Origin of the sequence: Mucilaginibacter limnophilus, from assembly GCF_004005815.1 — a bacterium.
In the GTDB taxonomy this organism is placed as follows: Bacteria; Bacteroidota; Bacteroidia; order Sphingobacteriales; family Sphingobacteriaceae; genus Mucilaginibacter; species Mucilaginibacter limnophilus.
This window is the reverse complement of record NZ_SACK01000004.1, coordinates 171521-229191: the sequence shown is the minus strand read 5'-3', so window position 1 is coordinate 229191 and position 57671 is coordinate 171521. Positions and strand designations below refer to the sequence as shown.

General features: G+C 43.6%; 34 protein-coding genes (2 of these 34 running past the window's edge). 24 read left to right on the top strand and 10 right to left on the bottom strand.

The window, feature by feature from the left end; translation table 11 throughout:
- Window positions 1-386, bottom strand: partial view of an AsmA family protein gene (locus EOD41_RS11915; RefSeq protein WP_127705117.1) — the 5' end (the start) only. The gene continues 2068 nt to the left of window position 1, outside the view; only the first 386 of its 2454 coding nucleotides appear in the window; its start codon is at window positions 384-386; its stop codon lies beyond the left edge, outside the window.
- A gap of 733 nt (window positions 387-1119) precedes the next feature.
- On the opposite strand from EOD41_RS11915, the gene EOD41_RS11910 reads away from it, so the two are divergent.
- The 14 genes from EOD41_RS11910 to EOD41_RS11850 all read left to right on the top strand — a co-directional run bounded on the left by EOD41_RS11910 (window position 1120) and on the right by EOD41_RS11850 (window position 28903).
- Window positions 1120-1347 carry a sugar phosphate isomerase family gene (locus tag EOD41_RS11910; RefSeq protein WP_127705115.1) on the top strand — a complete coding sequence of 76 codons (228 nt, stop codon included), beginning with the start codon at window positions 1120-1122 and terminating at the stop codon, window positions 1345-1347.
- Complete coding sequence (locus EOD41_RS21255) at window positions 1332-1457, top strand: hypothetical protein (RefSeq protein WP_164849927.1); 126 nt, start codon at window positions 1332-1334, stop codon at window positions 1455-1457. The genes EOD41_RS11910 and EOD41_RS21255 overlap by 16 nt, the downstream gene beginning before the upstream one ends.
- Window positions 1458-1848: 391 nt before the next feature.
- Window positions 1849-8934, top strand: a complete 7086-nt coding sequence (locus tag EOD41_RS11900) for an IPT/TIG domain-containing protein (protein WP_127705113.1) — start codon at window positions 1849-1851, stop codon at window positions 8932-8934.
- A complete protein-coding gene (locus tag EOD41_RS11895) occupies window positions 8931-9617 on the top strand; it encodes a hypothetical protein (protein WP_127705111.1) in 687 nt (228 codons plus the stop codon). The genes EOD41_RS11900 and EOD41_RS11895 overlap by 4 nt, the downstream gene beginning before the upstream one ends.
- 170 nt (window positions 9618-9787) lie before the next feature.
- Window positions 9788-9925, top strand: coding sequence for a MoaF-related domain-containing protein (locus EOD41_RS21250; RefSeq protein ID WP_394342467.1), 138 nt, complete (start codon window positions 9788-9790; stop codon window positions 9923-9925).
- A gap of 435 nt (window positions 9926-10360) precedes the next feature.
- Window positions 10361-13456 carry a SusC/RagA family TonB-linked outer membrane protein gene (locus EOD41_RS11890; RefSeq protein ID WP_127705109.1) on the top strand — a complete coding sequence of 1032 codons (3096 nt, stop codon included), beginning with the start codon at window positions 10361-10363 and terminating at the stop codon, window positions 13454-13456.
- 45 nt (window positions 13457-13501) lie between these two features.
- Window positions 13502-14971, top strand: a complete 1470-nt coding sequence (locus tag EOD41_RS11885) for a RagB/SusD family nutrient uptake outer membrane protein (protein WP_164849926.1) — start codon at window positions 13502-13504, stop codon at window positions 14969-14971.
- Between the two features lie 11 nt (window positions 14972-14982).
- Window positions 14983-16038 carry a LamG domain-containing protein gene (locus EOD41_RS11880; protein WP_127705105.1) on the top strand — a complete coding sequence of 352 codons (1056 nt, stop codon included), beginning with the start codon at window positions 14983-14985 and terminating at the stop codon, window positions 16036-16038.
- A 19-nt stretch (window positions 16039-16057) separates the two neighbouring features.
- Complete coding sequence (locus EOD41_RS11875) at window positions 16058-17212, top strand: glycoside hydrolase family 130 protein (protein WP_127705103.1); 1155 nt, start codon at window positions 16058-16060, stop codon at window positions 17210-17212.
- Between the two features lie 388 nt (window positions 17213-17600).
- Window positions 17601-19895 (top strand): DUF7133 domain-containing protein, encoded by a 2295-nt coding sequence (locus tag EOD41_RS11870; protein WP_127705101.1) that lies wholly within the window; start codon window positions 17601-17603, stop codon window positions 19893-19895.
- 339 nt (window positions 19896-20234) lie between these two features.
- Window positions 20235-22193: an alpha-1,4-glucan--maltose-1-phosphate maltosyltransferase gene (locus EOD41_RS11865; RefSeq protein WP_240663366.1), complete on the top strand. Its 1959-nt coding sequence runs from the start codon at window positions 20235-20237 to the stop codon at window positions 22191-22193.
- Between the two features lie 2 nt (window positions 22194-22195).
- Window positions 22196-25531 (top strand): maltose alpha-D-glucosyltransferase, encoded by a 3336-nt coding sequence (gene treS, locus EOD41_RS11860; protein ID WP_127705099.1) that lies wholly within the window; start codon window positions 22196-22198, stop codon window positions 25529-25531.
- A gap of 7 nt (window positions 25532-25538) precedes the next feature.
- Window positions 25539-27500, top strand: a complete 1962-nt coding sequence (gene glgB, locus EOD41_RS11855; protein ID WP_127705096.1) for a 1,4-alpha-glucan branching protein GlgB — start codon at window positions 25539-25541, stop codon at window positions 27498-27500.
- Window positions 27501-27688: 188 nt separating this feature from the next.
- Window positions 27689-28903 carry a GAF domain-containing sensor histidine kinase gene (locus EOD41_RS11850; RefSeq protein WP_127705094.1) on the top strand — a complete coding sequence of 405 codons (1215 nt, stop codon included), beginning with the start codon at window positions 27689-27691 and terminating at the stop codon, window positions 28901-28903.
- A gap of 33 nt (window positions 28904-28936) precedes the next feature.
- Here the strand turns inward: EOD41_RS11850 and EOD41_RS11845 are convergent, their stop codons facing one another.
- Window positions 28937-29539: a TetR family transcriptional regulator gene (locus EOD41_RS11845; RefSeq protein ID WP_127705092.1), complete on the bottom strand. Its 603-nt coding sequence runs from the start codon at window positions 29537-29539 to the stop codon at window positions 28937-28939.
- Window positions 29540-29680: 141 nt separating this feature from the next.
- Between EOD41_RS11845 and EOD41_RS11840 the strand changes: the two genes are divergently transcribed.
- The 10 genes from EOD41_RS11840 to EOD41_RS11795 all read left to right on the top strand — a co-directional run bounded on the left by EOD41_RS11840 (window position 29681) and on the right by EOD41_RS11795 (window position 48256).
- Entirely contained in the window at window positions 29681-32917 is a 3237-nt protein-coding gene (locus EOD41_RS11840) for a SusC/RagA family TonB-linked outer membrane protein (protein ID WP_127705090.1), read from the top strand.
- A 14-nt stretch (window positions 32918-32931) separates the two neighbouring features.
- The gene (locus EOD41_RS11835; protein ID WP_127705088.1) at window positions 32932-34746 is read left to right on the top strand and encodes a RagB/SusD family nutrient uptake outer membrane protein; all 1815 of its coding nucleotides are present in this window, start codon (window positions 32932-32934) and stop codon (window positions 34744-34746) included.
- A gap of 29 nt (window positions 34747-34775) precedes the next feature.
- Window positions 34776-36020: an alkaline phosphatase family protein gene (locus EOD41_RS11830; protein ID WP_127705086.1), complete on the top strand. Its 1245-nt coding sequence runs from the start codon at window positions 34776-34778 to the stop codon at window positions 36018-36020.
- On the top strand, window positions 36021-36287 hold the full coding sequence (locus tag EOD41_RS11825) for a CBU_0592 family membrane protein (protein WP_127705084.1): 267 nt from the start codon (window positions 36021-36023) through the stop codon (window positions 36285-36287).
- Window positions 36288-36303: 16 nt separating this feature from the next.
- Window positions 36304-37197, top strand: coding sequence for a metallophosphoesterase (locus EOD41_RS11820; RefSeq protein ID WP_127705082.1), 894 nt, complete (start codon window positions 36304-36306; stop codon window positions 37195-37197).
- Window positions 37198-37718: 521 nt separating this feature from the next.
- Entirely contained in the window at window positions 37719-40853 is a 3135-nt protein-coding gene (locus tag EOD41_RS11815; protein WP_127705080.1) for a SusC/RagA family TonB-linked outer membrane protein, read from the top strand.
- A 19-nt stretch (window positions 40854-40872) separates the two neighbouring features.
- Window positions 40873-42681, top strand: coding sequence for a RagB/SusD family nutrient uptake outer membrane protein (locus tag EOD41_RS11810; protein WP_127705077.1), 1809 nt, complete (start codon window positions 40873-40875; stop codon window positions 42679-42681).
- A gap of 62 nt (window positions 42682-42743) precedes the next feature.
- A complete protein-coding gene (locus EOD41_RS11805) occupies window positions 42744-44351 on the top strand; it encodes an endo-1,3-alpha-glucanase family glycosylhydrolase (RefSeq protein WP_127705074.1) in 1608 nt (535 codons plus the stop codon).
- 21 nt (window positions 44352-44372) lie between these two features.
- Window positions 44373-46508, top strand: coding sequence for a glycoside hydrolase family 97 protein (locus tag EOD41_RS11800; protein ID WP_127705072.1), 2136 nt, complete (start codon window positions 44373-44375; stop codon window positions 46506-46508).
- Between the two features lie 146 nt (window positions 46509-46654).
- On the top strand, window positions 46655-48256 hold the full coding sequence (locus tag EOD41_RS11795) for a DUF6377 domain-containing protein (RefSeq protein WP_240663364.1): 1602 nt from the start codon (window positions 46655-46657) through the stop codon (window positions 48254-48256).
- 2 nt (window positions 48257-48258) lie between these two features.
- On the opposite strand, the gene EOD41_RS11790 is transcribed toward EOD41_RS11795, so the two are convergent.
- The 8 genes from EOD41_RS11790 to EOD41_RS11755 all read right to left on the bottom strand — a co-directional run.
- Entirely contained in the window at window positions 48259-50001 is a 1743-nt protein-coding gene (locus EOD41_RS11790) for an ATP-binding protein (RefSeq protein ID WP_127705070.1), read from the bottom strand.
- A complete protein-coding gene (locus EOD41_RS11785; RefSeq protein ID WP_127705067.1) occupies window positions 49998-51131 on the bottom strand; it encodes a sensor protein KdpD in 1134 nt (377 codons plus the stop codon). Before EOD41_RS11785 ends, EOD41_RS11790 begins: the two co-directional genes overlap by 4 nt.
- A 12-nt stretch (window positions 51132-51143) precedes the next feature.
- Window positions 51144-52199, bottom strand: a complete 1056-nt coding sequence (locus EOD41_RS11780; RefSeq protein ID WP_127705065.1) for a porin — start codon at window positions 52197-52199, stop codon at window positions 51144-51146.
- Between the two features lie 87 nt (window positions 52200-52286).
- Window positions 52287-52847, bottom strand: a complete 561-nt coding sequence (kdpC, locus tag EOD41_RS11775) for a potassium-transporting ATPase subunit KdpC (protein WP_127705063.1) — start codon at window positions 52845-52847, stop codon at window positions 52287-52289.
- A 14-nt stretch (window positions 52848-52861) separates the two neighbouring features.
- Window positions 52862-54895 carry a potassium-transporting ATPase subunit KdpB gene (gene kdpB, locus EOD41_RS11770; protein WP_127705060.1) on the bottom strand — a complete coding sequence of 678 codons (2034 nt, stop codon included), beginning with the start codon at window positions 54893-54895 and terminating at the stop codon, window positions 52862-52864.
- Between the two features lie 13 nt (window positions 54896-54908).
- On the bottom strand, window positions 54909-56627 hold the full coding sequence (kdpA, locus tag EOD41_RS11765) for a potassium-transporting ATPase subunit KdpA (RefSeq protein WP_127705058.1): 1719 nt from the start codon (window positions 56625-56627) through the stop codon (window positions 54909-54911).
- 9 nt (window positions 56628-56636) lie between these two features.
- Window positions 56637-56714 carry a K(+)-transporting ATPase subunit F gene (kdpF, locus tag EOD41_RS21245; RefSeq protein WP_127705248.1) on the bottom strand — a complete coding sequence of 26 codons (78 nt, stop codon included), beginning with the start codon at window positions 56712-56714 and terminating at the stop codon, window positions 56637-56639.
- A gap of 441 nt (window positions 56715-57155) precedes the next feature.
- Window positions 57156-57671, bottom strand: partial view of an MBOAT family protein gene (locus EOD41_RS11755; protein WP_127705056.1) — the 3' portion only. The gene runs 438 nt beyond the window's last position; only the last 516 of its 954 coding nucleotides appear in the window; its start codon lies off the right edge, out of view; it ends in the stop codon at window positions 57156-57158.

The window sequence follows — 57671 nt, the reverse complement described above, 5'->3', positions numbered from 1 at the left end:
GTACTGTCGGTATATAAATACACCGAAGCATTATTGATAGACACCCGGTTAATGTCCACATGCCCCGTAAGCATACCCAGGGCATTCACCGAAACATCAACATCGCCGGCTTGTAAAAGCGTGTGGTGATGCATATTCCATTTATCATCCTTCAGTGCCACTTTTTTTAGTGACAGGGCAATGTCCGGAAAATCAGCAAGCAGGGTAGGTTCCATATCGCCTATAACGAGTGTTCCGTTCAGGCTTTTGTTAAGCGTTTCGGTAACCAGTGCCAGTACTTTCTTTTTGTTATAACTCACATAACCGGCCAGGGCTATAAACACAATTAGTATCAGCGCTATAATACCTGCAAGTATTTTAAGTGTATGTTTTATCCATCTTGGCATATCACAGTATCTTGAGGCAAAGGCTGTGCCATCTATTGGCCAAGATCCGGCGGCAAAAATTCTTGGTTAAATAGCAGTATTTCACTTTAACCTTAAGTGCATCCGTGGGCACGGTGTGTAAGTAAAGTTTGAGTTTATATTGTACTGTTGGGGTTAACCTATGATTCGTAATGAAAGGAGCTTGCGTTTAATTTAGCAAAGCCAATGACGATGTAATTACGGGAAGCAGCGGCACAAATATAAAAGGTTAAAGAACTCTAAAATTGAGCAATTCGGGCAATTTGAATTGCCAGCAGAAAAACAAGACGCCGTAAAGGGAGGCCAACCTACGCATAACACTGTAGGTGGGAATCAAAAGGCAAGTAAAAATCAGATGCTGTCAGCAATATGGTGGCGGCACCCGTTGCGCCGAGAACTCGATAATTGCCGGGAGGTGATTGTTTGGACAGTGACATATCTTTATGCCCCGGCGTTTATGCCAGGGCATTTTTTTACAAAACAGACCATTACGAAGCGGAATATTCCGCATATAGTATGTATCGATATAGGGGAGAGGATGTTGCACTGCTATGTAAATTGTAAGTAATTGTTATGTATTTCGTAAGTATTACTTATGTAAATTATAAGTAGTTAGTATTAGGATTGATGAGCCGAATGTGGTCTGGCAAACCTAATTGTTTACATTCACGCTGTAAGTGATTTTAAACTGGAAGCTGCTAAGGCAGCTTTTACATTGATCGAACCGTGGCAGATTATTGGGCTGGGCGCGGGCAGCACGGTCGCGTATTTGGTGAACCTGATTGAGGGGGATGAGGGACTGGCAAAATCGGTTACGCGGGTGCCCTCATCTTTTAAAACGGGCGACTATATCCGGCAGCGGGGTTTGATGCAAACGACAGCTGTTTTGCTCAGCCGGATCGACTGTATTTTGATGGCTGCGATCAGTTGGATTATGAGCTGAACGCGCTGAAAAGCGGCGGCGAGGTCCATACTGCTGAAGAAATTCTGGCTTCGATGGCCGGGCGGTTTATGCTCATGGGGGATGAACGTATGAGTATATTAGCATATTAAAAACTGGTTGCACTTTCTATTAGTGGCAAAGTTCTGTTAGTCAATGTGTTGAATTTGTTGTTTGTTTTTGTTACTCATTTGTTACTGGAATCGAATAACTATTGATTTCCAGTATAAATTTACTTCTGTATCGGCAAATAGCAGCGCAAAATAATCACCTCACTATAGTTGTGTCGTTTATTCGATGTTTTTAGTGGTGCGTGCTTTTAAGTAATTTTTACCCTTTTAAATTACCGAAAAGCGGTTATGTAACCTATGCGAGATGAAGCCGTTCTGATTATCTCAAATACTTTTATGCCACAGGTTAACTTACAACCTGTTTTTAGCATTTAATTAAGTTTCTTTATATTTATACGCCCATAAATAAGGTGCGAAGCCTGAACCTATAATAATGACTAAACTTTTATTCTGTACTGCGCTGATTTTTGTTTTTCTTAAAGTGAACATATTTGCGCAAAAGCCCAATATAAGCTACCCAAATTCACTAACCTTTTACGTAAGCAAGCCTGTTTCCCCTGTTAAAGTAACTAATACAGGCGGCATTATACCAGCCAAGTTATACCCCCAAATCAGCAATGTTTTACCAACGGAAGCGTATTTGGATAACTTCATCCGGCTACCATCAGGTGATATGTATGGCATTGGCTTGTATGCAGTACTGCGCATAAAGACAGATGGATCTACAAGCATTGTAGCCGGAGGTTCCGAAAGCGGTTACGCCGATGGTGCCGGTGCTAAGGCAAGATTCAGTACGTTGAACGGCATTGCAAACGATGCGGCTGGCAACCTGTATGTAACAGAAACCAATTACAGAGATTTTGCGAATTCAAGAGTGCGGAAAATAACACCGGAAGGTGTTGTCACCACTATTGCCAGCGGCCTGCGTGCACCTACTGGTATTGCAGCAGACAAAGATGGGATGCTTTATGTAGCGGAAAGCGGACGGATTATACGTATTACAAGGGATGGAACAATATCGTTACTGGCCGGTAGGTATGGTGAGGGTTCAATCAACGGCACAGGAGCCGAGGCATCATTCTATGCAGCAGAATCATTGGCTGTTGACAAAGATGGTAACGTCTATGTTGCAGATTCGGGAAATAACCTCATTAGAAAAATTACCCCGTTTGGTGTTGTAACGACCCTGGCCGGATCTAAAAAAGCGGCTAGTATTGATGGTAAAGGAACCGGTGCTTCATTCTATACCCCAAGAGTTGTAAAAGTTGATTCTAAAGGGCGGTTGATTGTGATTGAATCAGAAGATGTATTGCGGATCGTGTATCCTGATGGTGACGTTCATACCATAGCAAAACCTTATTACAATGACCAGGGAACACCAATTGATGCAGACTTTATAAAAGCAGTTTTTGATCAAAATGACCAAATCATTACATATGCCTACACGGCGTATTATGGCCGTGGCTTTTATAAAATGCTCACAACCGGATACGCTGTTACCCCGGCTTTGCCCGCCGGATTGAAACTTGCCGCGGACGGTACCATTAGCGGTACGCCAGCAGAAACCGCAATTGGCCGAAGCTATAAGATTACCGCATCAAATGAATATGGCATGAGTTCAGCGGTGATCAATCTGGAGGTAACTACTTCTGATGATGCGCCGGTAATTCAGTCATTTTCTCCCGTATCTTCTTACCCCGGAGATATCATTACCATAACTGGAAAATACTTTACCGGTACAACCGAAGTGACCATCGGAGGGAAATCGGCGGAATTTTATCTGCAAACAGCTACAAAGTTAACTGCATATGTGCCTCAAGGCGCCGCCAGCGGTGAAGTTACGGTTACTAACGCATATGGTAAAGCCAAGACCGGTGGTTTTACCATCATTCCACCCCCTAGCGTTACATCCTTTTACCCTTTGTCCGGATGGTCCGGTTCTAAAATAACTATTAACGGGACTGGCTTTGCCAACGCGCAGTATGTTTCGTTTGCTGGTACTTATGCTGATTTTAAAATAATTTCTTCTACCCAAATTGAAGCTACCGTCAGCGGTGGCGGGACGGGGAGTGTATATGTTTTTGCTCCAAGTGGCGTAGGCGAACTATCCGGCTTTACCTATATCAGTAAGCCGGAAATCACAAATGTATCACCTGCAAATGCAGGTGCGGGTGTTACAGTGACGATTAATGGCAGTAATTTTAGTGATGCTACATCAGTCAAATTCGGCGGTAAAGAAGCCGCTTCATTTAAAATAATCTCAACAACTCAACTTACAGCAGTGGTAGCACCCAACTCAGGTGATGGTGTAACCGTAACAACAAAGGCTGGAACGGGGGCATACAGTTATTTTACGTTTGTTAAACCACCGGTCATCAGTCAGGTTTCGCCAATGAAAGGCTCTGTTAATTCGCCATTATATATTTATGGTGAGCGTCTTAACGGAGCAAAAGTAAGTATTGGTGGCGCTCCCGCTATAATTACTTATGGTAATGAGTATCAGATTTATGCAAATGTAGGTCCCGGTTCCGTATCCGGAGATTTGATCGTAACTACATCGGGTGGAACGGCAATATATCCGGGATTCATTGTAGTGCCGTCTCCTCAAATCAGTTCTTTTTCACCAAGTACCGGCGCTGCAGGTGATAAGATAACAATATCCGGAGTTAACTTAACTGATGTTGACAGGGTTTTATTTGGAGGCGTAGACGCTACATTTAAAGTAATATCAGCAACTACTATAGAAGCTACCCTTGGGTATGGCAGCAGCGGTTATGTCAGCGTGCAATCTGAAGGTGGTACAGCAAGCTTACCTGGGTTTACTCATTCGGGGCCGGCTATCACATCGTTTTCTCCAACCAATGCGGGCATCGGGCAAACAGTTATTATAAAGGGATTAAACTTTGCAGGTGCTACCGGAGTAGATTTTGGGGGTGTTCCGGCAACCTCATTTACCGTGATTTCACCTACAGAAATTCAAGCAATAGTAGGTAACGGACGCATGGGCTATGTTAGTGTAACCACCCCTTCGGGTAAATCATTCGCACCGGGATTTGTACACGAAGGTCCTTATATTAATTACTACGATCGTAATTATGCAGGGCCGCTGTTAAATACGCCCATCACCATAAGCGGATACAATTTTACAGGTACTACATCCGTCACTTTTGGCGGTAAACCGGCGACTTCATTTACAGTGATTTCCGCAACCACCATTATGGCCACTCCGACAGAGGGAAGTTCAGGTGATATTGTGGTCACAACTCCACTGGGCAGTGATAAGCAACCCGGATTTATATGGGTGTCAGAACCAACTGTCAGCGCTATTTCGCCGAATGCGCAAAGTGCAGGAAAGGAAGTCATCATAACCGGAACCAATTTTATTGGTGTAACAGGTGTCACGTTTGGCAAAACGCCCGCATCCTATTTTTACGCAACTTCACCAACCACAATAAGGGCATTTGTAGGACAGGGAGCCAGCGGCGACGTAGTTGTTTCTACGGTAGGCGGTACGGCCGGTATTGCCGGGTTTACTTATACCAGTCCTAATATAACGTCTATAGAGCCGGCCATAGCGGCGACAGGACAAACAATAACTATTAATGGCGAAAATCTTGAAGGGATAAAATCTGTATCGTTCGGCGGCACTGAGGCTTCTTCATTTAAAATAATTTCAGCAAAGAAGATAGAAGCCGTTATAGGTAATGGTTCAAGTGGAAACGTAATAGTCAATGGTTCTGACGGGTATGCGGTTCAATCTGGCTTTACATTTTTAAACCAGCCGTATATTTACGGTATCACTCCTGAAAATGGAGGAGAAGGAACCATAATTCGGATCAGCGGAACCAATTTGCTTACAACATCAGAAGTGACATTGGGAATGACACCGGCTACAATTTTAACAGTTGAAAATAATCTTGTTACTGTAAAAGCAGGCACAGGTTCTACCGGGAAACTTACGCTGAAAACCATTGCGGGTGTTGCCGAAATTAACGGCTTCACATGGTATCCGGCCCCGGCAATCCTGTCCGCCACCCCTATGGCAGCCAATGCCGAAACAACGGTTACTATCACAGGGAAAAATCTTACAGATATTACCGAGGTAAAGTTTGGCAAACACAATGTAAACTTTACTATTGTTTCTGCTACAACTATTACGGCGCAGCCGATATATGCTGCTTCAGGAGACATTGAAGTTATTGGGCCGGGTGGTACGGCCAATCTGCCTGGCTTTATGTTTATACCGGAGCCCGTTATAAAATCTTTTACCAAAACCGGCGACGGGCAGGATGCAACCGTCACCATATTAGGCACAAATTTCACTCAAGTAGCTGGTGTGAGTTTTGGAGGCGTAAACGTGAAATCATTTCAGGTTACAGCCGATACCATAATTACGGCAAAGCCCGGCAATGGCGCAACCGGCCTGATATCGGTTAAGGCAGCCGGAGGAACTGCAACATTTCGCGGGTATCTGTATAACGAGCCGCCGGCTGTCCTGTCTTTCAGCCCAGCTTCGGGTCCTTCCGGTAGTACAGTAATTATCAATGGTGATCATTTTAACCCCGATCCCGACAAAAACATTGTCTATTTCGGCCCTTTGAAAGCGATGGTTAAAAATGCAACCAAGACACGCCTGGAAGTTATTGTACAGGGCGGTGGTACAAATCAGTTCACAGTTACCAATACAGCGACGCGTTTAACGGCGATATCAAACTTGCCTTTTATGGTGACCAACACCAGCGGAAAGGTGAGCTTTTCAAATAAAACCGAAGTTGCGTTTAACTCGTATCCTATTAGTTATGTGTTTAATGATTTTGATGATGATGGAAATATAGATATGCTGATTGTGGATGGTGATTCCGTGCGCATCCTGAAATACGGCAATGATAAAGCCTTGTCAAAATCTTCATTCTTAGAAAAAATCGAATTGGAAAACGGCAGGCAAATACTTTCGGCAGTAGTTGGAGATATAGACGGCGATGGGAAAAAAGATATATTGCTGGGTGCAACACCAAGTGTCGTTCTTTTACAAAATACATCAGTAGGAAAAACCTTATCTTTTAAACAAAAGACACTCGAGTATCTGGATGGACAAGACGGATTAAGACAATTACGGGATATGGACATGGATGGCCGCCCCGACCTTGTAGCAGGTGTTGGTGCGCCGTTGTTTTATCCGAATACCAGCACAGGAACCGATATATCATTCGGGCCATATGTTTATCTGCCAATATCAGGAGGGGGTAATTCCATTGCAATAACCGATTTTAATGGTGATAATAAACCGGATGCGATCAGAAATAGTTCATACGGCGCCTCAGAATTGTTTAAAAATGAATCTGTACCAGGAAGCCTTGCGGCTTTTGACTTTGTGCACACTTCTCTCAGCCATTCCGGTTATAACCTGGAGCCGGACTATTTGATAGCTGCCGATCTTGACGGAGATGGCAAACCGGACCTGTTGGAAGGAAACACTTGGGATAGCTACTCCCTGATCTCACGTAACATCTCAGAAAGCGGGGCTTTGGATCAATCCTCGTTCGGCGGTACGCAAAAATTAAATAACGGAGCGTTGATACCTCCTTTATTTGCTACTGACATGGATGGTGACGGTAAGATTGATCTGTTATCGTCAAATTATAAGGGGGTTAATTTTTACCGGAATCAGTCTACTTCAGGCAATATTGCGATGGCATCACCTTTATCTATTGTAGGTAAAATATCTAACGATGATCCGTACAAAACCTCTGCAAGCGATATTGATGGCGACGGGCGAACAGACCTGATTTTTTCAGATGTGAAAAATAAAAAATTAGTTATTGCGCATAATGGCCCGGCTATTTCACCTCAAATTATATCGGCAAACCCTTTAACTGCCGGCAAAGGGGCTGAAATCACTATTGTTGGTAAACACTTTGACGGTACCTCTCTGGTTACATTTGGCAGCAAGCCAGCCGCATCATTCAAGGTAATATCCGCCGACACGATCATCGCGGTAGTGGGCGAAGGCTCCAGCGGACTAATTGCGATTGCAACACCAAATGGCAATGCGTCATTGCCAAGTTTTACATTTGTTAAGGCGCCGCTTATTGCCGCAGCCATGCCTGCGGCGGATGCCAGCGGTTCTATTACCATAACCGGCGAGCATTTTACAGGCGTTACCGATGTGGTCATCGGAAACGTCAAAGCATTATCCTTTGATGTTAAGTCAGACAAGGAAATCGTTGCTGCCTTCACCGGTGTAAAGGGAGACTTGTCTGTTAAAAGCCTCGGGGGAACAGGTATATTAGCTGATGTAACAATCATTATAAACCTTAAATTGACCTTTGCCGAATTACCGGCAGTTACTTATGGTGATAGTGACCTTGAACTATCAGCAACCAGCAACAACCCTGATTTTCCGATCACTTATAAGGTTGACAATCCCGGAATAGTTACGGTAGTAAACAATAAGTTGCATATTGTGAGTGCCGGTACGGCCACTATAACAGCGTCACAGGCCGGTGATGCGCTTTATCACACGGCATCCGAGGTGAAACAGATGTTGGTTGTTAACAAGAAAAAACTGGAGGTAACAGCCGTCAGCCAAACGCGGACATTCGGTAAACCAAATCCCGATTTAACTTTGACGTATGCAGGCTTTATTGCCGGAGAGGATGAGTTTGGTTTGCAAAAGCGGCCGGTAGCAACCGTTATAGCTGATCAACAATCGCCGGCAGGCTTATATGAAATACGTGTAAGTAACGGTGACGACAAAAATTATTTCTTTAGCTACACCAGTGGTATTTTACGTGTTACCCCGGCTGCTGATAATTTTAAGGTAGCTGTTGCCAGTGTCACTTGTAAAGATGAAAATAATGGGTCAATAACAATAACAGCTAACCATCAGGCTGAATACGTAGCGCTTTTGACCGGCAACCATATCAACGAGAACCACGAATTCAACAGCACTGCCGTTATCAGCAATTTATCGCCGGGCACATATCGGGTTTGTATTCGTGATAAGTCGCTGAGTGATTACAGCCAATGCTTCGAGGTGGTGGTTACTGAGCCCGGAGATCTGTCAGTTTATAGCATGGTTGATGCAAAATCGGCCCGATTGAATTTGGCATTAAGTGGGGGCCACACATATTATATCGACCTTAATGGAACGCGGTATACCACAACAAGCAGCGATATAGCCCTGCCCTTAAAAAACTTTACTGTAAATAAGTTATCTGTCAGCACAGAGAAACAATGCCAGGGCAGTATTGAACGTTCTATCGATTTGTCAGGCAATACAATTCCATATCCCAATCCGGTTCAGGATGTATTGCATATAGATCTTGGCAGTTATGAAGTTGAAAAAGCTGTTGTTAACATATACAGTATCAGCAGCGGTGCACAGCAGTTGTCAACTGTATTTGAAAACCGGTTTGGAGTGATAGACGTCGACATGTCAAACTTGGGTACCGGAACGTATGTGGTTCATTTAATAATTGGTGATAAAAAATTCATTTATAAAGTAATTAAGCAATGAAAAAGGGTTTGTACACTATACTAACTGTCCTCATTATAGTTGGTTGCGGTAAAGGAAAAAAAAATGAAGCCTCGGTGGCGCCCGGCAAAGCTGAATTGAAATCACCCGCTAATAACGAAGTGTGTGAACAGGGAGACGTTATTTCAAATACCGAAAGTAAAATTACGTTGATATGGGCCGCTGCATCCAATACAGACAGCTATGAAGTAAACGTAAAAAACTTAAAGGACGGTACAACAACTTCTGCTAAAACAACAGATACTAAAGTACAATTGACGCTATCCAGAAATACACCCTTTTCATGGTCGGTAACATCAAGGGCTTCCGGCAATGCGGCCACAGCGACAAGCAATATCTGGAAGTTTTATAACTCCGGTCCGTCAGTCGTAAACTATGCACCTTTTCCCGCGGAAATTGTTTCTCCTGAAATGAACGAGAAAGTAAACGCTGCAAATGCAAAAGTTACCCTGGTATGGACCGGAAAAGACGTTGACAATGACATTAGTCACTATGACTTATATTGGAGCGAATCAACGTCACCGGCCTTATTTAAAAGCAATATAACGCAAAATCAGTTTGATGTTGACGTAACTACTGCCAAAACTTACTATTGGCAAATTATTACGCATGATAAAAGCGGCAATACCTCTGTTTCGGGTGTTTTTTCATTTGTTGTTAAATAATTAAAATAACAAGAATTAAGCGGATTGAGGTTGATGGCAACGTCCGGAATGTTTATGCATTGTTAATATAACAAGTTAGGTCAAGCACGAGGGCAGTGTTATTAAAAGCTCTGTTCGTTATTATCAATTTGCCATCATATCCTTTAAGTTGAGCAGGTGGATTACAACACGTGGCCTCGCCTGGACACAGTGCGACCGTCACCAATATTGAAGATCATGCGAACGGTATATTGTTTAGCAATGCTACACTGCCAGATGGGAGCTTCTATAAGATGAAGGGAATCATCACTCCTTTAAAAGCTAAGTAATTTTTCGAATATACTGACTGACGCGTATCAACAGTTGCCGGAAAGTGATGCCCCAAGTGCCTACCCGTACAAGATCTAACCGTTGTGTATTAAAACTGTATCAAACCCGTTCATCGGTATATAGGGCGACAGTAGGCTATTATTTACATAGGTGAGCTATGCCGACTGTGACCAGCGGCAAGCATATCACTACCCGACTAATACTGCTATCAGAATTAATAAATTGTTGCTAAACCAGTTTAGTTTACGTAGGTTTGATATACAATTATAAACTGCCGTATTTCTTCCCCCATTTTTTCGGCATGGTCTTGTTTTAATATATTTATTGTCAGTTTTTTACGTAAAAAATATCTGCCTATGAAAGATTTGTTCGTGTAAAACTTATATCTCCGGCGGCACAAAAACCGCCATTTAAACCAATTATACCATCTAATTATGAAGAAATTTACAAAATTATTTTGTTGGAGGGCTGTATTATTCAGCCAAGTCCTGCTTTTTTGTACATGCCTGTGTGGCTATGCACAAAACGTATTGATTACCGGTACTATAAGTGACGCAATAACAGGTGAAACTCTTGTTGGGGCAACGGTGCAGGTTAAAGGTACTACCACGGGCGTTGCCACTGATATTAATGGAAAATTCAGGTTATCGGTTACGCAGGGTGCTGTACTGGAAATCAAAAGCATTGGTTATACATCGCAATCAGTCACCGTTTTATCTGAACAGGCGCTGGTGATAAAGCTGCAACCTGAAAACAGTGTGCTTACCGAAGTATTGGTGGTAGGGTATGCCACCCAAAAAAAGGCTGATCTTACCGGTGCGGTATCAAGTATTAAAAGCAGCGATATTGCCAATCTGCCTGTCGGCGGGGCCGATCAGATATTGCAAGGCAAGGCTGCAGGCGTAACCGTCACCCAGTCAACAGGTGCGCCCGGAGATGGAATCAATGTTCGTATTCGGGGTATTGGTACCATTAATGATAACAATCCTTTATATGTTATTGATGGTATCCCAACAAAGGATGGTATAAATCAGATATCTCCTAATGATATTGAAACGATAAGTGTACTTAAAGACGCTTCATCGGCCGCAATTTATGGTGCAAGGGCTTCAAACGGGGTAGTAATTATTACCACCAAAAAAGGTAAAAGCGGTAAACCCAAGGTAAACATTAACGCTTATACAGGCGTACAAACCTCCCAGCATTTAATTAAGATGGCTAACACAAGCCAGTATGTTACTGCTTATAATATTGCAGCTGCTGCAGATGGACGAACTCCTATTCCGCAGGATGTTATTGATGGGCTGCCCGATGTTGACTGGCAGAATGAGGTATTAAGACCGGCACCGATAAGTAATGCCCAGGCTTCAATAAGCGGCGGTAGCGAGAATACAACATATATTATATCAGCAAATTATTTCACGCAAAACGGGTTGATCAAAAATTCCTCGTTTAACCGGCTCAATTTGCGCACAAGCATAAACAGTGAATTGTCAAGATATGTTAGCGTAGGTACCAACATCAACCTCGGATATGCCAAGAACCGCCAGGTTGGAACATCAGGTGATGGTTTTGGTGCTGGTAATCCTGGGGCAAGTGTTCTCCGGTATGCGTTGTTCCGTACACCGGCTACACCCATTCGCAATGCCAACGGACAATTTGTTGATATTCCTGAGCATCCGGAGTATTTTGGCGATGGCCTCAATCCGGTGGGCTTTGCCGATAATTATAACCGGAATTTTTATGATTATTCGGTATTGGGAAATGTCTTTCTCGAAGTTCGGCCTGTAAAGAACCTAAAACTAAGGAGTGACTTCGGTACCAACTTTTTGATTACTGATTATAAGCAGTTTTTTGCAACCTGGGGTATCGACCGCTTTTTGAATACTCCCAATAGTTTAGCCCAGTCAAACACCAATCAGTTTGATTATAACTGGACAAATACTGCCATATATGACCTGACGCTTGAGAAACACGTATTCAATTTTTTAGCCGGTACTGAGATTATAAAAAGTGAAATCCGTATGTTAGGCGCTTCCCGTACCTTGTTTTCTGATCAGGGCGAAGTATTTCAGTATCTTGATAACGGTTTAGGTATCCAGCAAAACGGGGGTAACCAAACGCACTGGGCGCTGCTGTCGTTTTTTGGGCGGGTTAATTATACCTATAATAGTAAGTACCTGGCTACATTTAATTTCAGGCGCGATGGTTCATCAAGGCTTGGCCCATCCAACCGCTATGGCAATTTTTACGGTGGTTCGGTAGGCTGGCGTATTGATCAGGAAGAATTTATGAAAGATGCAGGTCCTGTAAGCGCCTTGAAACTAAGGGCAGGCATAGGGCAGTTGGGTAACCAAGAGATAGGCAATTTTAGTTATGCCACGCTGGTAAATACATCGGGCTATTATCCCTTCGGCGGAACCGGCAATGCGGGTTATTCCATAAATACATTAGGTAACCCAAATGTACGCTGGGAAACCAGTACACAAACTGATGTTGGTATTGATCTTGGTTTATTTGATAATGCCTTAAATATAACCGCCGATTACTACGTTAAAAACACATCGGGTATGCTTTTACAGCCGGCGCAACCATCCAGTACCGGAGGTGCCGCGAGCGCTTTTGTCAATGCCGGTAAAATGCGCAATCATGGTTTTGAGTTCGAGCTTAACTACCGAAGCCCTGCTAAACAAAAATTCAGGTATGAACTAATAGGTAATCTTACCACTAACAAGAACGAGGTAACTTCTCTTGCCGGTGGTTCACCCCTTGTTGGCGGCCGTATTGATAATAATTATTACGCTACCCGTACCGCTGTAGGGCACCCGGTAGGATCATTTTATCTATTACAGCAGGAGGGGATATTTCAAAATGAACAGGAAGTATTTACCCATGCTTATCAGGGGCCGGGTATTCAGCCGGGTGACGTAAAATTTAAAGATATCAGTGGTCCGGACGGTACGCCGGATGGGGTAATAGATGAATTTGACCGTACTTATGCCGGCAGCCCGATACCTAAACTTACTTATGGTTTAACGGCTAACCTTTCGTATGGTGGGTTCAATCTAAGCCTGTTCTTCCAGGGTGTTCACGGTAATAGTTTGTATAACCAGGTTAATACAGACATTGAGGGCTTTTACCGGGCTTTTAATATTACCGAGAGGGTAGCCACGCAAAGTTGGAGCGGCGAAGGCTCTACTAATGAGTTTCCCCGCTTGTCATGGAATGGCGCAACAAACAATAAACGGCCTTCAACCCGGTTCCTGGAAAGTGGCTCGTACCTGCGTTTAAAAAATGTACAACTCGGTTATTCTTTTAACGACCGTTTGATGAAAAGCATCCGGTTATCCTCTGTAAGAGTATTTGTAAGCGCGCAGAATGTATTCACGATTACCAAATACACCGGCATTGATCCTGAGATATATACCAACAGCAATTCGCTGGGAGATGGTGTAAGGGCGGTGGGTATAGATTGGGGAACTTATCCATCAGCACGCACAATTACTGTTGGTATTAACGCGAATTTTTAATCAATAATCAGTATGATCATGTTTAAGAAATATATATACATAATATTGGCAACATTATTATCTGTTGCGGGATGTAATAAAGTACTCGATCAACCTATTTTGGGAACTTATGAGGCGAGTAAGTATTTTAATTCACTTGCGAATGCCAAAGCCGCTGTTAACGCGGCGTATGTGCCTTTAAACTTTGGGGACGCTTTTGCTAACCAATTATGGGTTTTAACAGACGTGGCATCAGACGATGCCGTAAAAGGCGGCTTACCCGGCGACCAAGCGCATATCGACGATATCAATAATTTTAATATCCTGACCAGTAATGCTGCCGTTGAAGGGGTATGGGGCCGTTACTACGATGGCATATCAAAAGCGAACTTTGTGATACAAGGGCTTACTGCCGATAATCAAGTGGTACCTGATGCTGACAAGGCAACCATTGTAGGGCAGGCCAAATTTTTGAGGGCTTACTATTACTTTATATTAACCAATTGTTACGGCGATATTCCGTTACGGCTGGAAGTTGCTACGGCAGATAATTTAGGGTCGCCGGCCGTTGCACAAACGCAGATATATGCTCAGATTGAAAAGGATTGCAATGAAGCCGCAGATGCCTTGCCAGCGAACTGGACAGGAGCCGACCAGGGCCGGGCTACCAAAGGCGCGGCGCTTGCCTTGCTTGCCAAAACTTATCTATTTGAGAAAAAATATGATGAGGCAGCCATAACTGCCGAACAGGTTGAAGCGCTGGGCTATCAGCTAACACAACTGTATACCGATAATTTTAACGCTAAAACCGAGAATAATACAGAAGTTATTTTTGCTGTACAGCATGTTGCAGGATTGAGCCCTAAACAGGGAAGCGGTTTAAACCAGGCTTTTGCACCCCGCGGAGCACTTAATGGTTATGGTTTTTTTCAGCCGACACAAAGCCTGGTTGATAATTTTGAACAGTCGCCTGATGGCGTTGCAGACCCCCGACTGGACTATACTGTTGCACGTGAAAGCCATCCTTATTTTGATTCGGCATTTGATCCAAGTTGGACAGCCACCGGGTATCTCACCAAAAAGCAGATACAGCCATTGTCAGAAATTCCGGTTTCTACCAAAGGTGATGCCGACCTGAATACTGAAGTGTTACGTTTTGCTGATGTATTGCTTATAAAGGCCGAAGCACTTAATGAAGCGGGTAAAAGCGCCCAGGCATTGGTTCCGCTGAATGAAGTGCGTAAGCGTGCACGGGAAAGTTACATATATGATACAAGCCTTGGTGATGGTACAATACCAGCCGGCTTGCTACCTGATATTACAACAACAGATCAGGCCGATCTCAGAGCGATTATCCGCAGGGAACGCCGTTCAGAACTGGCGCTGGAATTCGGGCGTTTTTTTGACATCATCAGATACGGAAGTGCATATGCGACTAACGCGCTGAGGGATATCCCAAATTTTAACTACGAACAGAACAAGTTTTTTCCGATACCTGAAAGTGAGCGGCAAACCAACAAATTGTTAGGAAGATAAATTGACAAACAATGAAAACGTTAAAAAACACTTTGAGTAAGACTGTTTATGTAATCGCCTTACTAACCATATTGTCGGCCTGTAAAAAGGAAGATAAAAAAGATAGTATACCAGGCAGTGTAACCGATATTACTGAAGCCATCGCATCAGCTAATGAACTTTACACTGAAGCAGTAGAAGGAAAAATGGCAGGTAATTACGCGGTTGGGTCAAAAGCCGAATTTAAAAAAGCTATTGATTTGGCAACATTAGTAAAAGATAACGGTACCTATAACCAGCGCGAAGTAAATAATGCCACAGCTAATCTTAACCGTGCTATAACAGCATTTCAATCACGCATCATTCAGGATGTTTCGGCAGATAATCTTATTGCACAGTGGCGGTTTACAGGCAATGCGGATGATGTTTCGGGCAATGGGCATAATGGTACTTTCATGACGGGGATTATCGGTCCCGGCACAGCGCCTGTAGATGGTAAAACCTTGCCAAAGCTTATAGCCGACCGTTTCAACGAACAAAACAGCGCGCTGGAATTTGATAACGGCGCTTATGTTGAAGTACCTTTTACGGCTGATCTGAATCCAAAGGCATTTACCATAAGCCTATGGATTCGCAGAAGGGTGACCTTTGCCGACAACTATATGTTGTCACTCAATACTTATAACGGATTTAAATTTCAGTTACAGGGCAATAACTTTTTATTTTTAACCATACATGCCGATAATGGCTACAAGGATGTTGATAGCAATCCGGGTGTAATACCTGAAAACGCATGGACATTTGCAACCGTTTCGTACACCAACGGCACCATGAAGTTTTACATAAATGATAAGCTGGTTAAAACCGTCCCGGTTACCGGTACTCCGGTAACGCTGAGTACGCCTGTCAACCTGGTTATCGGTCAAAGCCTGCCCAAAAGCATACTGAACTTTACTGATCAAACCAGTCCGTTTTATTACTGGGGAGCGGCTTACTTTAAGGGTGATCTGGACGACATTCGTTTCTATAACAAAGCATTATCTGATGCTGAAGTTTTATCTATTTACACTATGGAAAAGCCTGATTAACCTTCTAATTTTCTTATAAATGAAAGAACAACTTATAAAATTTAAGCTCGCGTTTTTATTATTGCTGGCGGGCAGTCACGTTTTTGCCCAAACCGCAACGGGCCGTTTACCTGACTGGGCTTTGGGTGGCTTTGAACGGCCGGCCAATATCAACCCTATTATTTCGCCGGATACTACTACCCGGTTTTTTGATCCGGTTTTAAAGCAATATGTTGGATGGGAATCAAACGATACTTTTAATCCGGGAGCTGCTGTAAATAACGGAAAGATAGTTGTGTTGTACCGTTCTGAAGATAAATCAGGAGTAGGAATAGGCTACCGTACCTCACGCCTGGGATATGCCGCAAGTACCGACGGCTTGAATTTTACGCGCAGCAAGGTGCCGGTATTTTATCCGCGAAATGATAGTCAAAAGAAATATGAATGGCCCGGAGGCTGTGAAGACCCGCGTGTGGCTTTAACGGCAAATGGTACCTATGTTGTTTTTTATACTCAGTGGAACCGGCACACGCCAAGGCTTGGTGTAGCAACATCAAAAGATCTTAAGAACTGGGTTAAACACGGCCCCATTTTTGAAGACGCCTATAAAGGCAAGTTTGTTAACATCCCGCATAAATCGGCATCAATAATTACCAAGCTCGTTAACGGTAAACAGGTAGTAGCCAAAATAAATGGTAAATATTGGATGTATTGGGGAGAGCTAAGTGTTTATGCCGCCACCTCAACTAATTTGGTTGACTGGAAACCCGTAGTTAATAGCGATGGAAGCTTAAAAGCACTTTTTTCGCCGCGCAAAGGATACTTTGATAGTGAGCTTACCGAGTGTGGCCCGCCTGCGGTATTAACCGATAAGGGAATAGTCTTACTATATAACGGCAAAAATAAAAGCAATGGTGAAGGTGATTCACGCTTTACACTTAACAGCTATTGCGCCGGCCAGGCATTGTTTGATAAAAATAACCCCTTGAAATTTAAGGAAAGATTGGATGTGCCGTTTATGAGACCAATGGCCTCATTTGAAAAAAGTGGCCAGTATCCGGCTGGAACAGTATTTCTGGAAGGATTGGTTTACTTTAAAAAGAAATGGTATCTCTATTATGGGGCAGCCGATTCAAGGGTATGCGTAGCAGTTTATGACCCGGCCAAACCGTCATCGCCAGATCCGGTAGAATGATTGAATAATTGTATCGATATTATGAAAAAGATCCGCGTTGCTAAGGAGCATTAACTGTTTTTTTTGATTGCGGCCTGTTTGGTAATACCTGCGGTATTTGCACGTTATGTATTCAAGCTTGGAGCTCTAACTTATCTACATTGTTTCTGATCTTGTATCCAAACATTCAGTAAGCTCGGCTTTGGGTTTGGGCGGCATGGCGGTTCCATGGGTTCCGCTTTTCCGCTATGGTAGGTGAACTAATAGATTGATATAAAGCGCAGAGCCATTTGGTTACAGGTTATAATATATTATTTTTATTAAGCGGACTTATATATTTGCTACCTGGTTTATCATTCCTTTATTAAAAAAAACGTTTTGCTTTAGTTTAAAAGGCAGATTATTGTGTATGAGGAAAGTGTATTTTTTGGTGACAGTTATGGTTGTGTTTATTTTGCTGGAATGTACCGTTAATAAAAAAATACACACAATTGCTTTGCCGGTAGTCGATACAACTATTTCTCCGGTTGTACCGCCCGGAGAAACTATTGGCAAAATGAAGCTTGAAGACGGCTTCGAAATAAAATTAATTGCCGCCGAACCATTGGTAAGCGCTCCTGTGGCCATGAATTTTGACGAGAAAGGGCGGCTGTGGGTATTGCAAATGGACGGGTATATGCCTGATACGGCAGGTAATGGAGAAGAGCAGCCTGTTGGAAAAATAGTGTTGCTTGAAGATAAAAATAACGACGGTGTTATGGATGCCGGCAAACTGGTGATAGACTCGCTGGTTATGCCGCGCGCCTTGTGCCTTGTAGAAAATGGCATACTGGTAGCTGAACCGCCCAACCTTTGGTACTACAAACTCAAAATCGATAAATCTGTAAGTAAAACCAGGGTAGACAGTAAATACACTGATGGCGGTAATGCCGAACATTCAGCCAACGGATTATACCGCGCTTTGGATAATTGGATATATAACGCAAATTCTAACAAGCGCTACCGCAAAAGCGGCAATAAGTGGTTGATAGAAAAAACACATTGGCGCGGGCAGTGGGGCATATCTCAGGACAATCTTGGACGCTTATATTTCAATGATAATTCAACCAATTTGCTTGGTGATTTTTTCTCGCCCGGATTAGGCGCTACTAATAAAAATCAACGCGATGTGGCAGGTTATTCAGAAAGTGTGGTACCTGACAACCGTGTTTTCCCCTTAAGGCCAACTACAGGTGTAAACCGGGGATATATAGATGGCGTGCTTAACGACAGCCTGCGTTTGGTTAACTTTACCGCCGCCTGCGGGCCATTGGTGTACCGCGGTGGTTTATTCGGAGATGCGTATAATGATAATGCCTTTGTGGCCGAGCCGTCGGCCAACCTGATCAAGCGGAACCTTCTCACCTTACAAGGTAACATAACCCGTGGCAGAGAAGCGTACGAGGGAAGAGAGTTTTTGGCCAGTGTTGATGAAAGGTTCAGGCCGGTTAATTTATACGATGGGCCGGACGGTGCATTGTATATCGTTGATATGTACCGGGGCATTATTCAGCATAAAGTATATCTTACACCATATTTGAAACATGAAATAGGTAAACGCAAGCTGGATAAGCCGCTAAACTGCGGACGCATATACAAGGTTTATCCTGTTGGCAGCAAACTAAAAAACGTAAAATTTCCGGGTAATCCATTTAAGTTGGTGGCTTTATTGGGCAACTCCAATGGTTATGTGCGCGACAAAGCACAGCAGTTGCTTGTTGACGGCAAGGCAACACAGGTGATACCGGTTTTAAAAAGTACAATAAAAAGCAGCAAAAATACCTGGCAACTTATACACTCACTATGGACGCTGGAAGGCCTTGGTGCCGTTACTAGGGCCGACGTATTGCCATTGTTGCAGAACTCGCTATGGCCTGTACGTATGCAGGCTCTTGCGGTACTACCCACGGTTATTAATAATCAAAATTATAAAACCATAAGCGGCGCATTATCTAAAGTAATAGCTACTAATGATGAGCTTGCTGCGCCATACATTGCTTTCATAGCCACGCGAATAAAAGCGTTTGATACTCTGGCCGCGCTTAAGTTGCAAACAGCGCTGGCTAAAAAGTATCCGGGTAATGTTTTTGTGACCGATGCTGTAATTTCAGGGTTGACTGACAACGAATATTCCTTTAAAAAAGAAATATCTGCACTTGTACCCGATACAAACGCAGCGATACATAAACGTTTGAGCCGTATTATTACAGCTATTGAAGACGCTAAATATAGTAACGACCCTGTATTGCTTGCCAAAAAGTATCCTCGCGGCGCAATTATGTATCAAACGATATGTAAAACCTGCCATGGCGACGACGGAAATGGCATAGCCTCATTGGCACCGCCGCTTAACGGTTCGGAGATTGTAAACGGAAGCAAGGATGTGCTTATTTCAATCTTACTAAAAGGGCTTACCGGCCCGGTAAAAGTAAAAGGACATTTGTACCAGGCACCCGAAATTGCAGGTGAAATGCCGGGCTTTGCCGATAACAAAGAGTACACTGATGAAGACCTGGTACAGGTACTTAACTATGTGCGCCGCGCATGGACAAATAACGGCAATACCATCATAAATGATAACGTTAAATACTTGCGCGACAAATTACGCAGCCGTCAAAAATCATTCACTATGGATGAGCTGAACCAGCCTTCTTCTACAAACTGACATTCTATGAATAGCATGAACAAATACAAAATATTATTATGCCAATGTTATGGCAGCCACTGCTGTGTTTGCGCTAAAAGCGTTGATCCGGGCGCAGGGCGCGGTATTATATACTTTTAGTAACAGTTTTGCTCGACAGTACCGGCTACACTTGAAAATATAGTGTAGCGTCTATATCCTATACTATTGCTTAGGTATTCACTTTAAGTAAGCTTTAATTTAAAAATTACGCAAGTGATGTAAGTTTGTTACATAGACAATTAACATTTAATTCGCTATTTTTCTTTTAATTAAACAAATGTCAAGTAAAGTAAGTTGTTTGATTTGTATATTAAACAAATGCTTATGCTTTATACCGGCGGCAAAAAAAGAGTTATTATTACAAATGTTACTCCACGGGTAGAGGAGGGCAGGTTTCCAGCAAAGACAGTTATTAACGAAACCATCGCCATATCGGCAGATGTTTTTGGTGACGCGCACGATGAGATTGCGGCAAGCGCTTACATCAGGCATACAGCTGATAAGCTGTGGACCGAATTACCGATGCACTTTGTGATTAACGACTATTGGCAAACGTCATTCAAAGCCGACAGGCAAGGCTTTTACGAATTCAAAGTAACTGCCTGGATTGACCATTATACAACCTGGAAAAAGGGCCTGAAAAAAAAGTATGAAGCCGGGCAGGACATTAGCATAGAGCTACAGATTGGCGCAGAATTGTTAAAGGAGGCGGCAGCTAAAAATAAAAAAGATGCGTCATGGTTAAAAGCATGGGCCGACCAATTGGTGGAACTTAGCGATCCTGAGCAAAGCGTTTTCCTGGCATACAGCAACGAGATAGCCGCTATAATGTACAGGCATCGCCTGCCTGAATTTGTAACACAGTATCCTGTTACTTACCGTATTGAAGTGGAGCGGAAAAAAGCGGGCTTTAGCACCTGGTACGAATTGTTTCCCCGTTCGGCATCCTCACTACCTGAAACACATGGTACATTTAAAGATGTTGTGAAGCTATTACCCCGGGTATTTAAAATGGGTTTTGATGTGCTGTATCTGCCGCCTATACATCCAATTGGCGAAGTAAACCGCAAGGGCAAAAACAACTCGCTTACAGCAACTGCTGACGACCCGGGTTCGCCATGGGCAATTGGTAACAGGCTTGGCGGCCATAAAGCTATTCACCCGCAATTGGGTACGCTTGATGATTTTAAGGCACTTATAAAAGAAGCTGATCAATTCGGCATAGAGATAGCCATGGACATTGCTTACCAATGCGCGCCCGACCATCCGTATGTAAAAGAACATCCGCAATGGTTTAAGTGGCGTCCTGATGGTACGGTACAGTATGCCGAAAATCCACCTAAAAAATATGAGGATATTTTGCCATTTAACTTTGAGACCGACGATTGGGAAAATCTGTGGCAGGAGTTGAAAAGCGTTATTGATTATTGGATTGCGGCGGGTATCCGTGTTTTCAGGATTGATAATCCGCATACCAAGGCCTTTGCATTCTGGCAATGGATGATAGGTGAGGTAAGAAAGCAAAATCCGGATATCATCTTTTTAGCTGAAGCCTTTACCCGTCCGCGGGTAATGGAACGGTTGGCTAAGGCAGGCTTCAATCAATCGTACAGCTATTTTACCTGGCGTAATACCAAATATGAGATTGAGCAGTACATGACGGAGCTTACCAAAACCGAAATGCGCTATTATTTCAGGCCGAACTTTTGGCCGAACACACCGGACATATTGCCCCCCGCACTCACCAAAGGTGGTGATAACGCCCACATCACCCGTGTTATTCTGGCGGCCACTTTATCATCAAATTATGGCTTTTACGGACCGGTTTATGAGTTTGGCATCAATAAACCGCATGGCGTTAAAGAAGAATATGTTGATAACGAAAAGTATGAAATAAAACAGTGGGACTGGAACCAATACACGCGCATTGGTGATATTATAACACGCGTTAACCGAATAAGGAAAGAAAATCCGGCCTTGCAGTCAACCTGGAATATTGACTTCCTTGATACAAGTAACGAGCAGATAATTGCATACATAAAAACAGATGCTGACACCAGCAACAACTTGATAATTGTTGTAAATCTTGATGTATTTAACACACAAGGCGCTCATGTAAGGGTTCCTATAGAGAAATTAAATATAGACAGCAATGAGCCTTACCGGGTAACCGATTTGTTAGGCGGTGGCAAGTACCGCTGGCTTGGTGATTACAACTATGTTGAGTTAAATCCTTACCAAATGCCTGCACACATTTTTAAAATAGAAAAGCTATAACCATGACCGATATAAACCAAATTGACGATAAACTACATTGGTATAAAGACGCTATTATATACGAGCTTCACATTAAAGCCTTTCGCGATGGAAACTGCGATGGCATAGGCGATTTTCAGGGTTTGATGGAAAAGCTGGATTACCTGCAGGACCTTGGAATAACCGCTATCTGGCTGCTGCCGTTTTACCCGTCGCCTTTGCGTGATGACGGCTATGATATTGCCGATTACTATACGATAAACCCTTCATATGGTGACATTAAGCAGTTCAGGCAGTTTTTGAAAGAAGCGCATAAGCGCGGCCTTAAAGTAATTACCGAGTTGGTTATCAACCACACTTCCGATCAGCATCCATGGTTTCAGCGCGCACGTAAGGCGCCTAAGGGATCTGATAAACGAAACTATTATGTGTGGACTGACGACCCGAAACAGTTTAAAGATGCGCGAATTATATTCCAGGATTTTGAAGCCTCAAACTGGACATGGGATCCGGTAGCGCAGCAATACTACTGGCACCGCTTTTTTCATCATCAGCCTGATTTGAACTATGATAGTCCGCTGGTACAACAGGAAGTATTTAAGATACTGGATTACTGGTGTAAAATGGGGGTAGACGGTTTTAGGCTCGACGCTGTTCCGTACCTTTTTGAACGCGACGGCACCAACTGCGAAAATCTACCTGAAACGCATGATTTTCTTAAAAAACTTAGAAAATATATAGATGAGCGTTATCCTGGAACCTTACTGCTTGCCGAAGCCAACATGTGGCCTGAAGATTCGGCCGCGTACTTTGGTAACGGCGACGAGTGCCAGATGAACTATCACTTTCCGGTAATGCCGCGTATGTTTATGGCATTGCAAATGGAAGACAAATACCCTATCACAGACATCTTCGACCAAACGCCTGACATACCGAATACCTGCCAATGGGCTATCTTCCTGCGTAACCATGATGAATTAACACTTGAAATGGTGACCGACGAAGAACGCGATTACATGTACAAAGTATATGTAAAAGATCCTAAGGCACGCATTAATCTCGGCATCAGGCACAGGTTGGCGCCGTTGTTGGAGAACAATCGCAAAAAGATAGAACTACTTAATACGCTGCTGTTCTCATTGCCCGGTACACCTGTAATTTATTATGGTGACGAGATCGGTATGGGCGATAACTTTTACCTGGGCGACCGCGATGGTGTACGCACCCCTATGCAGTGGGGACCCGACAGGAATGCAGGTTTCTCTAACGCTAACCCACAGCGCTTGTATCTGCCATTGATATTGGACCCGCAGTTTCATTATGAGTCGGTAAATGTTGAGTTGCAATCGCGCAATACATCATCATTATTATGGTGGATGAAAAGGGCTATCAGCACCCGCAAGAAATACAAAGCGTTTAGCCGCGGCGACATGAAGTTTGTACAAAGCGAGAACTCAAAAGTGTTGGCTTTTACGCGTACTTACGAAGACCAGATTATGCTGGTGATAAATAACTTGTCACGCTTTTCGCAGGCAGTGGAATTAGAGTTAGGCGACTATAAAGGTTATGTACCTGTAGAAATATTAAGCCGTAACCGCTTCCCGGCAATTAAAGAAGATGCACCTTACTTTATAACCTTAGGAGCCTATGGTAGCCAGGCCTTTGTGTTGGAAAAAGTTCACCCTGAAATGGAGAACGACCAGCGCCTGCAGGTTATAAATGTAGAGCGTTGGAAAGACCTGCTTAACCGAGAGGTGCTGGAAGTGCTTGAGAATGAAGTATTGCCAAATTACATGATGCGTCTGCGCTGGTTTGGTGGTAAAGGCCGCGGTATGGAAACTGTACGCATTGTGGATAGTGCCAATATCCCTTTTAGTGAAAACAGTGCTTACATCTTGCTAATGGAAGTAACTTACCGCGATGGTTTACCTGATCTGTACCAATTGACTGTAGCCTTTGCTAAGGGTCAGTTTGCGTATAAACTTGGCGACAATTGCCCGCAATCAGTGATATGCAATTTAGCTATCAACGGGGAAGAAGGCATTTTGTATGATGCCATTTATGGTATTGATCTTCAGCGGGCTATTCTGAATAACATGGGTAATCGCCACAGCATCCCGCAGGTAAATGGTGAGCTTGAATTTTCGGGCAGCAGGGAACTGAAAGCGCACGTACGTGAAAATGCCGATACCAAGCCACGTGTTCTATCTGCAGAACAAAGCAACACTTCAATTACCTACGATGGTAAGTATTATTTGAAAATATACCGTAAGGTTGACCGTGCTATCAATCCAGATATGGAGCTTACCAGATATTTAAGTCAGGAAGCCGGTTTCAAAAATATTCCCGGATTTGTTGGCGCCATCGAATGGAAGTTTGACAAAGGAACCATGGTGCTGGGTATGATGCAGGAAATGGTAAAAAGCAACAGCGATGGCTGGGAATATATGCTCGACAGGTTGAATGATTATAACGAAAACCTGTTGTCGTCGCCTGATACTGTTGAGCCTTCGGGCCAACTGGTTGGCAATCTTACCGAGCCTGCAGCTTACGAGGAACTACCGGAAGCTTTGAAAGAAAAGTTTGAGGCTACGGTTGCCGAATTGGTAAGGTTACTGGGCGAGCGTACAGGCGAAATGCACCTCGCACTGGCGTCAGAGCAGGATGATCCGGCGTTTAAACCCGAGGATTATTCTTTGCACTATCAGCGTTCGCTGTTCTCATCATTGCAGTCTCTGGTGCGTGTTGCATTCCAAAGCCTAAACAGGAATCTTAAAAAGCTGCCTGATAACGTTAGGCATGAAGCTGAAGAGGTGTTGAGTATGAAAGACGAGATACTCAGCATGATGAAACAGATATACGATCATAAAATCGACGTAACCAAAATACGTGTGCATGGCGATTATCATTTAGGGCAAACATTATACACCGGTAAAGATTTCCTTATCCTTGATTTTGAGGGCGAACCGGCCCGGAGCTATAGCGAAAGGCGACTGAAATATTCACCTTTACGCGATGTCGCAGGTATGATACGCTCGTTCCATTACGCTGCTTATGGTAGCTTACTGCTTGATAACCAGATAAGGGAAGAAGATGTTAATAAACTGATACCGCATATCGAGCAATGGTATCATTACATGGCAGGCTTCTTTATGCGTTCTTATTTGGAAACTGTGAACGGTTCTTCCTTCGTTCCAAAACAAAAAGAAGACCTTGAGATATTGCTGCAAACATTCTTATTACAAAAAGCAGTATATGAGCTAAACTACGAGTTGAATAACCGTCCGGGCTGGGTGATGGTACCCTTAAGAGGCATTAAATCAATTGTAATGAAAAACAGACTTGAAAAAGTTGAATAACACACACATGGAAGCAAATACAATTGAAAATACTGCACAGATACAGGAAGTACAACCCTGGTTTTCATTGTTTACCGATTTTGACATCGACCTGTTCAAGGCCGGTAAACACTACCAATTATATAATAAGTTAGGCGCTCATCAGGCTGAACATCTTGGCAAAACAGGCACCTACTTTTCTGTTTGGGCGCCTAACGCAAAATACGTGTCGGTAATTGGCAACTTCAACGGCTGGGACAGATACAGCAATGCCATGCATGTACGTTGGGATGGTTCAGGCATTTGGGAAGTTTTCTTACCGGATGTCGTGGCGGGTGAGTGCTATAAATACTTTATTGAATCGAATAACGGTTATCAGGTTGAAAAGGGTGACCCCTACGGTTTCCGCTGGGAAACGCCACCGCTAACAGGCAGTATAACTACTAATATCAATTATACATGGAATGATAACGCATGGATAGACGCTCGACGGTCGTCAAACCCTATGCAAAAGCCGTTATCGATCTATGAAGTGCATTTAGGCTCCTGGAAACGGGTTGTTGAGGATGAACCAAGATTTATGACCTACCGGGAAATGGCCGTTGAACTAACTGCCTATTGCAGTGAAATGAATTTTACCCATGTCGAATTTATGCCGGTGATGGAGCATCCGTTCTATGGCTCGTGGGGTTACCAGATCACCGGGTACTTTGCACCGTCAAGCCGTTACGGTACGGCAGAGGATTTTATGTACCTGATAGATCAGCTGCATCAGGCCGGAATAGGTGTAATACTGGATTGGGTTCCATCTCATTTTCCTACAGATGAACACGGGTTAGGTTATTTTGACGGAACGCATTTGTATGAATATCCCGATCCGAGAAAAGGTTTCCATCCCGACTGGAAGAGCCTGATATTTAATTTTTGTAGAAATGAAGTACGTGCTTTCCTGATATCAAATGCTTTATATTGGTTGGATAAATATCATATAGACGGGCTGCGTGTTGATGCGGTAGCCTCAATGCTGTACCTTGACTATTCGCGCAAAGAGGGTGGGTGGATTCCAAATGAGTACGGTGGACGTGAAAACCTGGAAGTGATCAGCTTTTTAAAAGAGTTTAACGATGCGGTACATCATCACTATCCGGATGTGCTTACCATTGCCGAGGAGTCAACCGCATGGCCGGGCGTTACACAGCCAACCAGTTCAGGCGGCTTAGGTTTTGATATGAAATGGATGATGGGTTGGATGCATGATACGCTCGATTATTTTAAAAAAGAGCCGCTTTATCGCAGTTATCATCAAAACCAGTTAACATTCAGCCTGGTATATGCATTTGCCGAGAAGTTTGTGCTGCCACTTTCGCATGATGAAGTGGTTTACGGCAAGCATTCACTGATCAATAAAATGCCCGGCGACAGCTGGCAGCAGTCTGCCAACCTGCGTTTGCTTTACGGCTACATGTATGGTCATCCCGGTGCAAAGCTGATATTTATGGGTGGCGAATTTGCACAAAGGCACGAGTGGCAGCATGATTATAGTTTAGACTGGCACGAAAGAGAAAATTATGAGCATAAAGGCATCCAAACATGGGTACAGGAATTAAATAGATTGTATAAAGAACAGCATGCGCTTTATCAAAATAATTACTCGTCCGAAGGATTTGAATGGATAGATGTGAGCGATAATATAAACAGCGTAATATCATGGATACGTAAAGGAAACAACGAGCAGGACAACCTGATCTTTGTTGCTAATTTTACGCCAGTAGTAAGAGAAAACTATCGTGTGGGCATTTCTTTAATGGGTAGTTATGCAGAAATACTTAATTCAGATAACTTGAAATATGGAGGAAGCGATGTTTTAAACAGTGGTAATTTGGAAACATACCCCATACCTATTCACGGTAAGAATCATTCGCTTGTTTTAACTTTGCCGCCGCTTGCGGTGATTGTATTGAAGTATAAAGGAGCGTTTGATTGGCTCTAATTTGCAATGATTTCTGTTTATAGAAAGCCTTTATTAGATAAAAATTTTTAATAAATTATCCTATTTAATTACACTTTTAATTTCTTATCAATTTCCCTTTGGCTGCCTTAACGCAACCAAAGGGAAAGGCAAATCAAACCATTTTGGTGAGGTAGGTGTAATATAATTATATATACATCTGATATTATATGACACAACAACCTATTGCTCGCAATGAAATGCAGCGGATTATTGAACTGTCGGAATTTGACCTTGATTATAGTTCACTTCAAGATCAATTTAAAGATCTTACTGCCCTTGCTGCAAAAGTAGCCGGCACACATATTTCACTTGTAAATTTAATAGACAGCTTTACTTCATGGACGATATCAAACCACGGATTGCCTGTTGAACAATTACCTCGTGAAGAAGCAGTTTGCCAGTACACAATTACCGAGGATGAAAAGTTTGAAGTGACAGACCTGTCAGCCGATGAAAGATTCAAAGACAAATCATATGTAGCAGGCGACCCCCGATTACGCTATTATTTCGGTGTGCCACTAAAAACGCCTTCGGGTAATGCTATAGGTACACTTTGCGTTTTTGATACGCAAAGCAAGCCGCTTACTCCTGAAAAAATTGAGATGCTGAAAATTATTGCAGGTGAAATAGTAAACCGGCTGCAGGCTTATAAGATAATACAGCAACTTAAACAAAATGCAACTGAGGCTATTGAAAGTAAAAAAAGGGTAGCACATGATATTCGCGGTCCTATTGGCGGCATCATTGGTTTGGCAAGGGTGATCAGCGAGCAGGGCGATGAAAACAATATGGAAGAAGTGCTGGAGTTTATCAACCTTATTTATAAAAGCGGAAATTCAATTTTAGAACTGGCTGATGAAATACTTAGCGCTGATATGAAAAGTGCCGTGTCGGTTAAACCTGGTTTAAACGAACTTAACCAATTAGTGCTTAAAGACAGGTTAGAAAAACTATATCTGCCACAAGCACTTAATAAAAATATTGATTTTAAGGTTACTACAAACAGTGAAACCGAAGTTATACCATTTTCTAAAAACAAGCTTTTGCAAATTATAGGTAATCTGATCTCAAACTCAATGAAATTTACGCCCCCCAACGGTAAAGTAACTGTAGATATTAGTTTACATATAGGAGGGATTATCAATGAACTCAATTTTACCGTTAGCGATACAGGCATAGGCATGACAGATGACAGGGTAACCAGTATACTTAACGGACAGGGAACCTCAACCAATGGTACAAGCGGCGAGCAAGGCTACGGTTTCGGATTATCGTTAGTAAAGCATCTGGTTGATAGCTTAAAGGGAGAAATGCACATCAGTTCTGAACCGGGAAAAGGAACCATCTTCAGGATAGCTATACCGCAAAATAAAATAATTTAACAATGCGGCCTTAATTTAGCATGTATTTTATAATTATAAAAACCGTTCAAGTCTTAAAAGCTTAAATGCTTCCTGCTTATAACGAGCCATATGCAAATCATATTTTCCCGGATCATCTATCATACTCATAAAATAATATGCTCCGTCAGAAATCACAAAGATTAAATCGGCCGCCATTGCCGGATCGGGATGATCAAGCAAACCACGGTCCACACAGGATTGAATAAGGTTTTCAAGCCATTTACGCAAGAGCACATGCAACTCCCGGAACTGCTGTTTTATGGCCTGGTTTCGAAATATCAGCGCAAAGCAATTGTAAAATATGCTGTCATCTATATAGTTGTTCCACTTGCGTGAAAATATATTGTGCATTACATCAACAAGCGTATCCAGCGGGTCTGAGTGGCCTTCTTCTGCCTGATATATGTTTTGATAGCTTACAATGATATGGTCAATTAAACCCAACAGCATCTCTTCTTTGGTTGCAAAGTAATGTACCACAAGGCTGGGATGCATATCAAGTTCTTTTGCAACCTTGCCGAAGGAAGTGTTTTCAATGCCCTCGCGCTTGGCTACTTCGTAAAAAGCCTCAATTATCTTTTTTTGCTGATCTTCTTTTAAACTTTTTCTTCCCATAATAAGGTTTGGCTAAAAGTATAAATATTGAACAAAAATAGTATGTAAAAATAAATTTACTGAATGTTCAGTTTATTTAATGAAGATTTCATGTAGCGTTAATATGCCCTGGGTTCTTTTGCACTAAACAAAAGAACATACATGAAAACATTTTACGTATCCCTATTATCATGTCTGTTACTGTATTCAACGAGTCTTTTCGCACAAACCCAAAAGATTACCGGTACAGTTAAAGACGACCTGGGCGAGACACTGATAGGTGTAAGCGTACAGGAGCAAGGAAAAACCAACGGAACGCAAACTGACGTTGACGGCCACTATAGTTTAACTGTTTCAGGGCCTGGCGCAGTGCTGGTTTTTACTTACGTTGGTTATATAAAACAGGAGGTTACAGCAGGCAACCGTCAGGCTGTGGATGTTATCCTGAAAAGCGATGCCGCACAACTGAACGAGGTAGTGGTAGTGGGTTACGGTACGCAAAAGAAGGTTAACCTTTCGGGCGCGGTTGACCAGGTAAACGCGAAAACCCTTGCAAGCAGGCCAATATCAAACGTGGCACAAGGTTTACAAGGCCTTATTCCCAACCTGAATATTGATTTTGGTTCGGGTGCGCCCGGTGCCGCGGCAAGTGTAAACATCAGGGGTATTACATCAATAAATGGCGGCGACCCGCTTATCCTTATTGACGCTGTACCATCGGACATGGTTGAGCTTAACCGTTTGGCTCCACAGGATATTGAAACTATTTCGGTAATTAAAGATGCTTCGGCAGCGGCTATTTATGGTGCGCGTGCCGCATTCGGTGTTATACTTATTAAAACTAAAACCGGTAGTAAAGAAGGTGTAAGCGTAAATTATACATACAATGCCTCGTTAAACAAGCCAACCGTGTTGCCTGATAAAATAACCGACCCATACATTTATTCGCGGTTACTTGAACTATCAACTGATAACACCCCATGGGATAACGTAAACTACAGCGATCAGTATTATCAGTATGCTAAAGAACGTTCTGACAACCCTTCAATACCCGGTGTTAGGGTAAACCCTACTGACAACAAGCTTTGGGAGTATATGGGTAACCAGGACTGGACACGTTATTTTCTGAGCGATCAAACATATTCTCAGGATCACGCGCTTTCAGTGAGCGGTAATTCAGGCAAAACGCAATATTACCTTTCCGGAAATTATAACCGTCAGAACGGTATATTAAAAATTGCCGACGATTATTTTGACCGTTACAGCTTTCGCAGCAAGGTAAATTATCAAATAGCGCCATGGTTATCGTTAGGTAACAACACTTACCTTACACAAACCAAGCGCGAAAATCCTTCACAATATTCAATTGCGGGTATATACAACCTGTTCCCTACAGACTTTGACAAAAATCCCGACGGTACCTGGGCGAACACTGAAGTAGGGCGTACCGGCGCGCGTTTGACAACAGGGGGAGATGCATCTGATAAATATTTCAGCCTGCAAACCCAATTCAACGCTGAAGCATCATTAATAAAAAATGTGTTGCGTGTAAATGCCGATTTCACGTACCGAAAAGGTGCTGAAAACTATGATGAATACGGGCTGCCAATAAAAATAGGTTTTGGTCCTAACGATGTACGTACCGAAGGCAGCAGCTACGTACGTAAATACACCGGTTTTACTGATTATACCGTATTAAATCTTTATGCTACTTATAACCAAAAATGGGGTAAACATGATTTTACAGCTATAGGCGGTTTTAATCAGGAGTATTCAAAAACAGAGATAAATGACCTTGTTGTAAATGACCTCATATCAGCATCATACCCTACGCCTGAACTGGCAACCGGTTTGGCAACGCCTCATCAATCAATAAGCGACTGGGCATTGCAAGGCTTATTTTACAGGTTAAATTATATTTATGACGATAGATACATATTAGAGCTTGATGGCAGGTACGATGGTACCTCACGTTTCCCTAAAGAAAAACGTTTTGGTTTCTTCCCTTCAGCATCAGCGGCATGGCGTGTTGATCAGGAATCGTTTATGGAGAACCTGCGCTCAACCCTTAGTAACTTTAAATTGCGTGCTTCATATGGCGCTTTGGGCAATCAATTAGTTAGCGATTACGGATACATAGCTTCGCTGCCAAGGGGGAACTCTCAATATTTAATTGGGGGCCAGTTGCCTGTAGTAATCTCCCCACCATCACTGGTTAGCCCGAACTATACCTGGGAAAAAGTTACTACTTTAAACTTTGGTACTGATATAGGCTTATTTAACAACAAGCTAAACTTTACTTTCGATGTTTATCAGCGTAATACAAAAGGCATGCTTGTTCCGGGTAAAGAAATGCCTGCCGTATTGGGTGCTGACGAGCCTGTAGAAAACGCGGCCGACTTGAGAACCCGCGGTTGGGAACTATCAGCAGCCTACCAAACAAGCTTCAGAACCAATACAGACCCTATCTCTTTTAGTGCAAGGTTTGTATTGTCAGATAGCCGCTCGTTTATTACACGTTTTGATAATCCAAGCGAAAGCCTTACTAATTATCGTAAAGACATGGAACTTGGCGAGATATGGGGCTTACAAAGTAACGGGCTGTTCCAGTCACAGGCTGAAATTGACGCTCTGGACGAAAGCTCTATCATACCATGGGACGCGCTTTCAATTGTTAACGGCTGGCCTAAATATGTCGATCTTGACGGTAATCATAAAATTGAAACGGGCCTTACTGCAAATGATCCGAAAGATTTATCTGTTATTGGCAACTCATCACCACGTTTCCGCTTTGGTCTTGATTTAAACGCCAGCTGGAAAGGTTTTGACGTACGTGCGTTCTTCCAGGGCGTAGCCAAACGTGATTATTATCCTATCGACTACTTGTACTGGGGTTTTTACCAGCAGCCTTATGCAGGTGGTTATGCCCATCTGCTCGACTTTTACAGGCCAAACAATGATAGCGACGTCGATATGGGCAAGCATTCCCAGGCGTATATCAATGCAGGTTTAGCTAACCAAAACCTTGATGCAAAATACCCAATTCTTCAAGCATGGCTTGCCGATAAAAACCTGGGTACTACAACAGGTAACGCCAAGGGTTTAGCCATTCCGCAAACCGGTTATATGCTTAATGCTGCGTACCTGAGGTTCAAAAACTTAACCATCGGCTATACGCTACCTGCCACGTTAACCAAAAAATGGCATATAGCAAGTGTTAGGGTGTACGCCAGCGGCGAGAACATCTACGAGTGGTCGGCACTTAAAAAGTACTACGATCCTGAATCGATAAATGTTAACACAGGTATTAATCCGGCGGCTGATACCAATACCAGCGGTAACGGTTATGCTTACCCATGGCAGCGCAGATACTCATTAGGCTTAAATGTAAACTTCTAATTAAGCATCAAATCATGAAACATATCAATAAATATATCGCAGGTATAGCCATTGCGGCATTAAGTTTATCAGCCTGTAAAAAAGATTTTTTAGACCGGCAGTCACAAACTGCTATAGGCGACGGTTTCTTTTTCAATAACGAAAAAGACCTGCAGCTTTATACTAATGGTCTGTATAACTTTCCGGGTTGGGGTATTTATAACGATGACCGTTCAACCGATAATGCCGGCACAACAGGCGCAACCGAAATAAAAAATATAATGATCGGCAATCCCAGCGCCTCTACAATTCTTTCGGGTTGGGACTGGGGACAACTGCGCCGGGCCAACTATTTTCTTGAAAATTTCAGAAAAGCACCAGTATCTGAAGACGTATTAAATCACTATGAAGGTGTAGCACGTTTTTTTAGGGCGATGTTTTACATTGGTAAAGTAAAAAGATACTCAGATGTGCCATGGTATGATAAAACCATGAACGTTGACGATACCGAACTACTAATGAAGCCCCGCGATCCGCGCGCCTTTGTGGTTGACAAGATAATGGAAGACCTGGCCTTTGCCGCTGAGCATGTGAACCTGACAGGCGTTAGCGGAACCCTTAATGACGGAAGCATAAACCGCTGGATAGTTAAAGCATACCAGGCAAAATTTGCCTTGTATGAAGGCACATATCGTAAATATCATTCAGAATTAAATCTTGCAGGCACCGCCAATACCTTTTTGCAACTGGCACGCGATGTCTCAAAAGAGATTATTGATGGTGGCAAATATGCCGTGTACAATACAGGTAACCCTGATGTTGATTATCTGAATTTGTTTAATCAGGAGGATCTTTCAGGAAATAAAGAGGCGATGTTAACAACCTTTAGCCAAAACGGATTACGTAACAGCGGTTGGAGCGAAACAGTATTTGGTAACTACGAGGTGTTTCCAACCAAAGACCTACTGCAGGATTACCTGATGGAAGATGGTTCTTATTATACCAGTCAGTCTAACTACAATACCTTCTCATTTGTAAAAGAGTTTGAAAACCGTGATCCTCGCCTTAGTCAAACCTATGCCTACCCGGGTTTTGTATTACTTAACGTAGGTACTTATTCACAAGGCGGAGGTTTATATGTGCAGCAACTGGCCAAAAACTTCAGCGGTTATCACCAAATAAAAGGTTTTGTAAACGACCCAAGCGATGCCGTACAGCAAAATTTGGACGTACCGGTATTGCGTTATGCCGAAATACTGTTGGCGTTTGCCGAGGCCAAAGCCGAACTGGGCGAACTAACCCAGAGCGATCTGGACATAAGCGTTAACCTGTTGCGCGACAGGGTAGGTATGGTACACATGACGGTTAACCCGCCGCTTGACCCAGTACAAAATGCAAAATATCCTATGGCAAGCTCATCACAAAAGTCAGTTTTACTTGAAATACGCCGAGAAAGAAGGATAGAACTGGCACTTGAAGGTTACCGTTTCGACGACTTGATGCGCTGGAATGCCGGTAAGCTGCTTGAAAAAGAGCAGGAAGGTATATATTTCTCAGGCTTAGGTAAGCATGATCTTACAGGTGACGGCGTAGGCGATATTATCCTGCTGCCTAACAGCGAATCAATACCTGCGGTAAAAGAGAAAAACGAATTGGGAGTAGAGTACAGGTACTACCGTGCCGGCAGTTTTGGTCAGGATGCAGGTGTATTCCTGAAAAATGGTACATCAGGTACTGTACAAACCATAGCTGACAACGGCACCTTCCAGGAACCAAAGTACTACTATCGCCCTATACCGCAAAACCAGGTACAACTTAACCCCAACCTTAAACAAATATTCGGCTGGTAACTAAAGCATTCACCTTAAAACATATAAACATGAAATTGAAACAAATTATATCTGTTGCCACGCTGGTATGTGTAACAGGTTTTGCTATGGCGCAACAAAAGAAAGCAGTATTTATAATTATTGATGGTGTTTCAAAAGACGTTATTGAGAAACTGCCAACACCAAACTTGCATGCTATAGCAAAAGAGGGCGCGCTTTTAAGTGCTTACCAGGGTGGTGAAGTGAAAAAGTATAACGAAACGCCAACAATTTCGGCACCGGGATACAACAACGTGTTAACCGGCGTTTGGTATAACAAACATAACGTGCCCGATAACGAGATAGCCGCGCCAAATTATCATTATCCAACTATTTTCCGTTTGTTTAAAAATCAGTATCCCAATAAAAAAACAGCGGTATTTTCAAGCTGGGAAGATAACCGTACCAAACTGGTAGGCGATGGCCTGCCGCAAACTAAAAATATCAAGATAGATTACCATTTTGACGGTTTGGAAAATGATACGGTTAATTTCAAACACGATAAAGAGCGTACTTTTATGGCACGTATAGATCAGGCTGTGACAGATGAAGCTGCAAAGCAGATCTCAACCAATGCTCCGGATCTTTCATGGGTGTACCTTGAGTTTACTGATGATATGGGTCACATGTATGGTGACAGTCCCCAATTTTATGATGCTGTACAGGCTGCGGATAAAAGGGTAGGCCAGATATGGGAAGCCATAAAAGTTAGAAAAGAAAAGTATAACGAAGACTGGCTGATCGTTATCACTACCGATCACGGCCGCAGCCCTAAAAACGGTAAGGGTCATGGCGGGCAATCAGACCGTGAAAGGGCTTCATGGATAGTTACAAATGCTAAACCCAACACTTATGCCTCATCAGGCCAAAGCAGTGTGGTTGACATTTTGCCAACCATTGCACGCTTTTTAGAGGTAAAACTTACTACCGATGAACAACGTGAGTTAGACGGCTTTCCGCTTACGGGTAACGTATCGCTTGTTCAACCGGAGGCTGTTAAAACAGCTAACAAACTTGCTGTAACCTGGAAACCGGTTAATAATGACGGTAAGGTAAAAGTATGGCTTGCAAGCACTAACAATTATAACAAAACAGGTGAGTATGATAAGTACACACTTGTTGGCGAAGCACCAGTTAAAGACGGAAAATTTGATATAGATTTGGGCAAACAACCCGCATCAAACATTTATAAGATTGTATTAGAAGGTAAGTACAATACAGCCAACCGTTGGGTGGTAAGTAACATTAAACAATAAATGCACCCGATAGCTGAAAAGATATTATCTGATATTATAGGCTGGATTGGTGCACTATTGTTTTTTGTGTCGTATCTGCTGTTGATTATAAAAACATGGAAAGCTACCTCGGTTGCTTTTCATGTTTGTAATATACTTGGTGGCTTTTTTGTAGGCTTAAGCGCTTTATACGACCGTTCGTATCCATCAGCAATTATCAATATTATTTGGGGGCTTATAGCAGTGTACGGCTTGTACACCGACAAATTGAAGCAAATTTTACCCTGATTTAGCTGCCTATTAAATGAAACGAAGAAATTTTCTTACAGGCTCTGTGGCGGCTGCTACCATGGCAGTGTTACCTGCATCTGCCATACCTCCGATAAAAATCAAAAAGCCGGTTTTAACTGTAGCGCATATTACCGATGTGCATATTCACGACAAGGAGGACGCGCCTGCACGTGCAACAAGATATCTTAAAAAGGTGATGGAAAATAAAGATATCGACTTTATCCTTAACGGTGGCGACTCGATATTTGATGCATCATATGACAATGTTACCCGTGATATGGTTACTGCACAATGGACTATCTGGGACGAATTTATCAAACATGCGCCACTTGAAGTATACAGCTGTATAGGCAATCACGACCCATGGTGGAAAGCGCCATCACAAAACGATGAAATGTATGGCAAACCCTACGTGGTAAAACGCTTGAAGATACCGAACCGGTACTATTCATTCAGCAAAAAAGGCTGGCACTTTATTGTGCTCGACGGCAATAACGAAGGTATAAAGCTTGACACCGAACAAATGGAATGGCTTAAAGCCGAACTGACTAAATTAAAGACCAATACACCTGTAATACTGATGTCGCACTACCCAATGCTTTCGTCTACTTGTATATGGAGTGGTGGCGGGCATGGCGATTATAAAGAGCTGAAAGCGCTATTTTATCAGCATAAAGATAAAGTACGTATGTGGCTGAGCGGACACCAGCACCTGCGCGATAGTGTTACGTATAATGGCGTAACCTATTTATGTAACGGAGCCATAAGCGGCTACTGGTGGGGAACAGGGGATAAAGAATCGGCTGGGAAATATTATTACCAGGAAACACCTCCCGGCTATGCTCTGTTAAAGCTTTATGATGATGGGGCTATAGAGAACGAATACATTCCGTTAGACATGGTATAATAGATCAAGTTAATGTCCCGGATACGTTGACTAGTTTTTTTAATCTATAATTCTTCTGCATGCAGCAATACCTTTAAGTGTTGCTGTTTTGCTTTCTATAACAAGGCATTTGTTCGTCTTCAAGCAACTACTAAACTCCTTCTTAAGCCGGTTTAGTGCTTATACCCCGTTTATATTTTTATTATACATATAAATTTTAAGATTCTGTTAATCAGTGCCTTGTATTTTATATTTACACTTTCCCGTTTATATTATTTTTTCTGTGCTTGATGCAGGTAGTTTTTAGTTGTCTCTTTGATTTGTGATTCGCGGCTGTCCATGCCTCGTCACTTATGAACCCAATTGTACCTAATTTCTTGATCCATGAAAACGCTTAATAAATGTTTTTTATTGGCCGGATGTTTCGATGCATGCTATTGGTATGCCATCTATTTAAACTCCGGTCATCTGCTATCCGGCTAGCATCTTTCTTACCCAAACACCAATTATCAATAAACAAACCAAGCCAAAACTTAAACATTATGAATAAAAAACTGCTACTTAAACAATTGTTGCTGTGCCAATTATTGCTGCTGCTTTGCGACTTCGCATTTGGGCAGGCAACTATAAACGGCGTTATTACCGACGACCAGGGATTACCCCTTCCCGGCGTTACGGTTGCCGTGAAAGGTACCCAACGCGGTACTAATACCGATATAAACGGCGCTTATTCAATCAGTGCTGCAAGCCAGGAAATACTTACCTTTTCAATGGTTGGCTACCTGACGCAAGAACTTCAGGTGGGCAACCAAACCACTATTAATATAAAACTACAGGATGCAGTGCAAACACTTAACGAAGTAGTGGTGGTTGGTTACGGCACACAACGCCGCCGCGACCTTACCGGTTCAGTAGCCTCTGTAAAGGGTGACGTGTTCAAAAATCAACCCATAACCAATCCTACTGAAGCTTTGCAGGGCCGTGTTGCCGGGGTGGACATCATTAAAAGTTCAGGTGCGCCCGATGCACGTCCGGCCATTATTATCCGCGGTTTATCATCACTAAATCAGCCTGCTCCCTTGTACATTGTGGATGGAGTACGTGCGGCCGATGGTAATAACATTAATGTGCAGGATATTGAATCAATTGAGGTACTGAAAGATGCCAGTTCGGCAGCCATTTACGGTTCGGCAGCAGCTGGCGGCGTTATCCTGATCACTACAAAAAAAGGTATTGGCTTAACACAACCGGTTATCAATTTTAACGCACGTTATGGTAAATCAACCCCAAAAACAATTAAACTTTTAGATAAAGATGAATTTATCAGGCTGCAAAACATCATTAACCCCACAATATTTCAGGGTGCCGATCAACTTGATACGCTTGCAAACACTGATTGGACAGACGTGCTGTACCGCGATGCTTACGAGAACAACTATAACCTATCGGTAAATGGTTCAACACCGGTGGTTAATTATCTTGTTTCGGGCTTTTACAACAAGCAGCAGGGTGTGTACATCCGCAATTTTTCTGATATCTACGGCGGACGTGTAAACACCGATTTCAAGTTGGGCAAGTACATAAAAATTGGGGAGCAGGTGGCAGTATCGCAACGCCGCACCTCACCGCCGATAGGGGTAGAAGCACAGTTGCATAATGCGCCGTTCCGGTCTATTCCAATTATTCCATTGTATAACAGTAATGGGGGTTATGGTACCACACCTACTGGATATTCAGGCCTTTCATTTGCCGGTCCTAACCCCTTCGGTGCGGTAAACTCTGCCGATGTTGAAAACTTCAAAAACAATTTTCAGGGTAACGTTTATGCTGAAGTTGCCTTACCGCTGCACCTGAGTTTCCGCACTACATTTGGTTACAACTACTACCACGAAACGCAAGACTATTTTCAGGATGTATTCAACTTTGGCGCGGTAGCCAATCCCAACAACTCGCTGAACAAACAGTCGATAGCCAGTTCGCAGGTATTAAGCAACTATGTGCTTAATTACAACCAAACTTTTGGCAAACACAACATCAGCGCTACAGCAGGTTACGAACAAATAACAGGAAAATACAACAACATCAACGTTACCGAAAGTAATATCGGTTTGCCGGGTTACTCGTTCGTGCAAACTTCCTCCACGGGTTTTTCGGTAAACGGTGCAACTGACAATAACGCGCTGATAAAATCATATTTCGGCCGGGTAAACTACAACTTTAATAGCAAATATTACCTGTCAGGTTCATTAAGGCAGGATGCTAACTTTACTGTGTTCGGACCGAACAAACAGAAAGGTGTGTTCCCGGCGGCGTCTGCAGGCTGGACAATTTCCGAAGAGCCTTTCTTTAAGGAAGCCGCGCCCTTTGTAAGCAACCTGAAACTTCGCGGCAGCTACGGCGAACTGGGAAATAGCAATATTGGCGTTTACCGATATCTGGCCAGCTACCGTTCATTTGCTGATATTAGCGGCAATGGTTCTGTAAATGGGCAAAACTTTTTTCCTGAAACCGACCTATTATTAGGTATTACTTATAGTGCTATACCTAATCCAAACCTGCACTGGGAAACTGTAAAGGAAACAAATATCGGTATTGATGCTAACTTGTTCAATGACAAACTGTATTTCACCATTGAGTGGTATAATAAGAAAACAGTTGACATGCTGTATGCGCTGCCATTGTCGCTAAGTTCCGGCATCACTGAACCATACCTTACAAACGTAGGCTCGGTAAGCAGTAAGGGTATTGATGTATTGATAGGTTATCGGGGCAATGCCGGTAAACTGGGCTTTGACGTAAGCGTAACCGCGGGCTTCAACCGCAACAAAGTGCTTAGCCTGAGTGGCAGTGCCACCGGCGCGTTGTATGACGGTTATAACTATTACAGTAATGGTGATATCGGCTTTAACATGATGCCTAATCAAACCATCACCATAAGTAAAGCTGGCTTGCCATTCGGTTCGTTTTACGGCTACAAGGCTTTGGGGATTTTTCAAACGGATGCCGAAGCTGCCAACCAAACAGTTAACGGCAACGTTGCCAAAGCCGGTGACCTTCATTTTGAAGACCTTGACGGCAACAAAATCATAAATGATGCCGACAGGCAGGTGATAGGTAACCCTAATCCTAAAATGGTTTACGGTATCAATATCCGCCTTAATTACAAAGGTTTTGACGCGGCATTGCTATTCAATGGCATTGCCGGTGTTGATTTGTTTAACGGTGTAAAAGCCTATAGCCAATCGCGCTTTTCCGATGGTAACAGTACCAGCGACATATTTAATGCGTCATTCTTGGGTGATAACGGGTTGACTGATCAGCCACGCATAGGTCGAGCAAATGCAGGTGGTGGTTTTACTATGGACCCCAACGGAAACTACACCACCGTTAACAGTTATTTCGTTGAAAGCGGCAGCTATTTAAAATTGAAAAACCTGCAGATAGGCTACACCTTTTCGGGCAGTGAATTTTTCAGGAAGGTTGGCGTGAAGAGCGCAAGGGTGTTTGTAATGGGTAATAACCTGCTAACGTTCACCAAGTACAGCGGCCTTGATCCAGAACTGGCCAGTGCGTTCTCGGCAGGTGGTTACCCCGGCCCGACGACACGGGGCATCGACGCGGTTTCGCAATATCCCCAAACACGCATTTATTCAGCCGGTATTGATTTCAACTTTTAAATTTTAATCTACACAAGAAATGAAAATATTTAAAATATATATACCCGTGCTGATAGTGATTTTAGCCGCGGGTTGCCGAAAAGACCCCAAACTGGTGGCACCTACAGATGTTTATCCAACAAACGGATATCCAAAAACGATTAGCGATTTGCAAAGTGTACTGGTACCTGCATATTCAAACTTTCGCAGCGTAGGCTTATGGGGATTTGAGCTTATGCCGAAGGTTCTGGCCAATTCAACCCACACTGCTAATGCCGTTTACGGCGGCGACCAGGCCTGGAACGAAATGACCAACAACAACCTGAGCATAAGCAACAACTACGTGTCGCGCGTATGGGCGTCATTGTACACCGGTGTAAAAAACTGTAACGTGGTGCTAAATGCTGCCGACTTTTTTGAGCAGAATTACGCTACCGACAACGATAAAGCTATGATTGACCGCATACGCGGACAGGCCTACTTTCTACGGGCGTTTTATTACTTTCAGTTAGAATGTTTTTACGGCGAAGCGTATATAAAAGCAGGTGGCGCTAATGGTGATAAAAAAGGTGTACCGTTGTACGGAAAGTTCCCTGCCGATTTAGAAAGCACCCAGATAGGACGTTCAACAACCCGCGAAACATGGGATTTAATAGAAGGCGATCTTCAAAAAGCTGCCGAGCTCCTGGATGGCGTAAACTGGACAGGTAACGACCAGGGCCGTGTTACCGAATGGGCCGCTAAAGCCCTACTTGGTAAGGCTTATGTATTTACCGAAGACTGGGCTAATGCCAAAACCGTGTTACTTGATGTGATACAGAACAGCGGTAAAACGTTGATGTCTTATGAAAAATACAAAGATTCATTTATAGGGAACAAAGCCAGCGAATTTAATGAAGAATCTTTATTTGAACTTAATATTGATGGTGATAGTAAAGGCAACTACGGTCCCTGGGGTAATACACCTAATGCAACCAATTTGCCGGGCGTTGTGTGGGCGCCATGGTCGTTAGGCGGTAACGGTACCGAAGCTGACGGCTTTCCGCTGGGCTATGATAACGAATCGATACACGACCAGAATGTGAAACGGTTTGGATATCCGCTGGGGTATTACAATATAGTTGACAATCCTGATTTCGATGCGAGTAAACCTGCAAGCTACCGCAACCCTGAAAAGGTGATGGATCCCGCCTACAAAGCTGCCGCGCTGGCTGTACGTGCGAACAAAACAGCCGATCCTCGCCTTTTTGTGAGCACATTGCAGCCCTGGCTTGATTCGGTTAGGTTTGATGGCGCTAACTGGGCGCCGGTATCAAAGCCAAGGTATTTGATTGGCCAGCAGCAATATGGTTTTAGCTTCCGGAAGGGTGCTAATATTTTATGGAACCTGAACGCTCATCCGGAGCAGCCGAACAATATTTATTTTTTACGTCTGGCTGATGTGTACCTCTTGTATGCCGAAGCCGCAAAAGGCTCGGGTGATAACACTACCGCGGTTGAATATCTGAACAAAGTAAAACGCCGCGCGTATGGTTATCCTGTAGACGCGCCATCACCTGTTGATTATACCTCATTAACAGACAATACTGTTGCGATTGACGACCCGGTGCTGGGCAACAACCCGCTTTACTACGAACGCTGGGCCGAACTGTTTAACGAAGGCCATTGGTGGTTTGATGTTTGCCGCTGGCGAATAGGCCCTTCAGAAGCGGCATACTATGGCACTGCCCTGAACGTCGGTGGCGCGCCGTTTACTTTTAACGAGAGCAAATCATACTCATGGCCTATACCATTGGGTGAGTTTAACTCGAACGCGGCCATTGCTGGTCAGCAAAATCCTAATTATTAATTTACTAATACAGCGCAAGGCCTTCAAAAGGCTTTGCGCTGTTTAATACATCAGCTATACGTATGCTTTTACATCGCTTTAGCGTAAGAAAATCGTTTTGCATTGTAGCGACGTGCATGGGCTTGCCTATCGTATCGTGCGCGCAGTTGGAATTAAAAAATCTGCCTGAGTATAGCCTGCCGTTAACTAACCAAAAGCTGGTGATAGCCCATAATATGACGGGTATTATCCGTTATAAGGGGCATGAACTTGAGGATAGCGCTAACCCTAAGTATTATAAACCAACCGGCAACATTTCGGCACCATTGGGCGGACTGACTCAGGTGAATGTGATGGCTGATAGCCTGCTAAGCAACGCTACGCTTGACGAAGCGGTGGAATTTGAAATGCGCGCGGCCTTACGGTCGGGGATAGATGGGTTCCAGTTTTATTATATACTGGGGCTGAAAAGCTGGGACGACATCATTAAGGCATATTTTCGTGTGGCTGATAAAAAGAATATTCCTTTCAAATTTACTTTCTGCATATCGCATCCTGATGGTCGTACTGAGGCTGATAAAATTGAAGAATTTGCACAGCGCATAAATGGGATTATGGATGAAGTTGGGCATGATAACCCGCATTGGTTACGCACGCCTGATGGCCGGTTAATTGTTTATATGTGGAACGGCGAAGGATTGGCTGACATCCCGAAGGATAAAAAAGAACTGCCTGATGCTTATTATATAGCCCGTGCTTATAAACGTTTGGCCGATAAGGTAAATGAGCGTTTTGCCTGTGTGTTTTCCATTAACGAACAGATTAGCAAAAGCAAACTTAATAGTTATCTCGATTATTTCCCCGCAACATGGATATGGACGCTGGCTTATAACAAAGATTACATTGGCTCTATGGTAGCCGATGCTTGCCTGGCACGCGGGCGGACATTTACGGGTTCGGTATTTGGGGATTTCTATACTTCGAAATTACTTAGAAAAGGCACCTGGAATATGTATCATCGTGTTGATGAAGCGGTGGCCGATGGAATTAAAAAAGTGGAGCGGCGGTATGTAGTAACCGGCTTGTCGTACAACTTCCGCAAACTGCTGGAGTTTGGTATCAGCAGGGATGTGCCCATCATCAATATTATTACCTGGAACGATTATCCCGAAGGGCATCATTTGGCACCTGAGGTAAATCATAATTACGGGTTTTCAGTACTGCTCAATCATTATAAGAATGTTTGGAAGCAAAAAAGTACAGTGCCTAAAGATATCGCGATAACATTCTTTAAAAAGTATCAGCATAAAGTAAAGCCTGACCCATTTAACATTCCCGTGGTACAATTTGAACCCGGTGCTGTGCCTGAAAAATTTGAGGATTCAATAGATGTGGTCACCTTACTGCCCTCACCGGCAACACTGAAAGTAAACGGGCAGGAAAAACCTGTAAGCGCGGGTTTGCAATCTTCAAAGTTTCCATCAAAACCGGGCGCTGTCGAAGTAAGCGTTGTGCGCGATGGCAAGCAAACCTTGCATTTTATAACACCCGAATGGATAACCGACAGGCCGTACCGTACCGACAGATTAACCTACGTGTACAGCAGCGAAGATGCCACGTACCACAAAGACATTTTTTGCGACGTGCCGGCCGTACAATCAACCGAATACAACAAGCAAGCGAAACAGTGACAGCCGAATAATATCTTATACATGAAAAAAATACACCTACTCTTAATCCTTCTTTCAGTTTTTACAGAAGCCTTTACACAGGATAAAGTCCCTGCCGTGACAATGGGCAACGTAACCTTGCAATTTGAAATTACACCCGACGGTGTGCCGGGTTACAGTGTGAGTTATGCTGGCAAGCCGGTTATCAAACCATCACAACTGGGTTTTGTGCTATCCGGGAATGATGCTTTTAACAAGGGTTTCAAAATCACCGGTATCAATACAAAAGCTGTTGACGAAAACTGGAGACCTGTTTGGGGTGAGGTAAGCAGTATTCGTAACAACTACAAACAGCTTACCGTGCATTTACAGCAGGAAGGCGGCAGGATGCTGGACATTGTTTTTCGTGTATTTGCCGATGGGGTGGGTTTCAGGTATGAGTTCCCTAAACAGCCGGGCTTAAAATATTTTATTGTTACCGATGAGTTAACTGAATTTACCATGGCTGGTGACCATAAAACGTTTTGGATTCCGGGTGATTACGACAGCAACGAATACAAGTACAGCACATCAAAAATCAGCCAGATAAATAACATCAAAGTGGTTACCGACGCTACCGATATAGCCGTTAGGGTTGCGCCTGATAAATATGCTGTGCAAACCCCGCTAATGATGAAAAGCGCCGACGGCTTGTACATCAACATACACGAAGCGGCCTTAATAAATTATAGTAGTATGCAATTGCATACCGATACGGCATTGTACAAATTTACCTCGTCGCTGGTGCCCGATGCAGTAGGCAACAAAGCGTATCTTCACGCACCGTTCAATACGCCATGGCGAACCATTATTGTCAGCAACAAAGCGGTGGATGTGCTGGCATCAAAAATAATATTGAACCTTAACGAACCATCAGCGATAGCCAATACTGAGTGGATAAAACCGATGAAATTTGTGGGTGTGTGGTGGGAAATGCAAACCGGCAAGGGTACCTGGAGCTATGCTACAAGTGTAGATGATATAAATGCCGACGGCTCACTTAAACCAAGCGGTGCACACAGCGCCAACACGGCCAATGTAAAAAGGTATATTGACTTTGCGTCGGCCAACGGTATTGGCGGCGTACTGGTTGAAGGTTGGAATACCGGCTGGGAGGACTGGTTTGGCAACTGGAAAGAAAACGTGTTCGACTTTGTTACCCCATATCCCGATTTTGACGTGGCCGAACTAAACCACTACGCAGCTTCAAAGGGCGTAAAGATGATTATGCATAACGAAACCTCGGGTTCGGCAACCAATTATGAAAGGCAACTGGATACGGCGTTTAAGTTCATGAACCAATACGGCTATCCGGCAGTAAAAACGGGTTATGTAGGTCGTATTATCCCACGTGGCGAACATCACGACGGGCAATGGATGGCTAACCATTATTTGCGTGTAATACAAAAAGCGGCAGAACGTCATGTATCTGTCGACGCGCACGAGCCTATGCGCCCAACGGGATTACATCGTACCTATCCAAATTTTATGGCATCAGAAGCAGGCCGGGGTAACGAGTACAACGCCTTTAGCAACGGCAACCCGCCCGAGCATGAAACCATTTTACCTTTTACCCGCTTAATGGGCGGTCCGATGGATTATACGCCCGGGATATTCAAGCTGAAAGGCTATGCGCCTGGCTTACCCGACAGGCAGGTATATACTACATTAGCGAAGCAACTGGCGCTGTATGTAACACTGTATACTCCGCTGCAAATGGTGGCCGATTTGCCTGAAAACTACGCCCTGCACATGGATGCCTTTAAGTTTATTAAGGACGTACCTGTCGACTGGGAAGACACCCGCATTATTGAAGCTGAACCGGGCGATTACCTCACCATTGCCCGCAAAGGAAAAGGCACTAACGATTGGTTTATTGGTGCCATCACCGATGAAAATGCGAGGGCGTCAACCATCCCGCTTGATTTTTTGCCTAAAGGACAAACCTATAAGGCAACCATATATGCCGACGCTGAAGGAACAAGCTATAAGGATAAGCCGGAAAAATATGTGATAAAACAGTATGCCGTGAAGAGCGGCACCAAGTTGCGTGTAAAACTGGGGCAGGGCGGGGGGGCGGCCATCAGTTTAACACCCGTCACTAAAGATGAACTTAAATGGTTAATTAAGTATAAATAGTGAGTATTGCTATTAAGGAAGCTGTGTAAACAGCTTCTTTTTTGCTTTAAGGGCTATTTAATTTTACCTGATGATTTTTTAATTTGCCTGTATCTACCCAATCAAAACTATAAACCTGTACGCCTGAACAAAGTATTCTGTATCATATGAAAAAATTAGCATTACTTGCTTTTGCCATATTATATTGCATTGCCGCCAAAGCGCAAGATTATTCTAACCGACTAACTGAACTCAATAAAGTAATTGAACAAAAAGGTGTTTTTGATTCCGCACGGATAAAACGCATACGTGTATTGCAACAAAAATTTGACGGCATACCCGCAGGCAACCTGCCGGCACAGTACAATACCTGCTTGAATTTGTATAATGAGTACAAAACCTTTAATTACGAGAAGTCGTTTGAGTACGCCTTGAAACTACAGGATTTGGGGCACAGGCTGGGTGATTCGGCCAAAGTATCTTACGGAAAAGTAAAATTGGGTTTTATACTACTGTCGTCAGGTATGTTTAAAGAGACGTTTGAACTGCTGGAAAGTGTAAACGTAAAACTGCTGCCTGATACCGCGAAAACAGAGTACTACTTTTTAAACGCCCGTACTTTTTATGATTTGGCTGATTATGATAATGACAAGCATTACTCACGCATGTACAACAACCGGGCAAGCAGTTATATTGATTCGGGGTTGACCCTTTGCAAGGCCGATTCGTACCTGTATCTATATTTCGATGGTTTGCGGATGCTGAAGGCAGGCAACATGAACGAAGCTGCCGATAACCTGAACCGTTTGTTAAACAGTTACAAACTTACCGACCATGAACTGGCCGTTACAGCATCAACGCTGAGCGATATCTACATACAAACCCAACAAATTGATAAGGCAATTAACCTGCTTATAACCGCTGCCATGGCCGATATCCGCTCGTCGACAAAAGAAACGGCTGCTGCTATTAATCTTGCCCAGTTGCTGCACAAACGCGGCGATGTTAAAAATGCCTATGTGTACACCCGCCAGGCTATGGACGATGCCAGTTATTACGGCGCACGCCAGCGTAAAATGCAGGTGAGTACGGTGCTGCCCATTATTGCCAACGAAAAAATCAATTACCTCGAATTTCAAAAAAACGCGCTGGTGTTTTATGGTTCATTGCTAACACTGCTGGCGCTGGTGATTATCATTTTCGCAGTAATTATCTACAAACAACTTAAAAAACTGCGCATTGCCGATAAAAAGATAATGGAAGCCAACCATCAGCAGCAAATAATTATTGATAAGCTGAACGAAGCCGAAACTATTAAGGAAGAATATATAGGCTACTATTTTAACCTGATTGCAGTGTACATCAACAAGCTGGAAAAATTCAAGATGTCTATTGAAAATAAGATCCTAACCAAGAAATTCGACGAGATACGCCCGCTGATAAACAGTATCAATTTACGTAAAGAACGTGAAGAACTATTCATCATCTTTGATAAAGTGTTTCTGAAGATATTCCCCAATTTTGTAGACGAATTCAACTCCTATTTTAACCGCGAAGATCAGGTAAAGCTGCTGCCTAATCAACTGTTAAATACCGAACTGCGCATATTCGCGCTGGTACGGTTAGGTATTGTTGATCCGGAAAAAATAGCCGGGATACTGGAGTATTCACTTAACACTATATACAACTACAAAACGCGCATCAAAAACCGGTCGAACATACCGAACGAGGAATTTGAAAAGGTAATAATGAAGATAAAGGCGGTGTAACATCAGCGTTGCACCGGTAAGTTAAAATAAAACCTGCTGCCTTCGCCAATGGCGCTTTCAACGCCTATGCTGCCGTTTTGCGCCTCAATAAAATCTTTTGATATGGCAAGTCCCAACCCCGAACCGGCTTTGTTATTACCGTCTGTAGGTACTCTAAAATACCGTTCAAATAATTTTTGCCTGTACTGCTCGTCAATCCCTTTACCAAAATCGCGCACCGAAAACTCAACCGTGCTATTTATAACTGTTGTTTTGATGATAATCTTTGATCGCTCAGGACTATAGCGCAGCGCGTTAGACAGGAAGTTAATAAGTACCCATGCAGTTTTCTCAATGTCGGCATTTACTTTTGGCATGTCGTCACTACCTATAACTTCCAACTGAATATGTTTTTGTTCAGCCTGAAATTGTACGGCGTTTACCGCATAGTTAATGATCTCATTGGGATTGGCAGGAACAAAATTAAGCTGTATGTTACCCGTTTCCACTTGTGACAGGTCGAGCAGTTCGCCGGTGATTTTCAGCAAACGGCTACTGTCTTCTTTAATCTGTTCAACCAGTCCGGCCTGTTCGCTGTTCAATTTGCCTACGCGCTCATCTGTAAGCAATTTCAGGCTCATTTTTATAGCCGATATAGGTGTTTTTAACTCGTGCGATACCGTTGCTATGAAATTAGTCTTCGCTTCGTCAAGCTCCTTAAAAGTGGTGATGTTTTTTAATATAATTACTTCACCCGCTGAGCGACCAGTTCTAATCACCGAACTTTCTACCGGCTTTTCATAGTTTGGGATAATAATCTCACTTTTTTCCAACTGAAAGTATGATTCTTTACCATCTGCATAAATTTTAAGCGGCTTATCGGCTGGGCCTGCTTTGATGATATGCCCCAGCAGATCGTTTTTGGTGCTAAGTTCCTTGAGGCTCATACCGCTTGCCTGCAGGTTGTTCAGGTTTAAGATGCTTGCTGCTACAGTATTGATAAACAGTATTTCTTCCTTCTCGTTTATGCCAATAATCGCATCCTGCATCTGCTCAATAATAGCCTCGATACGCTTCTTTTCAGACATAATGTTGGCCAGGTTGCTGCTCTCCCAGTCATTAAGCTTTGCTGCCATCTGGTTAAAGGCGTTGGCCACTTCGGCAAACTCATCGTTATTACTAAACTCTAGCCGCTGCCCGTAGTTGCCCTTGCTTATCTCTTTTATACCGTTAAGCAATTGCCTTAGCGGATTCGCCACAAAGCCCGGGAAATTTACGCAGAACGAAAACAGTATCAAAAAAGTAATAGTACCAGCGAATCCCAGTAACATCACGGCCTGCTTAACCGAATTTTGTGCCGTAATGTTTTTGCGCACAATAGCGCGCATATTTACATCATCAATATTTTGCAGGCGACGGCGTACTTCCCTCTCAGCGTCAGGTTTGTTTTGTGCCGATGTTAATAAAGTAAATGCCTTTCGCAGCGCAACCACTTCATTTTGCTCGCCGTGCTCCGTAATATTAACTTCTTCCTTTATCAAGGAGTTTTCAAACGTTTTAAAAGCACTATTGCTTAACGGCAGCGGTTGCTCGTCAAGCACCTTACGCATTTCACGGGTATAGCGAAGGCTTTCGTAATTGTCCTTCAGTATTATCTCGGCACTTTTTGATATCTCATTGATATAAAACAATGACAGCGCCCCGAAAAACAGCACCACCGCAAATAAAAAGCCGAAGCCCAGGCGAAGTTTAGTTTTAATTTTCATGATAGTATAACCAAATCAGTTTCCGTTGCGGCTATTTTGCGTAAAAGCTGGTTAAATATAGCTGTTCGCAATATCACCTGGAATAAATTTATGTGCGGTTTGCCAATACAAATGGTGCTTACTTCACGCTCTTCGGCCACCTGCATAATGGTTTGGGCAATACTGTCGCTTTTTACTTTCAGTACTTCGGCGCCAAGTTCTGTTGCCAGTTTAAAGTTATTAATTAGATGGCGTTGTTTATTAAGCTTAATCCTGTCCATACTTTCGCCGCTACTTTGCACATAAAGTACTATCCATGTCGAACGGTAATACGATGCCAGTCGTGCCGTTTTGCGTATCACTACCTTTGCCGTACCCGCGTTTGACGATATGCAGGCCAAAAACTTTTCAGGCCTCAGCTTTATCTGCTTGGGCAATTCAATATCGATTTTACGTTCAACATGGTGGGCTACCTCTTTCAGCGCCAGTTCGCGTAACTGTAATATCTTATCGCTTTGAAAAAAGTTCCCTAAAGCACGCTGTATCTTTGTAGTGTCGTATATCTTTCCTTCTTTAAGGCGGGTTATCAGTTCATCGGCAGTAAGGTCTATGTTCACTATCTCATCGGCTGTTTCCAGTATTTTGTCAGGAATTCTTTCGCTAACGCTGATGCCGGTTATCTTCTCAATCTCTTCATTCAGGCTTTCCAGATGCTGGATATTAACCGCCGAAATTACGCTGATACCCGCGTCCAGTATATCCATCACATCCTGCCAGCGTTTGGTGTTCTGGCTGCCTTCTATATTGGTGTGGGCAAGCTCATCAACAATAACTACCTCGGGATGGCGCGAGATAATGGCAGGCACATCCATTTCTTCCAGTTCTTTGCCTTTGTAAAACAGCTTGCGGCGCGGGATAAGCGGCAACCCGGCAAGCAGCGCGTGGGTTTCGGCGCGGTTATGCGTTTCGATATAACCTATTTGTATGCCGATACCGTTGCGCAGCAGGGCATGGGCTTCCTGCAGCATACGGTATGTTTTGCCCACGCCCGCGCTCATGCCCAGGTAAACCTTGAATTTTCCCCGCCTGGATTTTTTAACCAGGTCGAGGAATTTCTTAACAGAGTTTTCTTTTGACTCGTCTGCCGCCATTGATTATTGTTTTTAAAACGCGTAAACTGCCGCCAGGCTGAACTGCGAAGCTGTTTTAGTGGCTGCGCCATTCTTCTTAAAAAACTGTTCAGCCGAACCGTTATCGAGCCTGATCTCCGGAATAAATGTTAATCCTGCAGCCTTAATATTACCCGAGAGTGTGATAGCTGTAACCGACTCGCCCGGCGCTACGCCTGAAAGAGTAAGACCATTATCACCACTTTTCGATTTAAAGTATTCACCTCTAATGCCTAAAGCAAAATTACCGGTAAATGCGTTTTGCAGGTACAAAGCTGCACCGGTAAAGCCGCCATCGCCGTCATTTCGTTTACTGAAATCGGCCGCGTTAAGGCCAACTTTAAAGCTCTCGGTTACCTGGTAAGCGGTTGTCAGGTCGAAAATAGTACCGTAGCCACCGTAGGCATCACCGCCATCAAGCACGTTCAGGTAAGCCGACCAGCTTTCAACGGGCACTATCATCAATTGCGCGCCTATGCTTGACACACCGTTTGATGCTTTGTAGGTATTCCACTCGTTAAACAAACCTACCATTAAACTAACTTTTGGCGAAAAGGCATATGTTGCCTTTACCCCGGCATTTTGAAACGGCCCGTTAGTGAACAGGTATGATGTTGAATAGTTGAAGTTGCCTGCCGGCGATATCACCTCGTATCCAACAAACGTAGCGAAGTAACCCGCCGCCATGGAAAACTTATCGGTAAAGGCATAGTTTACATTCAGGTTTTGAATATGGAACGAGTTGGCGTTGTTGGCATCTGTACCATCACCGTTTGGGATGGACTGATATTGTCCCCGCGGGCCGAACGACAATTCACCCACAAATGAGGCTTTACCTGTAGATTTTTTCAGGGCGATATCCACCATACCCAGTGACACCGAATTTTGGTCGCTTGCAAAACTGGTACCGATATTTACTCTTTCGGCAAAATCATATTTATAATAAGTATCTGCCGAACCTGAAATTACTAAAGGGGTAGAAGTACTGTCTTGCGCATTAGCGCTCAGGCTTGCTGCTAAAGCAGCGGCACAAAGTATAATTGTTTTCATTATTTGTTTAAGTATAAAATTTACAGCCTGCCGCGCTTCACCCGAAGGACCCATATTTACCGCCAGGGTATCAGCGCGGCGAAAGGCTTATTTCTCTTGTAATTGGTCGAGTGCGAGGTTAAGTTTTAAAACATTTACGCCTTCAGGTCCAAGGGTGGCTTTGCGGGTGTTTTGTTCAACCAACTGGACTACCGCTTTTTCATGGAGATGACGGTATTGTGCCACACGTTTTACTTGTATCAGCGCGCCCTGTACGGATATCTCAGGATCGAGGCCGCTGCCTGAAGAGGTTACCATATCGGCAGGAATATCGGCACGGCTTAAGCCTGGATGATATTTTAGCAGTGTATTAATACGGTTTGATACTTCTTTCAGATAATCGGGATTTGAAGGCCCTTTGTTTGAACCTGCCGAACCCGCAGCGTTATATCCCACAGCCGACGGCCTTCCCCAAAAGTATTCGGGTTTGGTAAATGATTGGCCAAGCAGGGCATAACCAACTACTTTGCCGTTTTTGCTGATGGTTTCACCGTTACCTTTACCTTTTGAGAATTTACCGGCAAGGGCGATAGTTAAGGGATAGATGACACACAACAATACCATTAGTACTAGTGTTAAACGTATGGATTGAATTATATAAGCTTTCATGATTTTTTCTGATTTTAAGCGAAAAGGCCAACAATTAGGTCAATTAATTTTATGCCGATGAACGGTGCTACAACGCCGCCGATACCGTAGATAAACAGGTTACGGCGCAGCAGCGCGCTTGCACCAATAGGTTTATAAGCCACACCTTTAAGCGCCAGTGGTATCAGTATCGGGATTATGATAGCGTTAAATATTACCGCCGATAGTATGGCGCTTTCCGGACTATGCAAACCCATAATGTTCAATCCTTGTAAAGCCGGTATTGAGGCAATGAAAAGCGCGGGCACAATAGCGAAGTATTTGGCAACGTCATTAGCTATGGAAAAGGTGGTTAACGTACCGCGGGTAATAAGTAACTGCTTGCCTATTTCCACAATTTCAATCAACTTAGTGGGGTCGTTATCCAGATCGACCATATTGCCGGCTTCTTTAGCAGCCTGTGTGCCGCTGTTCATGGCTACGCCTACATCGGCCTGAGCAAGCGCAGGCGCGTCGTTGGTACCGTCGCCCATCATGGCTACCAGTTTGCCGGTGGCCTGTTCGGCTTTTATGCAGTTCATTTTATCTTCGGGTTTTGCTTCCGCGATAAAATCATCTACTCCCGCTTTTTGGGCGATATATTTAGCCGTTAGCGGGTTGTCGCCGGTTACCATTACGGTTTTTACGCCCATTTTGCGGAGCCGCTCAAAGCGTTCGCTTATGCCGGGTTTAATAATATCCTGCAATTCAATCACACCTAAAACCTTTTCGTTTTGGGACACTACCAACGGTGTACCACCGTTTGATGATACAAGTTCCACACGTTCCTGCACATCGGCCTGGAAAGTATGTCCTGCCTTCTGGGTGATGTTGCGTATCGAATCATAAGCGCCTTTACGTATGCGCAAACCATCGGGCGTATCAATGCCGCTTGAGCGGGTTTCGGCAGTGAATTTTATGAATTTCGCACCCTCCGGTGTTTCAACCGACAGCTTGTCATTATGGCTTTTTGCTAACTCAATTATTGATTTCCCTTCGGGTGTGTCATCTGCTAATGATGATAGTACACATGCCTTCAGCAGTACATCAGGAGAAATGTGCGCCGCAGGCCAAAACTGTGTGGCTTTACGGTTACCAATAGTAATGGTGCCCGTTTTATCAAGCAACAGCACGTCAATATCACCGGCGGTTTCTACAGCCTTGCCTGATTTGGTAATGACATTGGCACGCAATGCCCTGTCCATACCGGCTATACCAATAGCCGACAGCAAGCCGCCGATAGTTGTAGGGATTAAACAAACGAAAAGAGATATTAATGCGGCTATAGTAATGGTGGTATTCGCATAATCAGCAAAGGGTTTCAGCGTAACGCATACGATAATGAATATCAGCGTAAAGCTTGCCAGCAGGATAGTTAACGCTATCTCATTAGGCGTTTTTTGGCGTGAAGCACCCTCAACTAAAGCAATCATCTTATCCAGAAAACTTTCGCCAGGTTGGGTGGTTACCCGTACCTTAATATGGTCAGACAATACCTTTGTACCGCCAGTTACCGACGATTTATCGCCGCCTGCTTCGCGTATTACCGGTGCCGATTCCCCTGTAATCGCCGACTCGTCAATCGTCGCGATACCTTCGATAATCTCGCCGTCGGTAGCAATGGTATCGCCGGCATCACACACAAACACATCGCCTTTTTTTAGCTGATTCGACGAACGTGTTTCAATGCTGCCATTGGCTAACAGCACCCGGGCAGGTGTTTCCTCACGTGTTTTGCGAAGACTGTCGGCTTGTGCCTTGCCGCGTGCTTCGGCAATAGCCTCGGCAAAGTTGGCAAACAGCACGGTAAGCAGCAGTATTAAAAATATCACAAAGTTATAGGCAACACTACCCTGACCGCTATGGCTTGCGGAATAAAAGGTAACATAAGCCATAATGATGGTGCCTATTTCCACTGTAAACATTACCGGGTTGCGCACCATTATGCGAGGGTCGAGCTTTATAAAGGATTGTTTCAGCGCGGTTTGCACCAGCGCGGCCTCAAATAATTTATTTGATTGAGTTTTCATTTTCACTGTGTTATTACTTAAGCATGGTAAAGTATTCGGCAATAGGACCAAGGGCAAGTGCCGGGAAATACGACAGCGCGTTGAGCACAATTATCACCGCGAAGGTCATCAGCGCGAAGGTTTTGGTATCGGTTTTTAATGTACCGGCGCTTTCGGGTATGTATTTCTTTTGCGCAAGCAAACCGGCAATTGCTATGGGGCCAATTATTGGCAGAAACCTTCCCAGTATCAGCACAAAGCCTGTAGCTACGTTCCAAAAGATATTATTATCGCCCAAGCCCTCAAAGCCCGAACCATTGTTGGCGTTTGATGATGTCATTTCATAAAGCATTTCTGAAAAGCCGTGGAAGCCGGGATTGTTAAGCCAGTTGCCGGGCTTCACCGCCCAGTTGGCATCACCATAATTGGTAAATACATAGCTTGCCAACGCACTGCCAGCCATAATCAACAGCGGACTAAGCAGCGTAATGATGGCAGCAATCTTTACCTCGCGCGCTTCAACCTTGTGACCTAAAAACTCAGGTGTACGGCCAACCATCAACCCCGAGATAAACACTGCTACAATGAGGTATACAAAATAGTTGAGCAAACCTACGCCGCATCCACCGAAGAAAGAGTTTATCATCATACCCAGCATTTGCCAGGCACCGGTAAGCGGCATAGTACTATCGTGCATACCATTTACCGACCCGGTTGAAACAATGGTGGTAATGGTGCTCCAATAAGATGTAGCCAGCGCACCAATCCGCACTTCCTTACCTTCCATTGCGCCGGTGGTTTGCGTAATGCCCATTTTGGCAATGGCCGGGTTGCCGCCCAGTTCGCTGCTTATGGTGGGTATCAACAGCATAAACATACCGATGGTCATCACTCCAAAGATTGTCCAAGCCAATTTTTTACGGCGGATGAAATAACCAAAGGCGATGATCATCGCGATCGGGATAATCATTTGCGATATGGCTTCCGTCATATTGGTGATATAGTTCGGGTTCTCCAACGGATGTGCCGAGTTAGCGCCGAACCAGCCGCCACCATTTGTACCCAAATGTTTTATAGCAATCATTTGCGCCGCCGGTCCGCGCGATACGTTAACTGTATCACCTTGTAACGAGATGAACTGGTCTTTACCTGCATAACTTGCCGGTGTACCGTTAAAGGTTAATATCAAAGCAACCACAACGGTCAGTGGCAACAGCAAACGGGTTATTGATTTAACGAAGAACTCCCAGTAGTTACCCAGTTGTGTAGTTGTTTTATCGCGGAAAGCCTTAAAGAAAACCACAGCTGCCGCAATACCTGTAGCCGCGCTGGTGAAGTGCAGAAACATCAGCACAAAATGTTGGGTAAAATAGCTCACGCCTGTTTCGCCCGAATAGTGCTGCAGGTTACAGTTCACCACAAAGCTGATAATGGTGTTGAACGACAAGTCGGGTGTCATACCCGGGTTACCGTCGGGATTAAGCGGGAGTTTATCCTGGTATAACAACACAAAAAAACCGTACACCAGCCAAACTGAGTTAATGGTAAGCAGCGCCACCATGTGCTGCTTCCAGTTCATTTGCTGGTTGGGGTTTATGCCTGAAAGTTTATAAATACCGTTTTCGATAGGTTTTAAAAAATCGGTCCACGTTTTTTCGCCGGCAAAAACCTTTGCCAGGTACCTGCCCAGTGGTATCGCTATAACAAGCGTGAGCACGTAGGTGGCTATTACGCCAAGTATTTCTGAGTTCATTGTAATGGGTTAAAATTTTTCGGGTTTCAGCAGCACATATACCATGTATATAAAAGCTGCTATGGAAATGATAAATAGCGCAATCATGGCAATCAGATTTTTTCGAACCAGTTAATGGATTTGTAAAACAGCCACATGCAGAGCAGCATGGCGAGGAAGAGGAGTGCGGTTAACATAGCTTTCAAATTTTATTTTGAAAGGCTAATGCCAATAGGTATGCCGATAGTTGAAGTGTCTGTATATTTATTTGGTTATCAATTCTTTGTGATTAAATTGAAAAGTTGAACAGTAATGGTACCCTTTCAAAATGGAAGGGTTATTTTTCAGAATGGGAAGATTTTTGATAAGCACTTGCAGTGCTTACCGGTTATAGTATCCCGTTTTCTGCTCATACGCCTGTAGGCATTACAGCCAAGGCTTGTATCCGCTGCAGCCGGGTTTAGGTGGGTGTCTGAACTGGAATTTTTAGGATTTAAGAATTTAACAAAATGACAAAATCGCCTTCGAAACTATTCCCTGCAAAGGAGCCTACAAACCTGCCAATGGCCACACCACTTGTTTAACAAATTGGGTGTGAAACAGCAAAGGCATGGGCACCACCACCCAAATAAATGTCCATAACCTGGCTGTAACTTTATTTTGGAGCAATGCTGATGCCGGATAAATAGCCTTCTCTATTAACACTGCTATACCTTGTAAAACAAAATACAACAAAGGTAAACCAAAGCCATAATTAACCGGTAAACTAAGCGCCAGTTCATGCAGCAAGCCGGAAAATACAAAGGCTGCTAACAAAGCTGCCGCATTGCCTGTGATCTTTTTTAACGGCCTGAAAATGGCAATAGATGTCATTTCGCTAAAGGCCAGGTTCCATCGCTTGCCCCAAAATTCGGTAAGGCTCATTGCTTTGGCAGGTTGCCTGAATAACATGTGCACATTTACACCCTGGAGCCGCCAAACCCCGGCGCTTATACTCAAAACGCCAAAGTGTAATATCAGGCTTAGCGCAATCAATAATATAATGCTTATAAACCAATAGGTTAG

Excerpts from the sequence above, each read along its gene's own strand:
- EOD41_RS11795 (WP_240663364.1), top strand. The coding sequence starts at position 46,655 with ATGAAAAAATTAGCATTACTTGCTTTTGCCATATTATATTGCATTGCC.
- treS (WP_127705099.1), top strand. The coding sequence starts at position 22,196 with ATGACCGATATAAACCAAATTGACGATAAACTACATTGGTATAAAGAC.
- EOD41_RS11895 (WP_127705111.1), top strand. The coding sequence starts at position 8,931 with ATGAAAAAGGGTTTGTACACTATACTAACTGTCCTCATTATAGTTGGT.
- EOD41_RS11865 (WP_240663366.1), top strand. The coding sequence starts at position 20,235 with ATGCTTATGCTTTATACCGGCGGCAAAAAAAGAGTTATTATTACAAAT.
- EOD41_RS11845 (WP_127705092.1), bottom strand. The coding sequence starts at position 29,539 with ATGGGAAGAAAAAGTTTAAAAGAAGATCAGCAAAAAAAGATAATTGAG.
- EOD41_RS11810 (WP_127705077.1), top strand. The coding sequence starts at position 40,873 with ATGAAAATATTTAAAATATATATACCCGTGCTGATAGTGATTTTAGCC.
- EOD41_RS11815 (WP_127705080.1), top strand. The coding sequence starts at position 37,719 with ATGAATAAAAAACTGCTACTTAAACAATTGTTGCTGTGCCAATTATTG.
- EOD41_RS11880 (WP_127705105.1), top strand. The coding sequence starts at position 14,983 with ATGAAAACGTTAAAAAACACTTTGAGTAAGACTGTTTATGTAATCGCC.
- kdpC (WP_127705063.1), bottom strand. The coding sequence starts at position 52,847 with ATGAAAGCTTATATAATTCAATCCATACGTTTAACACTAGTACTAATG.
- EOD41_RS11780 (WP_127705065.1), bottom strand. The coding sequence starts at position 52,199 with ATGAAAACAATTATACTTTGTGCCGCTGCTTTAGCAGCAAGCCTGAGC.
- EOD41_RS11825 (WP_127705084.1), top strand. The coding sequence starts at position 36,021 with ATGCACCCGATAGCTGAAAAGATATTATCTGATATTATAGGCTGGATT.
- EOD41_RS11805 (WP_127705074.1), top strand. The coding sequence starts at position 42,744 with ATGCTTTTACATCGCTTTAGCGTAAGAAAATCGTTTTGCATTGTAGCG.
- kdpB (WP_127705060.1), bottom strand. The coding sequence starts at position 54,895 with ATGAAAACTCAATCAAATAAATTATTTGAGGCCGCGCTGGTGCAAACC.
- EOD41_RS11790 (WP_127705070.1), bottom strand. The coding sequence starts at position 50,001 with ATGAAAATTAAAACTAAACTTCGCCTGGGCTTCGGCTTTTTATTTGCG.
- kdpF (WP_127705248.1), bottom strand. The coding sequence starts at position 56,714 with ATGATTGCGCTATTTATCATTTCCATAGCAGCTTTTATATACATGGTA.
- EOD41_RS11800 (WP_127705072.1), top strand. The coding sequence starts at position 44,373 with ATGAAAAAAATACACCTACTCTTAATCCTTCTTTCAGTTTTTACAGAA.
- EOD41_RS11875 (WP_127705103.1), top strand. The coding sequence starts at position 16,058 with ATGAAAGAACAACTTATAAAATTTAAGCTCGCGTTTTTATTATTGCTG.
- glgB (WP_127705096.1), top strand. The coding sequence starts at position 25,539 with ATGGAAGCAAATACAATTGAAAATACTGCACAGATACAGGAAGTACAA.
- EOD41_RS11785 (WP_127705067.1), bottom strand. The coding sequence starts at position 51,131 with ATGGCGGCAGACGAGTCAAAAGAAAACTCTGTTAAGAAATTCCTCGAC.
- EOD41_RS11900 (WP_127705113.1), top strand. The coding sequence starts at position 1,849 with ATGACTAAACTTTTATTCTGTACTGCGCTGATTTTTGTTTTTCTTAAA.
- EOD41_RS11835 (WP_127705088.1), top strand. The coding sequence starts at position 32,932 with ATGAAACATATCAATAAATATATCGCAGGTATAGCCATTGCGGCATTA.
- kdpA (WP_127705058.1), bottom strand. The coding sequence starts at position 56,627 with ATGAACTCAGAAATACTTGGCGTAATAGCCACCTACGTGCTCACGCTT.
- EOD41_RS11870 (WP_127705101.1), top strand. The coding sequence starts at position 17,601 with ATGAGGAAAGTGTATTTTTTGGTGACAGTTATGGTTGTGTTTATTTTG.
- EOD41_RS11890 (WP_127705109.1), top strand. The coding sequence starts at position 10,361 with ATGAAGAAATTTACAAAATTATTTTGTTGGAGGGCTGTATTATTCAGC.
- EOD41_RS11850 (WP_127705094.1), top strand. The coding sequence starts at position 27,689 with ATGACACAACAACCTATTGCTCGCAATGAAATGCAGCGGATTATTGAA.
- EOD41_RS11820 (WP_127705082.1), top strand. The coding sequence starts at position 36,304 with ATGAAACGAAGAAATTTTCTTACAGGCTCTGTGGCGGCTGCTACCATG.
- EOD41_RS11830 (WP_127705086.1), top strand. The coding sequence starts at position 34,776 with ATGAAATTGAAACAAATTATATCTGTTGCCACGCTGGTATGTGTAACA.
- EOD41_RS11840 (WP_127705090.1), top strand. The coding sequence starts at position 29,681 with ATGAAAACATTTTACGTATCCCTATTATCATGTCTGTTACTGTATTCA.